Genomic DNA, 56,530 nt, shown 5'->3' on the forward strand with positions numbered 1-56,530 from the left:
GTCGGTCTCGTCATCAACGTGACGACACTTTGCCCATGCTCGAAAGAAATCAGCGAGTACAGCGCCCACAACCAACGTGGTTACATTACAATCGAAGCCGGTCTCGACGAAGCATCACTTGACGGCTTTGACTGGCGTCTCGCACTTCTTGAGGCAGCCGAGTCGAACGCATCGGCTCCGCTTCATCCTGTCCTCAAACGTCCGGATGAAAAACGTGCGACGGAAATCGCGTATGAAAACCCACGTTTCGTGGAAGATATGGTCCGCTTGATCGCAGCTGATTTGTACGAAATGAAACAAGTCGTCAATTTCTTCGTCGAATGCCGCAACGAAGAGTCGATTCACCAACACGATGCGATCGCTTCAATCACTTTCGATAAGCGCGACAACTAAAAAACGAGTGAAGCCTTTGCGGGCCTCACTCGTTTTTCTATAGACTTTGGACGAGCCGAATCGTCAACAACATGACGATGACGATGAGCCAGACGGCCCAGACGAGCCGCCATTTATCGCTATCGACTCGTTTGACGAACGTATAGACGGTCAAATAGAGCGCGATCAACAGCGGAATGACGACCCATGGATTGTCGAGCATCACGCCTCGATGTCGCCGTCCCATGCGAGCATGCCACCTTCGACGTTGACGACCTTATAGCCTTCCGACTCCAAATAATCACCCGCCGTCTGACTGCGGACTCCTCCACGACAGATCACGTAATAGACGTTGTCTTTTGCGAGCTTGTCCGCCACCTCTGGGAATTCAGACAGCGGATAGAGCGGCACGTGCGGGATGTGGCCCGCATCGTACTCGTCTTGTTCGCGCACGTCGATAATATGGAGCGATTCGCCGTTCTCGAGCTTTTCGCGTAATTCAGTTGCATGGATGCTTTGCATGCTGGTTCCCCCTTAAATGTGTTGTCCCCTACTAGTTTACCTCAGTTTTCGTTCAGAGAAACTCCAATTGATTGTCGTGCTTTATCACAATCCCAGCTTTCTCTCTCTCATTCCTCAAATCCTTTACAATGTGACCACAAAAAAAGCATCCTCCGCTCAGGAAGGATGCTCGCGACTTACGCTTCGTTGCGCTCGTCGATGGCTTGTGCCGCTGTGATGAGCGTCAATTTGTAGACGTCCTCTTCGTTACAGCCGCGCGACAAGTCGTTGACCGGTTTATTGAGACCTTGAAGGATCGGTCCGATCGCTTCGAATCCACCGAAACGTTGAACCATCTTGTAGCCGATGTTTCCGGCTTCTAGGCTTGGGAAGACGAACACGTTCGCATTTCCGGCTACTTCAGAGCCTGGTGCTTTCTTCGCCGCTACGCTCGGAACGAACGCCGCATCGAATTGAAGTTCGCCGTCGATCGGAAGGTTCGGTGCCTTCTCTTTGGCGAGACGTGTCGCTTCGATGACTTTTTCTGTCTCTGGCGACTTCGCTGAGCCTTTTGTCGAGAAGCTGAGAAGCGCGACTTGCGGCTCGATGCCGAACGTCTTCGCTGTCAACGCTGACAAGTAGGCGTTCTCGGCGAGGTCAGCCGCATCCGGTGCGATGTTGATCGCGCAGTCCGAGAAGACGTACTGCTCGTCGTCGCGTACCATGATGAAGACGCCTGACGTCTTTTTGATGCCTGTTTGCATCTTGATGATTTGAAGGGCCGGACGAACCGTGTCGGCCGTCGCATGCATCGCGCCTGAGACGAGACCTTCTGCTTTTCCTGTGTGGACGAGCATCGTTCCGAAGTAGTTCACATCTGACGTCAACAACTCACGTGCTTGTTCCGGTGTCGCTTTGCCTTTGCGGCGCTCGACGAACGACTCGACGAGTGTGTCGATGTCTTCGTATGTCGCTGGGTCATACTGCGTCAAGTTTGAGATATCAAAGCCGTGTTTTGCTGCGACCGCATCGATTTCAGCTTTTGGTCCGACAACGATTGGTTCGACCATACCGTCCTGTTTCAAACGAACGGCTGCGCCGAGGACGCGCTCATCGATCCCTTCCGCTAAGACGATGGTCGGGCGAATCGGGCTGACTTTTTGTTTCAACGTGTCAAATAGTTTCATAGTGAATGAACTCCTTTTCGATTAGAAGAAATCGGATTTTTTCTCTCTCGGACGCTCTCGTCCATATGCGAGTTTTATTATACACAGTACGTTTTTTAAAATAAACTATTCTGCCCACTTCGTCATAAATCGCTTGAAATCAATCATTATATGAATAGAACAGTTTACCATTTCCGACTGATACAGCCCATCGTGAAGCCGTTTTCACTAAGCACACACGTTATGTTTATACCCGGTGTTGACATGTGACTATCCTCACGACGGCGTCAAATTTGCCAGGCGGTCAATCGTGTATGGTAAAATAGTCAGCGAAGCCTAGTCTCGAAAGGAGTTTTTTTATGTCAGAACGTCCAGCACCAACACCGACAACCGAAACGCAACACGCAGCCGCCACGTTAGACGGTTGGTATACGCTCCATGATTTCCGATCAATCGATTGGACTCGCTTGAAGGCGGTCGATCCAACTACCCGTCAAGAGATGATTGACGAATTCGTCGCTTTCCTCGGCTCACTCGAAGATGTCGAGACGCGCGGCGAAGGAAGTCATGCTTTCTATTCCATCCTTGGCCAGAAAGCGGACGTCGTCTTGATGGTCCTTCGTCCGACGTTCAAAGAGCTCGAGCAAGTCGAGCTCGCTCTTCGGAAGACGAGATTGTACGATTATATGATTCCAAGTTATTCGTATGTGTCGGTGATCGAACTCGGCATGTACCGTGGTTCGGGCGACGGTGACCCGTACGAGAACCCACACATCCGGGCCCGCCTCTATCCGACACTCCCGAAAGCGGCCCACATTTGCTTCTATCCGATGAGCAAGGCTCGTCGCGATGGGGACAACTGGTATACGCTATCGATGGATGAGCGCAAAGACCTCATGTATCGCCACAGCATGATCGGCCGCAGCTATGCCGGCAAGATTCAACAATTCATCGGCGGCTCGACCGGTTTCGACGGTTGGGAATGGGGCGTCACGCTCTTCGCGGAGGACTCGCTCCAATTCAAAAAGATCGTCTATGAGATGCGCTTCGATGAAGTCAGCGCCAAATACGGCGAGTTCGGCGACTTTTATGTCGGGAACATTCTTCCAAAAGAAGAACTTGGCACATTCCTCGGTTAATCGAGGTTTATGCGCATCTCGCCTCGGGAATGATTGTGTTAGAAGCAACAATACAATGATCAATGAGGTGAACAACGATGCGCGTGTTCAAGGAATCAGATCGAGACACGGCGAAACGTTTAGATTCGTTCATCGAACGAATGGCACCGACGGCAGAACTAGTCCAACTTCGATTTGAACAGCAATTACAACATACACAGCGAAAGGGTCAGGCAAAATCCTGACCCTTTCTTCTGTCTTTATTTCGTCGTGACCGCCAAGGCGTCCCCAAGGAACGTCGCGAGCTCGAGCATACCGTACTGCCCTGCTTTCACTTCGGCGTCTGAGTTATAGTTCGTGTTCGTGTTGACGTCATACACGTATACGTTCCCGTCCGCATCTTCGATGATTTCAATCCCGGCGACCGCAATCTCATTGTTTCGAAGGAACGTTTCCAACTGTTTGATAATCGGGTCATGGAAACCTTCGACGATTTCAAACTTCGCCGGTGGCGTCTCGCCGACCGGGCAAAACTGGTCTTCAATCGAGCAGGCATCGGCCGGGCAGAGCTCGAAGCCGTCTGACGTGTCGACACGCACCGCGTAAACGAATGTACCGCCGATGAACTCACAGCGTGTGATGTACGGTTTCGGCGCCTCGATATATTGTTGGATGAGCGTAATCCCGTCAATCGATTCCTCGAACGTCGGACCCTCGACGTAAGCCTTCAACGCATCAATCGAATGGAACAGTTGGACACCGAGTCCTTTGCCGGCGCGGTTATGTTTGGTGATGAACGGTGTCATACCGAGCTTCTCGGCCGCCTCGATGATTTGCGTCTTCCCGACGGCTGCCACCGTCTTCGGTACATGAATCCCTTCTCGTTGAAGCGCCGTATACTGATTGACTTTGCTCACTTCGAGCCGAATCGCCCGTGTCCCGTTGAAGACCGTTCGTCCGTTCGCTTCGAGCCAAGCAAGCACCCCTTCCGTCAATTCCGGCGCGTAGCGGTGACCGCGTGTATGCGACGACGCACTCATCCGGTTATAAAACACACCTTCCGGCGGCTCTGCCATGAGATCAATCGTCCCTTGATCAAGATGCCACAACTCATACGGCAGTGATAATTCCTCGAGTCGCTTCACGAGGTGATCGGTCCATTCGTTGTTTTCATGAAGCACGTGAATTTTAGCCATGTGAATCCCCCTTTTTGATGCCCCTACTGTACCACATTCATATCCGATTATTCCAATGTGCATAATTTATGATGCTTTATTCCTTAATTCATAACGGTTTCATGGTATAATGAACTTAATAATACAGCGAAAAGTAATTAATTTCTAAAAGGAAGTGATGTGTTTGAATGGTTCGATTTTAAGTACAGATGTCTTAATTTTGTTGTTCGGGTTACTCCTCGTCGCCGGTGTGTTGGCCACACGCGTATCGACGCGGTTCGGTTTGCCTGCCTTGATTTTGTTCATGGGTATCGGCATGCTCATGGGCAGCGATGTGACTGGTCTCATCTTCTTTGATAACTCCAATCTTGCTCAAATGATTGGGGTCGCGGCCCTCGTCGTCATCTTGTTCGAAGGTGGCTTACAGACGAAATGGTCGTCCATCCGGAGCGTACTCGCCCCGTCTGCTTCACTCGCCACAATCGGCGTCTTATTGACGACCGCTCTCGTCGCCGTGGCCGTTCGTTTCGTATTCGGCTTCGATTGGGTAGAATCTTTCCTATTTGGTGCCATTATTGGCTCCACTGATGCGGCCGCTGTCTTCGCGGCCTTCAAAGGAAAGAACATCTCACCGAAAGTTGGCTCGACACTCGAAGCCGAGTCCGGCACGAATGACCCGATGGCGATGTTCTTAACGATTCTCGCCCTTGACTTTATGTTAAAACCCGACACGACGATTTGGGACGGTGTTTGGATGTTCATCCTACAAATCATCGTCGGTGCGTTCGTCGGTTATTTCCTCGGAAACTTGTCCCGACTCATGTTGAACCACTTGCGACTCGAGTCGAGCGGTCTGCATGCCGTCCTCATGATCTCAATGGCCTTTATGACATACGGTGTCGCCGCCTATTTTGCCGGCAGCGGACTACTTGCCGTCTATCTCGCCGCGATAATTGTCGGGAATGCGCACACAGCCCACGAAGTAACCATCGTTCAATTCTCAGAGGCACTCGCTTGGATTATGCAAATCATCATGTTCGTCATCCTTGGACTGCTCGTCTTCCCAAGACAGTTGCTCGACCCGGAGCTCATCTGGAAAGGATTGTTGATTTCATTCATCCTCATGTTCATCGCCCGTCCGATCGCCGTCTATTTATCAACGATCAACATGCAGTTCACCAATAAAGAGAAACTGTTCATCTCGTGGGCCGGACTGAAAGGTGCCGTACCGATCGTCCTCGCTACGTTCCCACTCATCGCAGGCATCGACAACGCCCAATTGATTTTCAACGCCGTCTTCTTCGTCGTCGTGACGAGTGCCTTGATTCAAGGAACGACATTGACACCGCTCGCGGCGAAACTCGATTTGCTCGGACCGGATAAAATCCGCTCACCATACACAATCGCACTCGTCTCGAGCAAGCAATCGCAACATCAGCTCGTCCCTTACGTGGCGACCGAAGAATCATCAATGATTGGCAAAACGCTCGCCGATATCACCTTGCCACCGAACACGGTCGTGAATGCAATCGTCCGTCAAGACTATCTCATCCCGCCGACGGGCCAGACGAAAATCGAGCCAGGCGACTTGTTATACGTCCTCGCCTCGACGTATCGCCACGACCAACTCGACCGCAAGTTCGGGGAAGACGGGTTAGAACGCGTCGAATTGTGACCCTCTTTTCTTCATCGAACTGTCACGTCAATTACGTTTATCCTTAGCTAAAAACGGAGAGAGTAAAAGTGACAACACTTCTACTCTGTCCGTTTTTTGAAGGGGGAATTTGTATGTTCGATTTGACGCCATTCCGGAAGAACGAGCTCGATCGATTGCGCAAAGATTTGTTCGGCGACGTCTTTGATCGGATGAATCAACTGTTCGATCCGAAAGACGGCGCGACGTCGTTCCTCGACTCGTTCAAACTCGACGTCCGGGACCAGGACGGCCAATACGTCATCGAGGCCGAGATGCCAGGCATCAAAAAAGATAACATTCACATCCGCTACGACAAAGACTATCTTATCCTCTCGGTCGACCAACGTGAAGAGAAAGCAGAAGACAAAGACTACGTCTATCGGGAACGCCGCGTCACATCGATGCAACGTTCACTCTATCTACCGAACGTGAAAGAAGATGCCATCAAAGCGAAACTGTCAGACGGCGTGCTCCACTTGACCGTACCGAAAGCCGATGACGGCTCGAGCACCCGCACCATCGAAATCGAAGAATAAATAAGGGTCGTGCCTCGGCACGACCCTTATTTTTTTGCGTTGACCGTCCGCGCCGATGCAATCAACGTGGCCACGTCCTGTTCACGTCCCGCATGGAGCGCCTCGACGATGAAACTACCGACGACGACCCCGTCACAGGCTGACCCGAGCGTCCGGACCTGATCAGTGCGATGGACACCAAAACCGGCGAGCACCGGTACGGGCGAACGTGCCGTCAACGAACGCAAGTGCTCGAGTAACTCATCAGGGAATACGTCTGTCTTCCCGGTCGTCCCTTTGAGCGTCACCGCATAGACGAATCCTTCCGCCTGATCCAGAATCGTGTCGATGCGGGTCTGACTGCTCGTCAACGTGACGAGCGGTACGACCGCGACTCCGTGACGATCGATGCCAGCGAACAAATCGAGGCTCTCTTCAAACGGCAAATCGGGAATGATGACGCCGCTGACCCCAGACGCTGCCGCCCGCTCGAAGAAACGCTCGACCCCGAATCGGAACACCGGATTCAAGTACGTCATCAAGACGATTGGCACCGAAAAACGACCCGTTCCTTCTATTAAACGGTTCAACACGTCCGTCAACGTCACACCTTGTTCGAGGGCGCGCATTCCAGCAGCCTCGATGATGGGACCGTCTGCCACCGGATCCGAGAATGGAATCCCGAGTTCGATGGCCGTCGCTCCCATCGCTTCTAGCCGTTCAATCGTCGGAATCAAGTGATCGAGTCCGCCGTCCCCGGCCATGATGTACGGGACGAACGCCGTCCCTTCACTCCGCTGTCGAATCGCTTCATCTAATCTCATCATTGAGTCACCCTTTCTCGAATCGTATGAACATCCTTATCCCCGCGACCAGATAGACAGATGACGAGCACGTCGTCCTCGTCCATCGTTTGGGCGAGCGTTTCCGCATATGCGAGCGCATGCGATGACTCAAGTGCCGGAATAATCCCTTCTTGGCGGCTGAGCGACATGCAGGCTGCGAGTGCGTCCTCGTCCGTGACCGCCGCGTAGCGGACCCGTTCGATATCTTTCAAGAAGCTGTGTTCTGGTCCGACACCCGGATAATCGAGTCCGGCCGAAATCGAGTGGGCTTCCTGGATTTGCCCGGCTGCGTTCTGGAGCACATACATGAGCGACCCGTGAAGCACCCCGACCTCGCCCTTAGTGAGCGTTGCCGCATGCTTGTCCGTGTCGACACCGCTCCCTGCTGCCTCGACACCGTATAAGGCGACTGTTTCGTCATTCAAGAACGGATAGAACATGCCCATCGCATTGCTACCGCCGCCGACGCAGGCGACAACCGCGTCAGGGAGACGCCCTGTCTTCTCAAGCACTTGACGACGTGTCTCTGTCCCGATGACGCTTTGGAAATCGCGGACCATCGTCGGGAACGGGTGCGGTCCGAGCACCGACCCCATCACGTAATGTGTGTCATCGACATGTTTGACCCAGTAACGGAGCGCCTCGTTGACGGCATCTTTTAACGTTCGACTCCCCGACTTAACGGGAACGACTTTCGCACCGAGTAACTCCATTCGAAATACGTTCAACTCTTGACGTTCGACGTCGACCTCACCCATGAAAATCGTACATTCGAGATTGAGCAGCGCACATACCGTCGCCGTAGCGACTCCGTGCTGTCCGGCGCCTGTTTCGGCGACGACCTTTTGTTTGCCCATTCGTTTGGCGAGGAGCGCCTGGCCGATTGTGTTGTTGATTTTATGGGCACCGGTATGGTTCAAATCTTCTCGTTTTAAATAGACATTCGTCCCGAGGCGGCGGCTCATGTTCTCCGCATAATAGAGTGGCGTTTCTCGACCGACGTATTCGCTGAGGAGATCATTGAAGCGTTCCTGGAATTCAGGGTCTTGTTTCGCTTCCTCGTAAGCCACTTCGAGCTCTTCGACTGCTTGCATGAGCGTCTCAGGGATATATTTTCCGCCATATGGTCCAAACTTTCCGTTCACTGGTTGTGTATACATGATGCTTCCTCCTTGGCGCGTCGGATGAACGCGCGAATCTTATCGTGATCTTTCTGTCCGTTCGTCTCCACACCGCTCGAGACATCGACACCGTCCGGTCGCATGGCGCGAATCGCCGCACCGACATTGTCGACGTTCAATCCACCGGCGAGCCAAAACGTCTGTTCCGGCCGTTCGAGCGTCGCCCAATCAAGCGTCTGCCCACTGCCCGGTATCGGTGCGTCGAGAAGAATGACGTCGGCCTCCGACTCGTGATCCGCTTCGATAATCGGGAGACCGAACTGACGGAACGTTTCAAGCGGCCGTGTCCGGCGGTGCAATTGGATATCGGTCAACCCGCAAGCGACGGCAGCTTCGACCTCTTTGGCTGTTGGATCGAGAAACACGCCGACCACTCGGACATCTTCCGGTATGAACCCCCGAAGCCGCTGAGCCGTCGCGATGTCGATTTGGCGCGGGCTATCCGCAAAGACGAACCCGATGGCGTCCGCTCCGGCCTCGACAGCGACAGTCACGCTAGCCTCAGTTTTCAGTCCACATATTTTAACGAACATATCTTCAACTCCTCGATTAAGGCTGTCGGGTCGTCTTGCCGCATGAGCGCTTCTCCGACGAGAATCGCTCGGGCCCCGGCTGTCTGTAAACGTCGGGCCGCCTCGCCTGTGCTGACACCACTCTCGCTGACGAAAGCGACATCGGGATACTTCGTCATCAAGTCGACCGACGTATCGAGCGAGACCTCGAACGTCTTCAAGTTTCGATTGTTGATGCCAATCAACACATCGCCCAGTTCGAGCGCCGTCCGGAGCTCGGCCTCATCATGAACTTCGACAAGCACGTCGAGGCCGATGGAACGCGCATACTGTTTTAACGTATGAAGCCGGCTCGGATGGAGCGCCGCAACAATCAATAGTGCCGCACTCGCCCCGGCCGCTTTGGCCCGGTCAAGCTGTCGTTCGTCGATGATGAAGTCTTTACAGAGGACCGGGATCTCGACAGCGGCCGCGACATCACGCAAGTCGTTGAACGAACCGTTGAAGTAGGTCGTATCCGTCAAAACGGAAATCATTGTCGCCCCTGCCTGTTCATACGTGCGGGCCCGGCTCACGACGTCCACTTCTTCGCGAATCACCCCTTTTGATGGGGAGGACCGCTTAATCTCGGCGATGACATGAAAGCCGTCCTTCATTAAAAGCGGTAATGAGATGGCTGTCGTCCGCGTCACCTCGATGTCTTCCATTTGATTGACCTCTTCGATTTTCGTTCCGATGATTTTCGTCAAGTAGCTCATGCGCCGACCTCCGTTCGTTGTAGTTGTTTGAGCACGCGTATGGCGTGTCCTTCATCAATGCTTGCCGTTGCCACCGCGACGCCTTCGCGAAGCGTCTGGACCGTCCCATATGTGCAGAGGGCGAGCCCGGCATTCAATAGGACGACGTCTCGCGCCGGTCCCTGCTCTCCGCTCAAGACGGCCAGGAGCGTCGCCGCATTCTCAGCTGGTGTCCCGCCTTGCAAGGCCGACAGCGGAGCGCGCATCAATCCGACGTCGCGCGGGTCGACGGTGTAGCGGGCCACTTTGTCGCCGTTAAAGAACAAGACGTCATTTCTCCCAGCAAGACTCGCTTCATCCAGCCCGCCTGCCCCATGGACGACCATGCCGCGCTCGACGCCGAGGTGGCGCATCGCCGTCGCCATCTTCTCGATGAGCGATGGATGGTACACGCCGATCAATTGCCGCTTCGGCTTGAGCGGGTTCGTCAACGGGCCGATTTGATTAAAGATAGTCGCCGTTGCAAGTCGTTTCCGGACCGGCATGACATGTTTCATGACCGGATGGATGTGTTGGGCGAACAAGAAACTTAAGTTCGTCCGCTCGAGGTCGGCGAGCATCGCCTCATGACTTTGGACGATGGGGATATTTAATGACTCGAGGACGTCGGCACTGCCTGACCGGCTCGACACGCTGCGATTCCCATGTTTGGCGACTGGGATGTTTAGCCCCGCTAAGACGAACGCGACCGTCGAGCTGATGTTGAACGTGTTCGCCCCGTCCCCGCCCGTGCCACAGACGTCGAGCACAGGAAGCGCCGTCTCGGGGAACGTTGCCGCCTCACGAATATAGTCAGCGAGTCCGGCCATCTCCTCAGCCGTCTCACCGCGCGCTTTCATGGCGAGTAACACCTCGGCGATTTGCGCTTCATCGGCTTGGAACAGCTCGGCCGCCGCCAGTTTCATTTCGTTCGTCGTCAATGGGTTCGTCAATAGTCGTGTTAACATGTCCGTTCCTCCTCAAGCATTTTGTGTATAAAAAAACTCCATACGACGTCTGTCGTATGGAGGACGGTTTGGACCGCGGTGCCACCTCTCGTTGGATCGATTGATCCCACTTTCCGATGCTATCACATCGTATCCCGATAACGGAGGAAACCGTCATGACCTACTTGGTTCAGCCATGCTCTCATGAGCCCATTCACGTGACGGCCTCGGCCGGGATCCCACCACCCCCGGCTCTCTGAACGAGACTTGTTCACGCTACTCTTCTCAATCACTGATTTATGATGTGTTGAAACGAAAAAGGGTTACCCGCCCGACTCATAGCTTGCGCTATGAGAAGGACGAGTAACCCCGTGGTGCCACCTTCGTTGGTTCCGTAGAACCCACTTCACGGACAAACATCCGCTTTCCCATGGTAACGGTGGGTGACCCGCTAAAGCCTACTAGAAGTTTCGGTTTAGAGCTCGGAAGTCCATTCGCGACGTCCCGCATACTGATTCGCACCAACCATCAGCTCTCTGTCATGCGGGGACCGTCGTTACTTCTCTTCGTCGACGCCTTTATTCGTTTCAATTAAGTTAACTCGTACTATACAGGGCGGATTACCTCCTGTCAAACAAAAGCGTGTAAAAAAACTTTGCTTCTATAGGTGCGGCCGAATCGATGCCGTCTTTTACGATTTCGCGAGTTGACACTTGTTTTTTTTGTCTGCTATAGTCGTCCCCAACAACACTTCACTCAACTAAAGGAGAATTAACTTTGGAAACTAGCAAATTAAAACGTGAACTGTCCACGCGGCAGTTGACGATGATTTCGCTCGGTAGCGCCATCGGGACGGGGCTCTTCCTCGGAAGCGGTCTCGCCATCCAAACGGCAGGACCGAGCGTGCTCGTCAGTTACGCCATCGGGGCGTTCATCGTACTGTTACTGATGGGTTGTCTCGCTGAGATGACCGTCGCCCATCCGACCTCTGGCTCATTCGGCACAATCGCCGAGCGCTATGTCCATCCGCTCGCCGGCTTTTTGGTCCGCTACTCGTACTGGGTCGCCAACGTCCTCGCCATCGGCGTCGAAGTGAGCGCGATCGCCATCTATATGCGGTACTGGTTCCCTGATGTGAACGGATTTGTCTGGGTCGCCGTGTTCGGCGGATTGCTCATCTACGTCAACGCCCGGCACGTCCATACTTTTGGGACAACTGAATACTGGTTGTCGTTCATCAAAGTGACGGCCATCATTCTGTTTATCGTCCTCGGTGCCGCCACGCTGTTCGGTCAACCCGGTTCACCAATCGAATCGATCACGACCGGCGATGAAGGTTTCTTCGCCTTCGGGTTTTACGGGATGTGGGTGACGATTTTCATCTCACTCTTCAGTTTCCTCGGGACCGAGCTCGTCGCCGTCACGGCCGGCGAAGCGAAAGACCCGGACCGCGCCGTACCGAAAGCGTTGCGCGCGACTGTGTTCCGTCTGACGTTCTTTTATCTCATCACGATTGGCATCATGCTCATGCTCATCCCGTGGCAACAGGCCGGCATCGATCAAAGTCCGTTCGTTCTCGTCATGCAACAATTCGACGTGCCTGGCGCAGCCGGCATTTTGAACTTTGTCATCTTGATCGCCGCCTTGTCGGCGATGAATGCACAGCTCTACGCTTCAACGCGAATGATGTATTCCCTCGCCGAGGCCTGTGATGCTCCGCGCATCTTTAAAAAAGTCAGCGCTAGCGGGATTCCAATGCCCGCCTTGCTCGTCTCAACAGGCGGGATCATTCTCGCAGCACTACTTCAAGTGTTCATGGAAACATCGTATCCATTCTTGATGGGCATCTCGATGTTCGGAGCCATCTTCACATGGTTCATGGTATTCGTCTCCCACTTGTTTTTCCGTAAGAAATGGACAGGGCGCAAATTACCGGTCCGCATGATCGGTTACCCGTTCTTGCCGTTACTCGGTGCCGGATTGTTGCTCAGCCTAATGATCACAACATGGTTCACCGACTTCAATATCCTGCTCAAGTTCGGGATTCCATGGTTGGTCGGATTGACCGTCATCTATCTCGTCCGTGAGCGTTTCCGCAAAGCAAAGGATCAATCAGACGACATCGAGCAAGCCAACTGAAACAAGCGCCTGTCCGCAAAGGATAGGCGCTTGTTTTTGGTTTTGCTGGGACACAAAACGAGGACCTATCACGATTGACGGGTCCTCGTTGAACATCAGAAGAACTGACGTGGGTTGACTGTGCTTCCCGCGCTCGTTCCTGAATATGAATAGCTGCCTTGGTGAATCTCGAAGTGAAGGTGCGGGCCTGAAGAGTTACCCGTGTTACCGAGTCCACCGATGTTCGAACCTTGTGTCACACGTTGACCGGCACTCACTGAGACCGAGTTCAAGTGCGCATAGACCGTCGTCCAGACTTGACCGTTGATGACGTGGGCGATCATGACGTGATTCCCGTATGCGCCACCCCAGCCTGCACGGATGACCGTTCCCGTTGCCGAGGCACGGATTGGTGTCCCGACAGGTCCAGCGATATCGACGCCGTTATGGAACGTGTAGCCGAATTGACCGCTTGCCGGTCCCCAGCCTTGTGAGAAACGTCCTGTTGTCGGTTGAATGAACATTGCGCCTGAAGGTGCCGGTGCCGAAGTTGTCGGTGCCGTCGGTGCTGGTTTAGGCGCCGGTGCTGGTGCTGGTTTTGGTGCTGGCGCAGCCGGTTTTGGTGCTGGTGTGCTATTTTGTGCCGTCTGGTTTGAAGTTGAAGACGACTGGGTATTATTGTTATTGTTCTGCTGTTTTTGAGCTGCTGCTCGTTCTGCCTCGGCTTTAGCCGCTGCCGCTCTTGCTTCTTCTGCTTGACGGGCCGCTGCAGCTGCTTGCGCCGCTTCTGCTTGACGAGCTTCTTCAGCTTTACGGGCCGCTTCTTGACGAGCTGCCTCTTCAGCACGACGACGCGCTTCTTCTTCCTCACGACGTTGCGCTTCAATCTCAGCCGCAATCGCTTCTTCTTGCGCGATTAGCGTTGCTTCGATTTCTTGTAGGTCGAAGATTTGCGATTCGAATTCGATATTTTTGTCCTTGAGCTCTTTGATGCGAGCTTCACGCTGTTTCATCGTCTTCTCGAGTTGAGCTTGACCCACTTCTAGCGCTTTTTGTTGCTTCAAGAGCGACGTACGCTCTTCTTTAAGTGACGCTTGCGCTTCTTTTAACGATTGACGCGTCGCTTCGTAATCTTCAAACAATTCTTGGTCGCTTCGTTGAATCGTTCCGGCCGTGATCATCCGTGTGATCAAGTCCGAGAAGTTTTTCGAACCGAAGATGAACTCCGCCCAGTTGATTGAGCCGCCGCCATTCGTTTGCATCGTGGCCATGCGCTCTTTCATCATCGCTTCTTGAGCCTTCATTTTCTTCTCATAGCTTTTAATATCTTTCTCGAGATCTTCAATTTTCAACTCGGTGCGCTTGATTTCTTGGCGTTTCGCTGCGACATCGTTGATGATGTCTTGAAGTTGAGCATCCATCTTGTTGACTTCAGCTTGAACTTTCGAGATTTCGTTTTTATTTTGATTAATTTTCGAAGATGTATTCGATTGGTTCTGTTTGACGTTATTCCGTTGCTCTTGCACTTTCTTCTGCTGTTCTTGTTTCTCCTTGATTGACGTCGAGGCATCAGCCACCGAGTGCGTCCCAAGAAGAAGCGCGCTAAGCGTGAGTGTCGAGACGGTGCGTTTCCAATTGATCAATGGGGACATCCTTTCTATTGACGGGGTCGGGGTTCACATACTATTTAAAGGTCAGTCGTTTTTCTATGTAACAAAAACGATTAATTTTTTAGTTTCAACACGACTAATTATATCGAAGTGTCGAATGTTTTCCTGTTAAAGTTATATTTCACTTTTATTACGAAGAAGGGGTGGGAAACCTTATACGGCTCCCCACCCCTTTATGTTTCAACATTTTTTCACTTTTCTTTTTTCGAAACATAGTTGTAATAATAGATGAAAATAGGAAGTCATTGACCTTATATTGAAAAAGTATAATCCAGCTATTTTTCTAAGTCTAACCATTTCCAAAAAACGTAAAAAGGGCCTATTTAGTCTACCGCTCTAGGCGAGAAGGCTAAACAGGCCAATTGTTCGTTGGTGTGGAGACAAGGGGTCTCACACTCCAAATGATACATGAGGACTATTAATCAGGCGTTAACGTTTGATTACAGTTTGAGCGCCCCGAGGATGACGAACACCCAGGCTGCGATAAATAAAACGCCACCAATCGGTGTAACCGCTCCGAGCTTCGTGATTCCGGTCAGCGCCATTACGTAAAGGCTACCTGAGAAGAAGATGATTCCGGCGAACATGAGCCAACCTGCCGTGCTAAACTGGCTGATGCTCACTTTCATCAAGATGCTGGCCAAAGCGATAATCCCGATGGCATGAATCATATGGTAGAGCACGCCTGTCTGCCAGTTCGCGAGCATGTTCGGTGTCAGACGTTCTTTCAAGGCGTGGGCCCCGAACGCACCGAACGCGACGCCGAGTGCCATCAAAGCAGCGCCGATGATGAGCAATACTTTCATACTAATTTCCCCCTTATCGCACTTTGCGTGCAGGTAAATTCCACTTTCGATAGTAGGATATCACTCGAAGCGTCGCCACGACAATTAATAACGCATACACCGCAAGCCCACCTTCAAGCCTGAAATAATACGTGACGACCGCGATGATGATGGCCCAAATTGCATATACTTCCGATTGTAAGACGATCGGCTTACGGCCGGCCAATAAATCACGGACGACACCCCCACCGACACCTGTCAAGACGGCAGCCGCAATCGCTGCCGATAATGGTAAATCGAGCTTGATGGCGACTTGTGCGCCTTGAAATGCGAAGGCGACGAGCCCGATGGCATCGACGATAACGCCCCAGCGTTCCCAATGGGGCAAGACGACGCTCGGTAGCAGGAAGATGAGCAACGCGACAAGAAAACAAAGGATGAAGAGATCATTTTGTTGCCAAATCAAGCTGACGGGGTTGCCGAGCAAGACGTTTCGAATTGCTCCGCCGCCGAAGGCTGTCGTAAAGGCGAGCAACCACACCCCAAAAATATCATATTTTTCGTCCATCGCGATGATGGCGCCGCTCGCCGCGAACGCGATCGTCCCGACGACGTTGAGTAATTCCCACTCCATAAACATCCCTTGCCCTTTCTTGAAAGCATTCTGTGGTAAAGTTAAGATACAAAAAATCAGACCAGTCGAGCGACTGCTTGTAAAGGATGTCGGTACTTTATGAAACGAATCGCCTTGTTCCGCATATGGATTATCGTCACAATGTTCGCCCGATTCATCATTAAAATTTACGCCTTCTCACGCAAACAGCAGCAAGGTCTCGCGTCGACCGAAGAATACGAGACACTCATGTTGAATCTCGCCCGCGAGTATAAGCGAAATGCGCTCCGACTCGAGGGGCTGCTAATAAAGCTTGGCCAATTCTTATCAATTCGAGCCGACTTGTTGCCCCCGTCCGTTTTAAACGAATTGTCGGAGCTCGTCGATCGCGTTCCGACTTCAGGCTGGGACAAATCCCGCGCCATCTTGGAAGCAGAATGGGGCGTCCCTTACACACAAGTCGTAAAAGACGTCGGCATCGATGCCGTCGCCTCCGCTTCGATTGGGGAAGTATACGGCGCGACCCTGCTTGAGACCGGGAAGCGTGTCGCTCTGAAAATCCAGCGTCCGGACATCGAAAAAATCATTCGGACCGACTTTAAAGCGATGCGAATCGTCACGACGATGCTCAAGCGGACCTCGCTGGCAAAATCGACCGACTTAGATAGCTTATATCGCCAAATGATTTTTGTCATCGGGGATGAATTAAATTTCCAAACTGAATTAAAAAATGCCCTATATTTCAAAGCGAAGTACGCCGAAAATCCGGACGTCTACATACCGGACTATTATGATCATCTCTGTTCAAACCGAGTGTTGACGATGGATTGGGTCGATGCGCGTCGCATCACCGATCTCGCGTTCTTGAAAGAAAATAACATCGATCGCTCCGCCCTGGCCGAACGCTTATTCACGATGGCGGCCGAGCAGCTGTTGTTCGGCGGGAAATTTCACGCCGATCCACACCCGGGTAACGTGCAAATCCGGGCCGATGGCACAATCATCCTGCTCGATTTCGGAATGGTCGGCTCGACGACACCACAAGATATGGCGACCATCCGTAAAATCCTGCAGGCGTTCATCTCGCTCGATTATGACGGGGTCGTCGACGGTCTCGAAGACTTGCGCTTCTTGTTGCCGACGGCGAACAAGCACAACATCCGCCAGGCGCTCGAGAAAGCGGTCACGTTCTATTTAGAGACCGATATCGATACGGTCGACACGAAATTGATTGAAAAAGTGTTGCAGGACATCCAGTTGCTCGTCAAGAACGAGCCGATTCAATTGCCAGCCGAGTTCGCGTTCTTCGGTCGAGCCGCCTCGACCTTGCTCGGGATTTTACAAATCCTTGATTCGAAAATCGATTTGTTTACGCTCGGTAAACCGATTGTCATTCAATGGCTCGAGGCAGACGGCACGACAATTCAAAACCGTTACGTCATGACGGCACTCAATTACGGTAAAAAGTTGCTGAACGTCCCGCCGCTCCTCGATAACTATTTAAAAGAACCGACCCGGAAGCGCCTGTCTGAACAAGCGATGTTCCAACGTGAGCTTGAGTCGAAAGAACTGCTCCATCGTCAAACATTCAACGCCGGCTTGATTATCCTCGGCCTTGTCGTCGGGCTTTTCGGCTATCTCCGACCGGATGAGTGGCTGTTCTGGTCAGGTGGCGTCGTCTCGGTCATCGCTTATTTCAACTCAAGACGCCTCGGTCGAAAGATTCGTCATTTGGCCCGCCAAGATTTCCGCGTCTGAACCCGTCACTCTCTGGAGTGGCGGTTTTTTTCTGGAGCCACGTCCCGATATAAGCGGCGACTTGCTGCAAATCCCGTTCAGTCGTCCATCCCATCGTCGCGACTTGGAGACAGTTCGCGCGCCGCAAATAAACGCTCTCGTACTGGACTTGATAGCCATGAAACGCCAATTGATGCCCTAGCTCAATCGAAGATAGTGTGTCTGGCAGCGTGAGCGAAAAAATGCCCGGCGCTTGGTCGTCTCCGAGTTCAACCGGTATACCGCGGCGCACCAGTTCATGCACGAATACATCGAGTTTCGATTGATGTGTCGCAATCTCTGCATCTGTCAACTCGCTCAAAGCGATGTCCATCGCTTGAATGAGCGGAACCGATTGCGTGAAGGCGATTGGGTCATAGCTAGCCAAGTCTAAATACCGTGGAATCATTGGGTTCGGGACGGCTCGATCTCGCATGGCGATAAACGCCAACCCTGGTGCATTCCGTAACGCTTTCCCCGAGACAAACGTCACCAGATGCGCGAACGAATAGTCGGTCACTTTCGTCCCGACCGCACTGATGGCATCAATCGCAATCTTCGTGGGATACATTTGTGCGTACTGACGCAACTGGTCTAAATTAACCAGCTTGCCTGTAGACGTCTCACAATGGACCGTCCAAATCCAATTTGGTGCATGCTGTCCGATTCGCTTTAAATCGAGACGACACCCAGCCGAAAGCGGGATGACATCAAATTCAAGACCAGCCCGGTTGGCATGGTCAATCAACCGCCGTCCGAACTCCCCTGTGTCGATGATTACGCCACGTCCGCTTAACTGTGCGGCGACGGCATCGTTCGCAATCGTCCCGCTGCCGAGTAATGTGTAGACATGAGGCAACTTGACGAGATGGCTCAGCCTCGACTGGACCGAATGGAGCAAACGGCTGGCCTCGGCCGACCGATGTGATACCGGCTGAGCGGCAAGCGCGGCGCGCACTTGATTCGACAGTTCGACGGGCCCGGCGAGGAGTAGCTTTGGTCGCAACGTTGGAGCGGTCTCTGACTGCATGAACCCAGAGCGCGTCAACTGCATCGGCACGTATAACGCCTCCGCCGTCCCGACCGGTTCTGCGAACGGGATAAACCCGAACCGTCGATATAGCTTCTGTTCGCGTACCGTCCCGCTGATGACGATTCCTTCTACGCCCCGGTCTGTCGCTTCCATAAGCATCGCTCGCATAAGTCCGGCAAACGTCCTCGTGTTCCGGTAGGCGGGCGTCACAGCCAATAGTCGGACTTCAATCCATTCTCCCGGCGGCAGCGTCACGCCTTTTTGTTCGAGCGAGAACGGATGCTTGTCCCGGATGGCACACATGGCGACGAGCTGTCCGTCCGCCAACCCAATCCAATATGTATTTGTGTCATGAAAACGGTCGACGAGAAGTCGTTCCGCGTTTGGATGGTGCTGCGGGATTTCTTCGACGAACGTCTCATAGTTCAGTCGGTGAATCGCCGCGGCATCCTCCGGCGTCGCTCTTCGGAATTCAAGCACGTTGTTTCCCCCTTATGTGGTGATACACGATGAGTAGCATCGTCAAACTGGCCAATCCGACATCTGTTGCGTCCCCCCACGCCGCGAGCGGCAGGAGCACGAGCATGACGAGCCCCGTCTCGCGCGAGTTACGCGTCAGTTTGATCAAAAGTAGCAACAGCAGCAGTCCCCCGATAAACCATAGCGGGCTGTACGCTAATATAATTCCAGAAAACACGGCATACCCCTTCCCCCCGGAGCGAATATGCCAAATCGGATAAATGTGGCCAAGCGTCAAGACGAGCCCAGTCTCAAAAAAGTATGGACCGCTGATTGACAACACGAGTACCGTCTTCAAGACGTCGAATCCGTAAACGAACAAGAAGGCTTGCTTCCCGCCCGTGCGTAACGCATTGCGGGCACCGGTGTTCCCCGAACCGGTCGTAGCGAGATGCTGTCCACTCCACATGCCATACAAGCGCCCGCCCAGGATACTGCCGACAACATAACCTACGATGATGATCCACATGGCGACCCCTCCTCTTTGTAAAATTGTGTATGATTTTTGAAAACGGGTACTTTTACAATGTGACCTAGACGAAAGGGGAAATCAAGATGCGAGTGGAGAACAATTTCATCAATGGAGAATGGATTGATACATCGGACACGATTGAGGTGCGGAACCCCGCCACCGGAAACATCATGGCCACGGTGACAAAGAGTGACACGGCCGAAGCGAAACAGGCTGTCGATGCCGCGCACGACGCCTTGAAGGACTGGCAAGAGAAAACGGCCGAAGAACGTGGCGCCCTCCTGCTTGAATGGAACCGCCTGATTGAAGAACATACGGAAGCCATCGCTCGAACGATGGTCGAAGAGCAAGGCAAGCCTTTGCAAGAAGCCATCGGCGAAGTCCGCTATGCGAACGGCTTCATCGAATGGTACGCCGCCGAAGGACGACGGGTGTACGGCGAGACGATCCCCGCCTCGTCGAACAAGAAGCGCATCTTCGCCATCAAGCAACCGGTCGGCGTCGTCGCCGCCATCACGCCTTGGAATTTCCCGGCGGCGATGATCACCCGAAAGCTCGCACCGGCTCTGGCCGCAGGCTGCACCGTCGTCCTGAAACCGGCATCGGCGACGCCGCTGACGGCCATTGAACTCGTCAAGCTGGCCGAGAAAGCCGGTTTCCCACCCGGTGTCATCAACCTCGTCACCGGGAAAGCGTCTGACATCGTGAATGCGTGGCAACACGATTCCCGTGTCCGCAAGCTGACGTTCACCGGTTCGACCGAGGTCGGCAAGACGCTCATGCGCGGCGCCGCCGATACAATGAAGAAAATCTCGCTCGAGCTCGGTGGTCACGCCCCGCTCATCGTAACGGCGCAGGCAGACCTCGACAAGGCCGTCCCGCAAGCCGTCGCCACGAAATTCCGTAATGGCGGACAGACGTGCGTCTGCGCCAATCGGATTTATGTCGAGCAGTCCATTGTCGATGTGTTCTCTGAAAAGTTCATTGAGGCCGTCGCGGCGCTCGAAGTCGGGAACGGACTCGATGAAGGGACAGACATCGGCCCGCTCATCGACGAGGCTGCGGTCGATAAAGTCATGAAGCACTTGGAAGACGCCCAAATCCGGGGCGGGGAAATCACGGGTGGCGAACAGCTCGACGGATTGTTCGTCCGACCGGCCGTCGTCCGCTATGCGAATGAGGATATGCTATGTATGAACGAGGAGACGTTTGGCCCCGTCGCCCCAATCGCGTCGTTCGATACGCTCGAGGAAGTGATTGAGCGGGCGAACGCGACCCCGTTCGGTCTCGCCGCCTACGTGTTCACACAAGACATCAACGAGTCCCTCTATTTGGCCGAAGCGCTCGAATACGGCATCGTCGGAGTCAATGACGGTCTCCCGTCGACACCGCAAGCACCGTTCGGTGGGTGGAAGCAGAGCGGTCTCGGACGTGAAGGTGGTCACCATGGCATCGAAGAATTTTTGGAAATCAAATATATCTCGCTTGGCCTTTAAAGAAATTCCGGTTGAACGCGATGTTCAACCGGAATTTTTTATGATTCGATATACGTAATCAAGTCGTTCGGCGTCGCAATCACATGATCTGCGAGAGCCCATTCATCCTCGTTTCCAAACCCAAAGCCAGTCAAGACGACCGGGAAGTCATGGGCCCGAGCCGCTTCGACATCCGATTTCCGGTCCCCGACCATCACATAGTCGTTCTCGCCGTGACGGAGGCGATGCGCCGTCAAAATGTCGGCTTTTTTCTCACCACTTACGGATTCGAGGCATTCTGGCGCCGTCATGAACTGGCGAATGTTTTGCGAGTCAAGAATCAGGTTCAAATAATGGACGCCGCAGTTGCTCGCGGTCGTCAACGTATGCCCTTTTTTATGAAGCGCCTCGAGCATCTCATAGATGCCGTCGAACAAGACGAGCTGTCCTTCCATCGCCCGCTCGAGCGTCTCATGCCGCAACTTGCGGATTTGGCGAATCTCTTCAATCGTCGCTTCCGGGATGACATGTTCCCAAAATGCGTTGCCGGCCAACCCGTAACCGGAACGGACCGCATCCTCACTCGGTTTCGGTAAATGCGGAAGTTGCTCCAACGCCTCGTGAATCGCTTGCGTCATCGGTCCGGTCGTGTCGACGAGCGTCCCATCGATATCAAATAAAATGACTGCCATTGTCTGGTCCCCTCTCTCTTTCCTATGTTCCTACCGTAGCAGATTCCCCTGAAAATCGAAAGCGGAAACGTCACTAGGCATAAAGTCTGGTGCTTACAAGTGGTCCCATCTTTTTTTACAGATTCTAAAAAAAAGGGAAATGGAACAATTACATTTGTTTTTTATAGTGAGGACTGTAGTGATTACATATGCAGGAGGCAGACAAATGAGCAAACAAAAATGGATGATCGCGACGCTCGCTTTCGGCTTAACGGCCGGCGCGGTCGTTGGCGGAAGCGGGATTCAACCAGAAGCTGGCGCGAACGCCAAACATAACCAGAAGCAAGTGAAAAATGTGATTTTTATGATTCCGGACGGATACTCCGCATCTTACGCCACCAACTATCGATGGTATGCGGACGAGGAAGAGACTACACTCGATCAACATTTGACCGGGATGATGCGGACGTATTCCGCGAACTCGAAAGTGACCGATTCGGCAGCCGCCGGGACAGCGATGGCGACCGGCGTGAAGACGAACAACGGCACAATCAGCATGGACCCGAACGGCAAGGAACTGACGTCAGTGCTCGAAAAAGCGAATCAGATCGGAAAAGCGACCGGACTCGTAGCCACGTCGACCATCACCCATGCGACGCCGGCCGTTTTCGCCTCACACGTCGCGTCGCGCGCGAGCGAGGCCGAGATCGCCAAACAATATATGGATGAGCTCGAGGTGGACGTCTTGCTCGGTGGCGGTCAAAACTATTTCACTACTGAACAAGAAGGCGGCTTGCAAAAAGAAGATTTGATTGCTCGAGCGGAGGCAGCTGGGTATACGTATGCAACGAATGCAGACGAGCTTGAAACTGCGAACGCTTCGAAGTTGCTCGGTCTGTTCGCACCAGAGGCGATGGCACCAGAACTCGACCGTGAGATGACCGAGGAGCCGAGCCTTGCCGAGATGACCACGGCCGCTTTGACATCCCTTAACCAAGACAAAGATGGCTTCTTTCTAATGGTTGAGGGCAGTCAAATCGATTGGGCCGGTCACGCCCACGATGCCGCTTGGGCGATGAAAGATTCTGAAGCATTCCATGACGCTTTCCAGAAAGCCATCCAATTCGCCATGAAGGACAAACAGACACTTGTCGTCGTCGCAGGCGATCACGATACGGGAGGCATGTCGGTCGGGGGTTATAATGAGTACGTGGCCAAACCAGAAGTGCTTCGTTCGGTCACGGCTACGGGCGATTTTATGGTCGATTCGTTTGATGAGTCGCTGACGAATGTTCGGGACGTCGTCGAACGATATACGTCACTCACGCTGACGGAAGCAGAAGTGAAGGCAATCCAAGCGGCCGAATCGCCAAAACGCACGCTCGTACTGAATGAAATCATTAGCAAACGCGCTTACGTTGGTTGGACGACGTCACAACACACGGGTGTGGACGTCCCACTGTATGCCTATGGTCCTCAGCACGACCGCTTCACTGGCGTTCTGGATAACACTGACGTGCCGAAGCAAATTATGCAGGCCCTCAAACTGAAATGATGTGGATGCGTACCAAAAAAACAGCTCTAGTTGAACATATTGTTCGGCTAGAGCTGTTCTCATTATCCACGCCAGAAATTCATACCACCTTTGACCGAATAGACGTCCGTATAACCTGCGCTCTTCAACATGGCGGCGGCTCGTTGGCTTCGCATCCCGCTCTGACAGATGACATAGACCGGACGGGCTTGATCTTTTGGATACTGGGCACTCGCATTGCCGAAGCCAGAGAGTGGCACGTTCTTCGCTTGCTTGATATGCCCACCTCGGTATTCGTGCGGTTCTCGGACGTCGAGCAATTGAATGTTCCGCTCTTCCGCGATTTTCCGTTTCAACTCATCGGTCGACACCGTGTTGACGCTCTTTCGCTTCTTCCACCAAAAATAAATCAATCCGATCACTACTGCAACAAACAAGAAATCAAGCATAGTCACGCCTCCGTTGGGTGTATTTTAGTTAATCTCATTATACCCCCTATGGTATACAAGTCAACGCGAACGCCTCACAAAAAAAGCTGTGCCTCAGGGCACAGCTTAAAAGTCGAGCAATGAATCGGTTTTCGGTTTGTTCTCTTCTTCAAGCGGAATTCCAAGGAACGCCGCCATCTGACGATCGAGCGGCGGCTTAGACTCGACCGGTTGGGCCACGGGAACCGCAGCTTGTTGCGTCGGAGCCGAATCAGCGAGCAGTAGCTCGCAATACCCCATCAGCTTGGCCAAATGGCGCTTCTGCGTCTCTCCGCTCGACTGTTCGATTTGTGTCATCACTTGCTTCATCTGCAGGATGACCTGTTGTTCCGTAATCATCTATCGCACACATCCTTTACCGTTCCATTCTGAAGCAAACGAGGGGCTGGCCGCAAGTCCGATGCTCGTTCAGACGTGAGTCTCCGCGCGCGTCGTGAGCCATGTCTGGAATGCTTCAAAATCAAACCGGACTTGATTGGCGTAAAATTGAGACCACCTTGTGATTTGACGGATGAATAGCGGGCGTGACACGCCGATGGCCGCCGCGATGCGTTCACTCGCCTCATAATCAAGCACGTTCGCATCCGCGTCGGCCCGGGCATGGATCTTGGCGGTGATTTCCGCCTGCACTTTCAACGTCTCGATGAGCGATTCCTCATTCTTGATGTGCTTCGCTTTCACTTTTCGCTTATACGGTGACCGCTGACGGACGTAGTATTCATTCCCATCAATCGTCAAATAGCCGAGATACGGGTCACGACTGTGCACCATGGCACGCTGGGCCGCGATGACGCGGGCTCCTTGATGCGATAGTCCGTCCTCAAACAATGGATGCGTCGGTAAGAAGAGAGATGGGACGGCCGATTGGGCTTGTTTCATTTCCAGGATGATATCCTCGTCATGTTCCTCGTCCGCGCCTTCAATCAAAATATAATAGCGTTCGAGCCCAATCGAAGCGGTGCCACTCTCACGTTTAATGGCAATATCTTTAATCTCGTAATGGTCGGCGTGATGGCGATGTTTCTCCGATAACGACGACAAATAGTCCGGCCATGCCTGCTTGATTTGCTTCTCCGTCTTCGGACTGACCGGAACGAGGTCGTCACTCGTCGCAAAGTAGCGCTCCTCGTCCCGCACTTCCGTCCGCTCGGCCATGAACGCGTCTTTCTTCTTCTCGGCCTTTTTAATCACTTTCTTGATTGCTTTGCACGTGTTCGCTTTCGTGAACTGGACTTCCTCGTCTTTCCCGTTCGCGTAGCGCTCGATTGCGCGTGCATACGTGTCAGCATATGTCTCGATGGCACGAGTCGCGTCAAAACCTGACTCGGCGGCAAACAAGTCAACTGAGATGGCCATGCGCAGGACGTCAAACAAATAAGAGCCGAGATACGCCTCATCAAAATCGTTCACATCGTAAATGATTGTCCCGGCGCCATCTTCGAACACACCGAAATTCTCAAAATGGAGATCTCCTTGAATGAACGTCGGATGGGACGCATCCGTATCGAACGCGAGCGGCACTTTCGCAAAGTCGTAATAGAACAAGTGCGAACTCCCACGGAAAAACGAGAACGGCGTCGCGCTCATCTTGTTATACTTCTCATCTCTGGCGGTTTCCGATAGATTCCGAATCGATTTGTCGTAATAGTCCAATACGGTCGCGAGCGTCTCACGACGGATCTGTTGTTTGACGGATGTGAACATGGCCTTCTCTCCTTCACGCATCGAATAAGTGCTTGTACTCTCCATAACCTGCAGACTCAAGTTCTTCTTTTGGAATGAAACGGAGCGCTGCCGAGTTGATGCAGTAGCGCAAGCCACCCAGCTCTTTCGGACCGTCATCGAACAAGTGGCCGAGGTGGCTGTCGGCTCCCTTCGAACGAACCTCCGTCCGGACCATATGGTGCGTCGTGTCCATGTTCATGTCGATGCGCTTCTCTTCGATTGGACGCGCGAAGCTCGGCCAACCGCAATTCGATTGGAATTTATCGCGCGACGTGAAGAGCGGTGTCCCATCGATGACATCGACATACAGCCCTTCACGCTCCTCATCCCAATATTCGTTTTGGAACGGAGGCTCGGTGCCGTTCTCTTGCGTGACTTTATATTGCATCGGCGTCAGACGATCTTTCAATTCTTTCTGAATCTTCTTGTCACTCCACGCTTCTTTCACGAACTTGGCCCGGCCAGAACCGACCCGGTACATCTCATAACGGAATGGGTTTTTCTTGTAATAGTCCTGATGGTAGTCTTCTGCTTCCCAGAACGTCTTCGCTGGGCGAATCTCCACTTCGATTGGTCGATCGAAGCGGCCTGAGTCTTCGATTTCTTGTTTTGATCGTTCAGCCGCCGCACGCTGTTCTTCTGAATGATAGAAAATCGCCGGTCGATACGATTCACCCCGATCGTTGAACTGTCCGCCACCATCGGTCGGGTCGATTTGACGCCAATAGATGCGCAACAGTTCCTCGTACGAGATGACTTCCGGATCGAACGTGACCTCGATTGCCTCTAGGTGACCTGTCGTCTCTGAACAGACTTGTTGGTAGGTCGGGTTGTCGACATGTCCGCCCGTATAGCCGGAAATGACGCGCTCGACCCCCTCATATTTATGAAACGGTTTGACCATACACCAAAAACAGCCTCCCGCAAATGTAGCTTTTGCCATAATAAATCCCTCCTTACTATGTAGTGTACCCAAAAAATCTCATCGACAACAAAAAACGAGAACCGCAAACGTGTTCTCGTTAATCTTCTTCGACCCGATTCATATGACGCATCACTAAAAATAAGATGACGCCGACAATAGCCGCCCCGAGAACAGTCAATGCCAGGTTGCCTCGAGCCGATAATGTATAAAAAATGGCTAATCCGATCAAGATGAGCGCGATCGGAATGAAGGCTCGTTTGAAATGATCCCAATACCGCACGGACAGTCCCCCTTTTCTCTCTATCATACCAAACTTATTTGTTAAGATAGAGTGGAAGATGATGTTCCATTTTAAAGGAGACACCTAATATGGAAGTTGAACGATTATGGGCCGAGCGCCCGACACTAATCTGAGAAAACCGGATGAACGAGGGAGATGACGTGTATACCATCGAGATCGTCTTTGCAGTCGATGCCGTGCTCCGACGGTACGTGACCGCCTTGACACATGCAGACGGGACGGAAGTAAACGTGTTAACGGCCGTCCGCGACGTCGTATTGCGTTTAAACGAAATTGATGAAGGACACGACCATTTCATCGAGACGGTAGAGCGTGAGGAATTGTACGACTTCATACAAGCCGGTGCCGTTCTAGCTGGTTATGAGACAACAGAAGACGTGACGGAAGAATGGCGGGAATGGTGAACACATTCTCTTCATTCAAAGAGCGTCAACTTGATTTGAATATGCTAAACTGAAACTAATTATTTCCATTTCACGTTAGGGGATGCGTTCATGCTCACAATCATCAACTCATTTTTTCTGAATCTGTGTATCCTGTTCACGTTATTCACGATTTCGTTTCTCCCTTTCCGCAACCGTCCACGACTCACACCGAAATCGCCGTTGAAAGGCAGAATCCTGCTCGGCGTTCAAACCGGGGTCGTCGCCTTGATTTTACTGGCGAACGCACTGCCGCTTGAAGGTATCCTGATTGATTTGCGCTCCATACCAATCTCACTTGCCGTCCTGTTCGGTGGATGGGTCAGCGGAACGGTCGCAGCCGTCATCTTTTTGACCGCCCGATTTTTGATGGTCACCGATGGCGCATATATCGGTTTTTATTTGGCCGTCTTGACGATGATCGGGCTCGTCCTTCCTATTAGTCTATTGCGACTCAAACTCGATAATACTCGCAATACGCTACTCATTTTCACGACAATCAGTGTCGCTGTTTTCGGTGCCGCCATCTATTACGCGTTACCGCTTCAATTGTTCTATCCCGTTATCTTTGCCTACGTCGTGATGGCATACGGCGGTGCCTATGCAGCTTACCGGTTACTTCAAGAACTGCGCCGTCACTTTGAGAACGTCCAGCATCAGCAACAACTTGCCCGGACGGACGCACTGACCGGCATCGCCAACCGGCGTCTATTAAATGAAGCCATGGCCAACTTGAACGTCGAGGCGAAAGAGTACGCACTCATTCTCGTCGATATCGATCACTTCAAGCGCGTGAATGACACGTATGGCCATGACGTCGGCGACGACGTCCTACGTGAGCTCGGTATGTTGCTCGTCGCCGAGAGCGAAGAGCGTCATCTCGTCGGCCGCTTCGGTGGAGAAGAATTTTTAATCATCATGCCGAACGCCAAAAAAGCCGAAGTGAGCTGTCTGGCCGAATCTATACGAGAAAAAGTCTCGACGTTCCCGTTCGAGACGAGCGCCGGGACGTTACATATCACGGTCTCGCTCGGCGCCTGCCATTTGAACGACATCGAAGTCGACAGCGTGTTGAAGCATGCCGACGAAGCGTTATATCACGCTAAGGAATCCGGTCGAAATCGCTTCATCTTGGCATCGTAATCGGCGCAACGTTCGCAACAGATTGCGGTTTTACGCAGTTTTCCCGCTTTACTTTCAACTAGTGAATCGGTACACTAGGCTAGACTTTGATTCGATGATTCTTACAGTTGATCATAGATTTGGACAGAAAAAGGGGAAACACATTTCATGACAGTATTGTTATCACTATTTGGTTTGATGTTTGTGGGATCGTTCATCCTCGACTATCAACGTGGCAAGACGTTCCGCCAGTCACTCTTCGGGGGAGTCGACACGATGAAACGAAACTTGTTGATCTTTTTACGTACGTCACTCTCGATGATGATTTTCATCGGCCCGCTCTTGTTCATCTCGATGTTTGCGTTCTCGAAGCTCGTCTCTTTCGAAACGGTCGCTGCGTTCATGATTTCCGTGCTCAGCATCGGGTTTGCGGAACGTATCATCGGGATGATTGTCGCACCGCTCGTGCGGACGTTCTGGCATCAGCACGGCAAGTTGATGCCGCTCTATCTCGACGCCGGCCTCTACATCTTCTTGCTGTCGATTCTCATCCTCGAGTTCTTGATGAACATTCCAGGTGTTGAACTCGGCGCATCAGCCATCGCTGTATTTTATGCGTTCGCGCTCTTCTATATCCGCTATTTGTTCAGCTTGATTCGCTTCACGTTCCGCAAGGGCGTGCCATCAAGCTGACGATTGACCGCAACCCGGACCGGTTGCGGTTTTTTTATCTCATTTTCTAATTGACAATGAGAATCGTTATCATCTATACTCAAGATGTAGCTCCCAAAAGCTTGACGTAACCGTTCCCCAAACCATTACGTCACGTGGATTCCCCTCCACGACACTCTTTTTGAAAGCAATGCGACAACCCCCATTTGTTGCACCCAAATTTGCCATCCAAAAAACGAGCGGCTCTCCGACGGAGCCGCTCGTTTTTTCATGCGAAAATATCTTGCTCGATTTGTTTCAATCCATAGAATACACCGCGGGACTGCATCAGTTCATCATACGTTCCTGTCTCTACGATGCGACCACCTTCCATGACGATGATGTGATCGAAGCGCTCGAGCCCGGTCAGACGATGGCTGACCATGACGAGTGTCGATGACTCGGCACGGCGGAAGACTTCGGCGAACACGTCCGCCTCGGTCCGCGCATCGAGGGCCGACGTCGCTTCATCGAGAATCCAGAGCACCCCGTTCTTCAAGAGCGCCCGGGCAATGGCGAGCCGTTGCCGTTCCCCGCCCGACAAGTTCGCCCCTTTCTCAAGGACAGGCTCATCAAGCGAGAAACCGAGCCGGACGCTCGCGAGCGCCGCTTCCATCTCAGCGTCGGTGAACTCTCCGGCTAGCGCCAAGTTCTCCCGTACCGTCCCGAAAAAGAAGTGGTTCTCTTGAAGGACGACGCTGGCTTCACGCCAGACCGATGCTTGGGTCACATCGTCCAACCGTTGCCCATTCAATCGGATCTCACCGGAATCGGGTCTGACGAAAGCGAGCAACAGTTGCAGGAGCGTCGATTTCCCTGAGCCGCTCGGCCCGACGATGACCGTCTTCGTCCCGCTTCGTAACGTCACATCCACGTCGCTCAGGACGTCTCGGTACGTATCCGGATAGCGATAGGTCACGCGCTCAAACGATACGTCCGGAGCGGATTCGAGTACCATGTCCGTCCGGGCGACTTCGGCCGCGACGATTGCTTCACTCGGCTCGACGACTTCGAGCAGTCGATCGGCCGCTTGCTTGCTGTCGGCAAAGTGGCCTGGGAAGACCGCCATCGGTGTCGCGTTCTCAAACGCGGTGAGCGACATCATAATGAGCATGGCCAAAAATAGGCCGTTTAACTCGCCGTCGACAACGAGATACGCCCCGATAGCAAGAACACCCCACGAGACGAGTAGGGATGCCGCCACGACGAGTGACGAGTTGAAGAACTGATTCGTCACATCCCGTTTCTGTGCTTCGGCGTAACGGTCACTCTGTTCGAGCAGCTCGCCGCGTGTCCGTCCAAGTTGATGATGAAGCAACAAATCGCGATATCCGTACATCATCTCTGTCATCCCACTCGACAGGTCACCCCGTAAAGCGCGAAGCTCGCGGTCGTGCTTGGCACGGATTCGGGCGAAGAACGCCGGAATCAAAAAACCGGTCACGAACACACCGAACAAAATCCAGAGGCTGACCCACATCGAGAAGTACGTGACGAAGAAAATCGTGCTCAAGAAGACGAGCACCAAGATAATCGGCGGATAGAATACCCGTAAAAAGTAGTTTTGCAAGCTCTCGACGTCACCGACGACGCGAGCAAGCAAATCTCCACTCCGATACTTGGCAAAGATGCTCGGCACAAGCGGTTCAAGCTGGCGGTAAAACCGGACCCGCAACTCGCTCAAAATCGTGAACGTCGCCCGGTGCGAGGCAAGGCGCTCTTGATAACGCGCACTCGCCCGAATCACACCGAACAATTTAATCAAGACGACAGGTACCATGAGCGCATAGAGCGGCGGTATGAGGCCGGCCCGTGAGACAAGATAACCGCTCGCCGCGAACAAGGCGACGGCCGCGATGCCGGCCACGTACCCAAAGAAGATCGAGAGGACGATATCTTTCTTCTCTCGCATCATCCATTTCGTGATCGTCCAAAGTGAATTCATCCTCTCACCCCTTTCTGTAGCGTGAACAAGTCAGCGTATTGCGGAACGCTGAGCAGTTCGTCATGCGTGCCTTGGGCGAGTAGCTTTCCATCGTCCATGAACCAAATCGCATCTGCCTGCTTAATTGTATGCAACCGATGCGCGACCGTGACGAGCGTCGCCTCACGCGACAACTCCTCAATCGAACGCCGAACGATTTGCTCCGTCACTAAATCGAGCCCTGTCGTCGGTTCATCAAACAAGATGATGCCGGGACGTTTCAAGAAGGCACGGGCCAAGGCGAGTCGTTGTCGTTCGCCTCCGGACAATCCATAACCGCCTTCACCGAGCTCGGTATGAATGCCGTTCGGCAATTGCGCGATGACATCGTTCAGTCCGGCTGCATTCGCGGCTTCAAGGATTTTTATCTCGTCGGCTGTTTCCCCGAGGGCGATATTATCAGCGACGGTACCGGCGAACAAATACGGATTTTGTGAGATGTACCCGATTGTGTCATACCATGACGAATCGGTGTATGTCTCGAGTGGTTCTCCGTCGACGAGGACACGTCCACTGTCCGGTTTGACGAGTCCGGACAACACGTTCAAAACGGTCGTCTTGCCAGATCCACTCGCCCCGACGAGCGCCACATGAGCGCCAGTAGGAATCATACCGCTCAATGGGTCCAGCGTGAAGCGTCCACCTTCATAGGCGAACGAGACGGCGTCGAGCTCGAGGTCGGGCGTCCGGCTCGTCAACATACGGTCGCCCCAGGTCAAACGTTCATCCGGTGCGTCGAGCGCCTCGAAAATACGATCGGCCGCCCCCATGCTACCGCGTCCGGTGTGGAACGCACCTCCGAGGTCTTTAATCGCCAAATAGTATTCCGGGGCCAATACGAGAATCAAAAAGCCAGAGAAGAACGTCAAGTTCTCCCAGACGACCATTTGGAGCGCCACTTCGAGTGCCACGACGCCCGTGCTGAGCATCGAAATGAACTCGAGCATGAGACCCGACAGGAACGCCGTCTTCAAGACGACCATCGTTGCGTCGCGGAAATCGAGACTACTCTTTTCAATCGCTTGCGCCTCGCGCTCGGTCCGACCGTATAGTTTCAACGTCGTCAATCCTTGCAAGACGTCCAAAAACTTGCCAGAGAACTGATTCATTTTCTCCATCTGCTGTTCCGACTTCTTCTGCGTCGCAATCCCGATGATGATAAAAAAGATTGGAATGAACGGTGCCGTCACCATCATGATGACGCCCGAGATCCAATGTTGACTGAAGACGACGACGAGAATGAGTAGCGGAATAATCGACGTTTGAATGACTTGCGGCCAATATTGACTGAAGTAGGCATCGACCTCGTCGACCGCGTCCATGAACACGCTCACCTTTTTACCGGATTGACCGGATAGTGACGTCTCAATCGGATTCGACGTATAACGGTCGAGCAGTTGCAAGCGGAGTGTTCGTTTCGCTTTCTCCGATAGACTCGCCCCAATCCTCCCCGACATATAGCCGAAACCAGCTCGTGTGACGAGTGCGAGGATGAGCCAGCCGAGCGTCGGAACGATGCTTTCAAACGATGCATTTTTTAAAAAGACTTGATCGACAATGTCGACAATTAAATAAGCTTGAGCCAAAATCGATAATCCAATCATCACTGCCGCGATGACGAGTCCGACGATATGACGTTTTTCTGCTAAAGCGAGAGCTTGCAGTCGTTTCACTGCGTTCATCCTTTCTATCAGTAAGGAAACTTTTCTTTGTGAGGATTCTCACTAATTATACCTGATGCACCCTTTCAAGGCGAACGCTTCGCTTAGCTAGACATGCAAAAAACGCCACGTTCCATACGCGGCGCCATCAAAGCGATTGTTCGAAATATTCAGGATGCCCGATGATCAATTGACGCGCATCGAATTGGAGCACGTCTTCTTTTCGCAAGCGCGATAAGATGTGCGACACGGTCTCTCGTGACGTGCCCGACAACCGCGAAATCTCCACCGTCGTGAAGGGGCAACGGACACGGACGCCCATCGCTTCCGGCTCCCCTAGGTCTTCAATCAAGTAATGAATCGTATTGAGCACCCGGTCGGTCGCACTTGGCGTGATGATGTCTTGGACACGGCGCTCGTGCAAGTCGAGAATCCGATTCATCTGTCCGACGATATGGAGCAACATCGAGGCGTTCCGCGAGACGAGCTGTTCGAAACGATCGGTCGGCATGTAGATGACCTCGATATCGGTCAACGCCTCGGCTGAATGTTGATAATACGGTTCCGTCATCAAACCGCGATACGGGAACAGTTGCTTCGGCTTCAAATAGTCCGCATATTGGTGGGTCGCCGTCTCGTTGCAACGCTCGAGCTTCACATACCCACTAATCAAGAAATAGACCCGTTCCCGGGGATCGCCTTCCATGAACAAGAGCTGACCTTTCCGATACACGCGGCAATACACATGCGGCAACAGCGCCTCGAGCTCTCGTGTGGCAGATTTAGCGAACACATCAAGCTGTCTCAACTCGTCTACCGTCCATTTTGGTTTCATGTCGCATCCTCCAATCCGTCTTGCCTCTCTTTTTTAGTATAAAACACCCCTTTTGTGAAAGCGCTTACAAAATCCGACGATTTTCTGACAAAAAAAAGAAGGGCATGATTGCCCTTTTCCGTCACAACAAATTATTCAGTCGAGCATCAATTCCATGATTGCGTCTTGCAGGTCGCGATCGAGTTCGAGCGCGTGTAAATCGAACAGCCATGCCTCAAGCCGTGTCTTCGCGGCGGCTGAGCGGTACAACCGATCTTTCAAATCGTATGAGATCTCGGCACGGTCCAAGAAACGATACAGCCGATCAAGACGATGGTCGTTCGCCGTCACGTCGACCGGGAGCTCGACGGTCAGCTCGTCCGTGATTGGACCGAGCTCAAGGCGTAGCGTCTGTGTCTCCCGTTTATATTCGCCGGATCCCGTCACTCCTCGAAGGAGCAGTGTGACGTTCCGTTCATCCGGCAACACCGACCGATCCCCCGTCACCTGGATATGAAGGCTTCGTTCCTCCCAATCGAGCGTGAACGTCGTCTCGGCGTAGGCTCCTGTCTCATAGTCGCGGTCCGTCCCATTGTCTTCGTAGAGCGTGAACGTGTTCGAGGCGCCCGGGAAGATGAGCACTTCCAAATCGGCCGGATTGTCGGTGTCGTTTCGACCCGAATGATGCGGTGCCATCGGGATGATGGCACCCGCTTTAGCGAACACCGCCTGCTCCTCGAGCCCGCGGAACACGCGAACCGATTTGTCCCCGCTGTAGCGATGACCCGTGAAAAAGTCGAACCAGTCGCCTTTCGGTAGCCAGACGTTCGTCGCCGCCACGTGTAGCTGTCGGTTCATTGGTTCGACAATCGGGGACACGATGAGTTCACTTCCGAAGTAATACTCATTCGGCACCTCATATGCCGCGTCTTCATCCGGATGCTCATAATACATCGGTAAAACGAGCGGCAAAGCACCGGCATGGTTGCGCCAGTTCATCGTATAGATATATGGAATCAATTGATGACGCAGACGCAGGAACGTCTTCATCGACCGCTCCGCCTCGAGACCGAAGCGCCACGGTTCCTTACCATTGAACGTGCTGAACGTTGAATGCAGCCGCATAATCGGGCTAAACACTCCGAACGCGACCCAGCGCGCGGCAAGCTCGTCGTCTTTCGACCCGCGGTAATGGCCGCCGATGTCATGGCTCCACCAGCCATAACCGATATTAGTCGCCGTCGCTGTAAAGTACGGTTGGAACGCCAGTGACGCCCACGAAATCAATGTGTCCCCCGAGAATCCGATTGGATAGCGATGACTGCCCGGCCCCGCATAACGGGAGAAGATGAGCGGACGATTGCCATCCCGGGCGATGTCGGCCGCGTGATAGTGATTCAACATCCAGAGCGGATCGAGCCCCTCCATTTTAGAGGTCGAGCCTTGTTGCCAGTCAATCCACCAAAAATCGACGCCATCGACTTCATGCGGATGATGCATCTGCTCGAAATAAGCTTGAATGAAACGTTTATCGGAGAAGTCGAACGGGATGCGGTCGCCGTGAGATGGATCGAGTCCCATCGCTTCCGCCATCGCCGCGTATTGATCTTCGAACGCCCGTACGCCGTCGGCTGGATGCAAGTTTAACGTGACGAGCAACGCTTCGTCCTTCAGCCACGTCAAGAAGCCTTTCGGGTCCGGAAAGAGGTTCTTATTCCACGAATAGCCCGTCCATCCGCTCCCATATTCCTCAGGGATATCGGTGACATGCCAATCCATGTCGATGACACTGACCGAGAACGGGATGTCTTCTGTCTTGAAACGGCGCATGAGCTCTTTATATTCCGTCTCATCATAACGCCAATAGCGGCTCCACCAGTTGCCGAGTGCTTTTCGCGGCAACAGCGGCGTTGGCCCCGTCAGTTGATAGAAATCACGCAGCGCCCGCTTATATTCATGTCCATAGCCGAAGTAATACAAGTCATGAATGCCTTGGCGTCGCGGTTCGACGAAACGGTCTTCCGTCATGACAAATGAGTTCGAATCATCGATGACGGCGTAGCCTTGCTTCGAGGCGATGCCTTCCTCGAGCTCGGTAGCCCCGTCGACATGGTCGAGCGTCCGGGCCGTTCCTTTCAACGTCCGTTCTGGTCCGTTGAACGTGTAACGGCTATAGTATGTGCTGAAGTTCCCTTTCACATCGATGTAGAGCGTGTTCGGTGCGAACGGTCCTTTCGTGTAATAGAGGTGGACGTGTTCCGTAATGATTTGCAGTTCCGCCTCATCTTCAATCACGCGAAACTCCGGGACTGCGAACGCCCGGTTAAAGACGACTTGGGTCGGCCGGTCCTCGAACACCCCATCTTCCGCGTATTCCATCCGAATCAGTTGGCTCGTCAGTACCGTGAAGCGATAGCAGCTCCCTTGGACGATTGCTCGATCATCTGCCTGCGGTTTCATTTGTTGCGTATAGACGTTCTCCTCTTCAAATAGACGCATAAGCTCGAGCGTTTCCGCTCTTCGTCACTCCCTTTCTAAATTGTGCAAACGTTTACACTCAAAATGATAGCAATGTCTAAATCGACATACAACATCCCTTCCCCATGTCGACGGATAAAAAACGATGTGTTGCCAATTCAGAAAAAAGCCACAGACGTTGATGTCTGTGGCGTTAAGCTTATTGTTGGAGCGTCGCGGCGAGTCGGACGCGCGTCCCGATTTCGCCTCGGACCGCCGCAAGGGCTTGTTCGAGCGACGTGATGACGGCGACCCGGTCGTGGCCTGACTCGGCGAACTGAAGGGCCGCCCGAACTTTCGGCAACATACTGCCCGGTGCGAACTGGCCCTCGGCGATATACGTCTCGAGCTGTTCTTTCGTCGTCTCTTCGAGCGCCCGAGCCAACGGGGTCCCGAAATCGACGAATACGTGCTCGACGGCCGTCAAAATGAGGAGCATGTCGGCGTCGACGAGATTGGCGAGTTTCGCAGCGGCAAAATCTTTATCGATGACCGCCTCGACACCGACATAACCATCTGGTGTATCGATGACGGGAATTCCGCCACCGCCAGAGGCGACGACGATGTGCTCATGGGCGACAAGGTCACGGATGACCGCGTGCTCGAGAATCGCCACTGGAAACGGACTCGGGACGACGCGGCGATAACCGCGACCGGCGTCTTCTTTGAACACATAACCGGTCGTCCGTTCCATCTGCTGCGCTTCCGCCTCATCGTAGAAGGGACCAATCGGCTTCGTCGGGTGACTGAAGGCACTATCGTTCGGGTCGACGACCGACCGCGTGACGATTGGCGCGACCGAACGTTCCAAACCGCGCGATCTCAGAGCTTTCGTGAGGGCATTCTCGAACCAATAGCCAATCATCCCTTGTGTCATCGCCCCACAAACATCGAGTGGCAAGGCCGGTGTCGCCGGACTGTCTGATGCGGCCTGTTGCAACATCAAATTTCCGACTTGCGGCCCGTTGCCATGGGTGATGATGACCTCAATCCCTTCGGCGACAAGCGCGGCCAGTGATTCCGCCGTCGCCTCGACGGCTCGAATTTGAGCCTCGGCCGTCGCATCTTTTCCTTGTTGAATCGCATTTCCACCTAGTGCGATGACTACTCGTTTATTCCGCATATTGGTTTCCCCCGATCAAAAGACTGAGATATTTCCCGAGACGATACGCACGACGGCCAAGATGGCGAGCGCGGTCAAGACACCGGCCACAATCCATTCCGTCTTCGTCAACGTCTTGATGCCGTTCTCACGCTGTGCCTTGATATAGAGCAACGTACCTGGTGCGTACAGTAAGGTCGTCAAGAGCAGATAGTCGATTCCAGCCGCATAGATGAGCCAAATCCCGTAAATCGAGGCGACGGCTCCGATGATGAGATCGCGGGTCCGGCGTTCACCGGCGTTGTAGCCGATGCCGTTCTTCGCGACTTTGACTTGATAGAAGGCCGAGAAGACGTACGGAATCAAAATGGCGCTCGAAGCGAGCGAGAAGGCGAAATTATACGCCGCATCCGAGAACAGGAACGTGAAGAGGAACAATTGAATCAATCCGTTCGTGAGCCAGAGCGCGTTGGCCGGCGCGCTGTTTTTATTCTCTTTCGTGAACCATTTCGGGAACACGCCGTCTTTCCCGGCCACGAATGGAATCTCGGCGGCAAGTAACGTCCAACCGAGCCACGCCCCGAGGACAGAGATGACGAGACCGCCGTTGATGAGCATCGCGCCCCACGGTCCGACCGCCGACTCGAGCAAGTACGCCATCGCCGGTTGTGAAGCGTTCGCCACGTTCTCTGGATTCATGAGACCGAGCGACATGACCGAGATGAGCAGATAGATGACGAGTGTCCCGAGCAACCCGATGACTGTCGCTTTTCCGACGTCCGAGCGCTTGCGGGCCCGTCCGGATAAGACGACCGCCCCTTCGACACCGATGAACACCCATAGTGTGACGAGCATCGTCGAGACGACCTGGTCTCTCACACTACCCCATGAGAAACCACCCTGGCCCCAGAAATCGAACGTGAAATTATCGAGATTGAAGAAGAATAAGGTGATGGTGATAAAAGCAAAAATCGGTACGAGTTTCGCAATCGTCGTGATGATGTTGATCATGGATGCTTCATGAATGCCTCGTAAAATGAGCGAATGAACGAGCCACAGCATAATCGAGGCGCCGATGATGGAGGCGATGTTTTGACCGCCTTCGAAGATTGGGAAGAAATAACCGACCGAGCTGAACAGGAGCGTCGCATAGGCGACGTTACCAAGCCATGCGGAGAGCCAGTAGCCCCACGCCGAGTTGAACCCCATGAACTGACCGAAGCCGGCCCGGGCGTAACTGTACACCCCGCCGTCGAGGTCTGGACGACGCATCGTCAAATTTTGAAAACTGAGACCGAGTGCGATAATCCCGATTCCGGTGATGACCCACCCAATCAAAATCGCCCCCGCGTTCGCACCTTGGGCCAAATCGGCCGCCAAGTTGAAGGCTCCCCCGCCAATCATCGAACCGACGACGAGTGCCGTCAACGCCCCGAGCCCTAATCGTCGATCCTTTTTCTCCGGTTGTACGCCTGCCGTTCCACTTGAGTCATGCGCTATTTTCGTAGACATTGAACTCATCCCTTTCGTTTAGTACGAACCGGAGGGGAAACCCCTCCCGTCCGTCAGCGTTCAAGCCATTCGTTCGTGTCGGTGAGCGTCGCCGCCATCACAGCTTTAATCGTGTGCATCCGATTCTCCGCCTGATCAAAGACGAAGGAATGACGACTCCGGAACACCTCGTCCGTGACTTCCATCTCGGTCAGACCGTATTCGGCATGGATGGCTCGGCCAACCTCTGTCTCCAAGTCGTGGAAGGCTGGCAGACAGTGAAGGAACATGACGTCTGAATTATTCGTCTTCGTGAGCATGTCCATGTTCACTTGGTAAGGATGGAGCAACTTGATCCGCTCGGCGAATTCCGCCTCTTCGCCCATCGACACCCACACATCGGTGTAAATCACGTCGGCGTCGGCGACCGCTTCATCAATACTCTCGGTCAACATAATTTTCGCTCCCGTCTCGGCAGCGACCGAGCGGGCAAAATCGACGACTTCATCTGACGGCCAGAGCGATTTCGGCGCGCAGATGCGCATGTCCATCCCGACTTTGGCCCCACCAATCAAGAGCGTGTTGCCCATATTGTTGCGTCCATCGCCGACATAGACGAAGCGAATGCCAGACAACTCGCCTTTCTGTTCTTTGACGGTCAAGAAATCGGCCAAGATTTGAGTCGGATGATATAAGTCCGTCAATCCGTTCCATACTGGGACCCTGGCATCTTTGGCCAAACCTTCGACCGTCTCATGGGCGAACCCACGGAACTGGATGCCGTCGAACATCCGTCCGAGCACGATGGCCGTGTCGCGCACCGATTCTTTTTTGCCGAACTGGATATCCGATTTCCCGAGGTATTCCGGATGCATGCCGAGATCGATGGCCGCCACGGTGAACGCACAGCGCGTCCGTGTCGATGGTTTTTCAAACAACAGCGCGACGTTCTTCCCTTCACAGATGCGATGCGGGACGCCTTGTTGCTTTTGACGCTTGAAGGCGGCCGATAAATCGATCAAATAGTTCAACTCGTCTCCTGAAAAATCGTTCAATGATAGAAAATGACGGCCTTTCAAATCAAAGTTGTACGTTGTGGACATGCTCGTTTCCTCCTCGTTAAATGTCTTCGCGGATAATCGGACAGCTCATACAGCGTGGACCCCCACGACCACGCGACAGTTCACTCGACATGATTTCGATGACTTCGACGCCCTCGGAACGGAGCAACTCGTTCGAGACGTAGTTGCGGTCGTAGGTGACGACGACGCCTGGGGCGATGGCGAGCGTGTTCGACCCATCGTTCCATTGCTCGCGGGCAGCGGCAATCGGGTCCCCGCCCCCACATGGGATTAAGACGATCTCATCGAGACCGAGTGCGGCTTTCAACACGTTCAACAGATCCGTTTGCTGCGTGATGTGAAGTTCGCCTTCGGCGTTCAACGTCAGTTCAAAGATATTCATCTTGCCTCCTGGACCTTGGATGAACGGATGAATCGTGAACTTGTCATGGTCGACCATCGTGAAGACCGTGTCGAGATGCATGAACGCGCGCGATTTCGGAATCTCGATGGCGATGACTTTCTTGAATGTACCGCCGTTTTTCAACAAGTTGAGGGCGACCCGTTCAATCCCTTGGGCCGTCGTCCGTTCGGAAATCCCGATGGCGACGACTTCCTTCGACAACACGAGTTCGTCCCCACCCTCCATCGCGAAGCGGTAGTCACGATCCGACCAAATCGGGATGTCGTGTTTCGCGAATCGCGGGTGATAACGCATAATATATTGCGTGAACAACGATTCACGACGACGAGCCGGCTCTTTCATCCGGTTGATGGATAGCCCGTTGCCGATTGCTGCCGCCGGGTCACGGGTGAAGTATAAGTTCGGCATCGGATCGAGATAGAACGGATACGTATCCTCAATCATCTCGTGTAAGTGGCGCCGTTTTTCGGGCTTAATCTCGGATTTCCGAATCCCGGCCATGACGGTTTCAATCAACTTTTCATTGTCGTAGGCGAGCAAATATTCTTTCAGCGTCTCGTACGAACCGTTGATATTTGATTTGGACTCTGACAAGATATCGGCGATGAAACGTTCACGGACACCCGGCAACGACAACGTCTCAGCCATTAAATTTTCGAGGTAGAGCACTTCGACGCCTCGGTTTTGGAGCACGCTCGCAAAGTAATCGTGTTCTTTTTGAATGACTGGAAGATGGGGAATGTCGTCAAACAGGAGTCGTTCCAAATATTCCGGGGTCAAATTTTCGAGTTCGCGTCCTGGACGTTTTAACAGGACGGTCCTGAGTTCACCAATTTCTGAATACACGTGGATCGGATGTTTCAGCGTCGTGTCCCGTGCGGTTTGTTGATCCGTCATCGATATCATCTCGCTTCCTCCTTGTGATTCGGGTGTGTTGCTACCCTTACATTATCAACTTACCCATTTCCACGATGGGCAAGTCCGACGTTCGGACTGTGGTGGATTCCACAGAATAGTGCATAGAGCATGACATGATTTGAATGAACAATCACTCGAGAAACGGTGTGGTTCCTCGAATCGAAGGAAAGTGACGTATACACGCTGTATAGATTGTGAAAAAAATTCATAGCGTTTTTTTGATTTTGTTTGAGCCTTTCGCCAGTCGTGCCATAATATAGACAAATGATGTGAAAAGGAAGTGAGTCGATGGCAATCGAACGTACAGAACGCGCCCGTCATGAAGCCCAAGTGACAGCGCTTATTCAAAAAGGGGACCCGGTCGATTTCCGCGACGTGTTCCTCACCCTCCACCCCGGTGAACAGGCCGACCTGTTCATCGAACTTGAACGTCCGGGCCGTGAGTTCGTCTATGAGGCGCTGTCCCCGGAAGAGTTTACTGACCTGTTTGAAAAACTCGAACTGGATGAGCAGGAACAGTTCATCCAAGAGATGCCCCGTCCGTTCGCCGTGCGTGTGTTGAACGACATGTTCTCGGATAACGCCGCCGACTTGATGACCGAGCTCCCTGACGACTTCATGAACGAACTGTTCGAGTTGATGGACGAGACCGAGGCGACCGAGGTCAAAGACTTGATGCGCTATCCGGACGATACGGCCGGTGCCATCATGACGACCGAGTTTATCGTGTTGAAGGCGGACAAGACCGTCGGTGCGACGCTCGAAGACTTGCGCGAACTTGGACCGGAAGCCGAGACAATCTATTACCTGTATGTCATCGACACCGATCGCCGGCTCGTCGGCGTCGTCTCGCTACGCGACTTGATCGTCTCCCCGCTCGACGTGCAAATCGCGGACATCATGGGCCGGCGCGTCGTGTCGGCCCACGTCCTCGCCGACCAGGAAGACTTGGCCCGGACCGTTCAGAAGTATGACTTATTGGCCCTGCCTGTCATCGACAGCGAGGACCATCTGCTCGGGATCATCACGGTCGACGATGTCATGGACGTCATCGAACGCGAGACGACCGAGGATTTCGAAGAGCTGTCAGCGACGAAAGGTTCGTCCGACATCAACATGGGACCGGTCGAGGCGGCGATGAAGCGGGCGCCATGGATTATCAGCCTCATGTTTCTCGGGATGATTACTGCGTCGACGATCGGCGGTTTCGAGGACACGCTCGAAACGATCGTCTTGCTCGCCGTCTTCATGCCGCTCGTCATGGGTTCGGCCGGTAATGCCGCCACCCAATCGCTCGTCGTCGCCGTCCGCTCAATCGCGCTCGGGACGATTAATCGAAAGAACGTGTTGAAAATGATTCGTCGTGAGTTCGGGACGGGGCTATTGCTCGGGTTCGCCTGTATGGTCGTCATCTTCGGCGTCATCACCGTCCTCTATGACAGTGCCTTAATCGGCATAATCGTCGGTCTGTCGATTTTTGCGTCGCTCAGCGTGGCGACCATCGTCGGGACGCTCGTGCCGCTCTTGATCAATCGATTGAAACTCGATCCGGCCGTCGCGTCGGGTCCGTTCATCACGACGGTCGTCGACAATCTTGGCTTAATCATTTATTTCACGGTCGCGACTTCGTTGCTTCGCTTTTTTTGACACCTGACCTCTCAGGTGTCTTTTTTTGTTGTGAGGTTTGTTACAGTTCTTTTACAAAAGAGAAAACGGGAAATAATCCTACTTCGTGAAGGGTAGTTATGAAAAAGTACTTATAAATAAGAAGAAGTTGAGGGAGGGAATGTCGTTGACCATTCAACAAGTTGTTTACATATTAATCACAGGGGCCTTATTCATGGGACTCGTCGCTTACGTGTCTTATCGCATGACGAAAGGGAAAGTCGAGAGTGCCGACGACTATTTCTTGGCCGGACGGGGGCTCACCGGCATCTTTATCGCCGGATCACTCTTATTGACGAACCTGTCAGCCGAGCAGTTAATCGGCTTAAACGGGCAATCGTTCGCCGGCAACATGTCGGCCATGGCGTGGGAAGTCACAGCCGGAATCGCCGCCATCATCATGGCGCTCTTTTTACTGCCGCGTTTTCTCGGAATCGGTATTTCGACAATCCCTGAATTTTTGAGCCAACGGTATGACGAGGACGTCCGCCGCTTGACGGTCCTGTTGTTCTTGTTCGGATATATGTGCGTCACGATCCCATCGATGCTCTATTCCGGCGGATTGGCCGTCCTGCAACTGTTTGACGTACCGGAATTACTCGGAATCAGCTTCGAGCAGTCGCTCTGGCTCGTCATTTGGTTCATCGGGATTATCGGAGCCGTTTACGCCATTTTCGGTGGTCTCCGCGCCGTCGCCGTCTCCGACACGTTGAACGGGATCGGATTAATCATCATCGGTTTCCTCGTCCCGACGCTCGGCTTCATCGCGCTCGGTGACGGCAACCTCGTCGATGGGATGAAGACGATTGCAACCGAGAATCCAGAGAAACTGAACGCGATCGGTTCAGAGAACGATTCCGTTCCGTTCTTGTCCATCTTCACGGGGATGATTTTTGCGAACTTGTTTTATTGGGCACTCAATCAATACGTCATCCAACGGGCACTCGGGGCGAAGAACTTGGCCGAGGGTCAAAAAGGGGTGCTTTTCACCGGCTATTTGAAGTTGCTCGTCCCGATTCTCATGCTGCTTCCAGGGATTATCGCGTTCCATTTGTATGGCACGAACGTCGATAAGGCCGACCTCGCTTATCCGAGCTTGATTGCCGACTTGTTGCCGATGTGGCTCATGGGCTTCTTCCTCGCCGTCTTGCTCGGTGCCGTATTCAGCTCGTTCAACTCGTTGCTCAATAGTATCGCCACCTTATTCGTGCTCGATATTTATAAGCCGAAGTTCAAACCGGACGCGTCTGACAAAGATTTGATTCGTGTCAGCAAATGGTTCGGGACGTTCGTCGCGCTCGTCTCGTTCTTCGTCGCTCCGAACTTGATGTACGCACCGGACGGACTGTGGGACTTGATTCGCCGCTTCACCGGTTTCTTCAACATCCCGATTCTCGTCATCGTCTTAATCGGGATGCTCGTGAAGCGCGTACCGCCGATTGCCGCGAAACTCGTCATCGGCTTCCACGTCGTCACGTATTACTTCCTCGTCTGGGGAACGGAGCAGTGGTTCGGCTTCGACCTTGGCATCAACTTCATTCACATTTACGGGATCTTGTTCGTCCTCGAAACGACCATCATGCTCGTGTTCGCAAAAGTTCGACCGATGCAACACATCAATCCGATTCGCATCGATCTTGGCCGCGTCAAGCCATGGCGTCATGCAATTTCGACTTCCATCATCCTTGTCGCGTCGATGATTTTCGTCTACTTCGTCTTCTCGCCGATCGGTCTCGCCTACGCAGACGGGATCGTCTCGAGCTGGTTCTGGCCGGCGACTGTCGCTTTGTTCGCTGTGACGGGCGTCCTCGTTTGGGCGTCGTATCGCTACTGGCTTCCGAAATATGAGGCTTACTTGACGAATCTCGGTACGACAGACACCGAACGTGAAGAAGCGATTGGTGAATAATGTATTTAGACAAACAGACGCGTTCCTTGCTGATATCTTTTAGCAAGGAACGCGTCTGTTTGTCTTACTTCTATTCTTCTGTTTATACATGTTTTGGTCCGCTTGATCATATAATTTCTTGAAATCGTTTAACTGCTCCTCCCAAGCTGCACCGACAGCGGCTGAAATGTAATTCGATTCAAACATGCTCCTAATGGAGACCGTCAAATCTAACAATTCATCTTGTTGTAGTTGATCAGTTAATACAACAAATTCGTCCCCTCCAATCCGATAAACGTTTTCGCTTAACCCTTGCAAGAGGAGTCCCGTTTTCTGAAGTAACTGATCACCAGCCGAATGACCTTGATGGTCATTAATTTTCTTCAAATCATTTAAATCGATGACTATCAATCCTACTTTTTTAAAAGAGAGACGATCAATTGTTTCGTTAAAGGCACGTCGGTTCAAAACCCCAGTGAGTTCATCATGACGGCTCACATATTCTAACTCCTCACGTTTCATTACAGCCGCTTCTACATTCCGAATGATTCCTTGTACAGCTACAATCTCACCATTTTTATAGATTGGGGTCGTGTATTCTTCAAAACGTAAGTAACGACCGTCATTAGTGCGCCAACGTTGCGAGATAGCCTCATCGTAACTCATCTTTCCTGAGACTTTATTCATGAGAAGTTGATAATCATCTGGGTGAATACGACGAAAACAATCATCTGGATTTTCGTAGTTTTCCGCTACAACGCCCTCACCTAGATACAAATCAAGGGAAGGACTTATGTAACGAAAACGAAACGTCGGTTTGACTTCAAATATATAGATGACATCTTTAACGTGGTTACCGAAATGTGCAAAGGCTCCGTCCACCTCTTTACGTGATTGAAGTGTCTTCTGCGCAACAAGTACCAAAATCAATCCAACTAATAAACCTAACCAAAATTGTTCCATGTTTTCCCGCTCCCCGTCTAAACGTACTATTCTATCGTATCACATTAGCGAAATGCCGCCTGTACCTTTTCCATTATTTAGGTTAACGTTTAAACATAAAGTTTATTTGTTGATAAATGTAAACTTAAAAATTAGAAGGTGGGGGTCAACCATGAGTCCTGACTGGTCACGCTATAAAGTCTCATCTACTTTTTCTGGATCGGCGCTCGTCATGCGACAAGACGACATCCTGTTCGACCGTCAACAAGGTTATGCGAATCGTGCGGAACGAATTGAAAATCGAACATCGACCCGATTCGGTATCGCTTCGGGCTGTAAGTTGTTTACGGCCATCGCCGTCTGTCAGCTCATCGAACAAGGCAAGTTGGCATTTACATCGACGCTCGGCGAATGCCTCACCATCGATTTTCCAACGTTCGACCCGGCCGTGACAGTCGAACAGTTGCTCACTCACACGTCCGGCATCCCAGATTATTTCGACGAGTCTGTCATGGTCGATTTTGAGGAATTGTGGCGGCAACGACCGATGTATCACATCCGGCAGCTACGTGACTTTCTCCCGATGTTCCAACACGAGCCGATGCGACAAGAACGAGGCGTGTTCCAATACAATAATGCCGGTTATATCGTGCTCGGCCTCATCGTCGAACAAGCGAGCGGGTTGATATTCTCGGATTATATCGAACGATTCGTGTTCAAGCCGGCCGACATGACCGATTCGGGTTACTTCTCGCTCGATGCCTTGCCGGCGAATACAGCGCTCGGGTATATCGACAACGCGGACGGCTCGTGGCGGACGAACCACTATTCCATTCCCGTCAAAGGCGGAGCGGACGGCGGCGCGTTCGTGACGGCACAAGATATGACCAAACTTTGGAGCACCTTGCTCGCTCATCGCCTACTTGGCGAGGAGATGACATCACGACTGCTGACTCCTCATGTGAAGGTAAACGATAAAGGCGCACATTATGGCTACGGTCTGTGGATTCAACTGAACGCGAAGCGACACGTGTTTAAATATCATGTCATGGGCTATGACCCCGGCGTCAGTTTTCATTCTGCGTACTACCCGGCCACAGACATCGTCTCGGTCGTCTGTTCGAACGAGTCAGATGGTGCGTTCGACCTCATGAAAGCCATTGAAATGAAAGTAGGTGAAGGTTGATGGTCATTCGTCCTTATGAAGAATTTGATTTTGAACAGATTCAAGCATTGAATGAAGCGGAAGGTTGGAGTCAACTCGTGCGACACCATGACTTGACGAAACAGGCGTGGCGGCAATCGAACGTTGCCTATGTCGTCGAGTCAGAAGGACTGGTGATTGCCTACTTGCGTGGGTTGACCGACACAACCGTGAGTCTCTACGTGTGCGAACTGCTCATCGCGGCCTCGCACCGTCGCCTCGGGATTGGCGAGCAGTTGTTGTCACACGTCCATGCGCTCTACCCCGAGACGCGTCTCGAGATGCTCGCGAGTGCTTCATCCCACACGTATTACGAAAAACTGAACTTCCGCCCGTTTTACGGGTATCGAAAGACGATTCACGAATAGGAGGAGCTGTCATGAAACTAGCCATCGTGACCGGTGCGTCGCGCGGTCTCGGCCGTGCCATCGCCGAGGAATTATTGAAGCGGGATTACGAGGTCGTCAATTTTTCACGGACGCAGGCGACCGATGCCTCGTTCCATCACGTCAAGGTCGACTTAGCTGATCCGACAAGCACACTGGCCGCAATTGGACAGATGAAGCCGCTCATCGAGACGGCAACGTCTTTGCTCGTCGTCCAAAATGCGGCGTTGATTGAACCGATTCATCGGGCCGGTCAATTGGACGCTGCGCAGCTCATCGCCCACGTCCAAGCCAACCTGCTCGCCCCGATGCTCTTGACAAACGCGATGCTCGCATACGACCTGCCCGTCTCGCTCATCCATGTGACCTCTGGGGCCGCCAAGCGCCCCATCTCGGGCTGGAGTGCCTATTGTGCGACGAAAGCCGGGCTCGATCATTTCACCGAGACGGTCGCCCTTGAATTGACCGATACGGACGACAAGGTCGCCTTGTTCAATCCAGGCGTCATGGACACCGCGATGCAGGAAAGCATTCGGGCCTCGTCAGAAGACGCGTTCCGTGACGTTGAACAGTTCCGCTCCTATGTGACGGAAGGACGATTGCGCACCCCTGAAACGGTCGCCCGCATCTTGGCGAAACACTTGCTAGACGAGCCGTTCGAGAATGGCAAGACGTATTCGGTGTATAACCTAGACTGATTTTTCACCTGGTATAAAATTCAGCCACCCTTTTTAGGTTCAACCGCCTACACTAGAGACAGATGAAATGAGAAAGGGTGGCTAAGTCATGAAGACGATTGCAGGAGGATTATTATTTTTCGGCTTGTTCAGTCTCGGATTGTCGTTCACGATGATTGGGGACACGGCGATTGTCGGAGCGCTGGTGAGCGGTGTCGCCATCTTATGTAGCGTCGGACTTTGGTTCGGAGCGACAGAAGTAACGCGCATCCGTGTTGCTCTCCTCGACAGCAAAAAAACGTCTTTCCCTGAATGAGGGAAAGACGTTTTTGGATTCATTGATTGTCTTCTTCTTCGTAATCATCATCAGCATATTCCTCGAAATCGTACTCTTCGAAGTCCGCTTCATCGATAAAGATGTCGCGGTCATTGACGACGTGAATCGGACCGTTGGCCACATCGATTCGAATCGTCCATGCCCATGGAATGCGCAATCGGCTATAAACACCTGTCCAGAATTCCATCGATTCTTGCTCGTATCGTTCGAACTCTGCCAGCAACTCTTTAAAGGTTACCCCTGACAACTGAAAGTTTGAGTCTTGGATTCGCTCGAGCGCATTATGTGTCGCCTCGAGTTCCGCCGCACGTACCATCTCTTCGGCCGTTGCCATCTCAAGAATGGTACCATCCGGTGGCAGAATGTCGTATACGTTGAACAATTCGCCTTCTTCTACTTCTTCATCAAACTCATAGTCGTCGTGCCGCATGCTTCATTCCTCCTCACTCTAGTTGAATCTCTTTCATTGTACCATTCCACTCCCTGTTAGAACGAAACATTCGTGTATATATTTTGGCAGGTAGGGAATCATAACAAAGGAATAGAATACGGATCAGCGAAAGGGGCCAATTGACCATGAACGAATCATTTCAAGCACTCGTCCTCGACAAGACGGATGACCATCTTCACGCCAAGGTGACGGACGTCAAACTCGACGCGCTTCCAAAAGAAGAAGACGGTAACGTCCTCGTCGAGGTCCATTATTCCGCACTCAATTATAAGGACGCCCTCGGTCTTACCGAACCCGGAAAAATCATTAATCAATACCCGTTCATCCCTGGATGTGAATTTGTCGGCAAGGTCGTCGAGTCCGATCATCTCGACTTCAAAGCCGGCGATGAAGTCATCGCCACCGGTTTCGGGATCGGCGAACGACATTTCGGCGGATTCAGTCAATTTGCACAAGTTCCCGGAAACTGGCTTGTAAAACTGCCTAAAGGTATGGACATGCGTGATGCCATCACAATCGGGACACCTGGATTGACAGCCATGCTTTCAATCGATGCGCTTGAGTCCGCTGGCGTTCGACCAGGGGAAGAAGTGCTAGTAACAGGTGCAACTGGAGGCGTAGGCAGTTTTTCGATTATCTTACTTCATAAACTTGGCTATCACGTCATCGCATCCACAGGAAAGACAGACTCCCCTTATTTGCAAGCACTTGGCGTTGACACCGTCATCGATCGACACGAGCTTGAGGGAGCGGTTCGTCCGTTAGCTCGACAGCGGTTTGACGCGGCAATCGATTCGATTGGCGGGGCCACTCTTGCGAATATTTTGAGTCAAACGCGTTATGAAGGTGCCGTTGCAGCTTGCGGACTTGTCGGCGGTTCCGACCTTCCAACAACTGTTTATCCGTTTATTTTGCGCGGAGTCAAATTAATCGGCATCGACTCGGTCATGCAACCCATCGTACGTCGTCTGAAGGCGTGGGAACGACTGGATGAGCTGCTTGATTCTAACGTGCTCAACCATATGATTCATGAGATTCCGTTGCATGACATCCCTCGCCACGCTGAGGCGATGATGCGCGGCGAACTGAGCGGTCGGACCGTCGTTCGGATCCATGACTAACAAACAGGGCTGAATCCATCGATTCAGCCCTGTCTCTGTATTCTCCATGGTGGTGGAATTATAACGTGAATCCGGCTGGTGCGTCTTTGACGACGACGATCACCTTGCCTTGGTCTAATTTTTTCTCGAGTTGATCCGCTTCGGTCGATGAGAAGCCGAGCTGTTCGAATTGGGCTCGAAGCTCGTCCCCTTTTTTACGGAACACATTTTTCGCGGCCGTCCCCAGGCCGACGTCTGATGCCGTCACCGTATTCGCGTCGGCATTATCGGCCACACGGTCGGTCCGGTCATCGTCATGGGTGATGACATAAATGTGCTTGTCCTCAATCCCTTTCGCTTTCATCGATTGAATGGCGGTCACGACTTCTTCATCATTTGTGAACTCTTTGTACAAAACTGACATGTGTAGTTCCCTCCTTCGATAGCGTTACAGTAAGAGTAATTACCTTCTTTTCCTAAAATGACACATTAAAAAACGATGACAGCTGTCATCGTTTCGTTAAACGGCCGGTTCTTGGCCTTTTAATTTTTTTAATTCATCGAGCAAAATGTCCGATTCGTTGAACGGAATCGACTCTTGTCCGACTCGTTCGACATGGTCATGACCTTTTCCGACGACGACGATCCGTTTCCCGACGAGCGCTTGTTGCGCTGCATGGCGCAAGGCATCTCGCCGTTCCTCGAACGTCACGTAATGCGTGTTCGAATCAACACCTTCGAGCAATCCATCGATGATGTGCCTCGGGTCTTCCGTCCGCACGTCATGTACTGTCACGATTAAATCGTCTGAATAGCGGCTCGCGATTCGACCCATCTCTGCCCGCTTCGTCGGATCTCGGTCTCCGGCCGCACTCAAGACGACAACGAGTTCACGTTCCCCTTGCTGAAGCGTCGATAGACACTTCTCGAGACCATCAGGCGTATGGGCATAATCGAGATAAATCTCGGCGTCTTCCGTATCGAGTCGTTCGAGCCGACCTTTCGGAAGCGTGAGTCCCGGCACGTTGGCGATGATTGCACGCAACATCAGTTCCGACGTCGAGACGAGACCGATGGCTGCGGCCAAGTTGGCGGCATTGAATGCGCCCATGAAGCGGACCGGCGCCTCAATCGTCAGTGCGTTCATTTTGACGACTACCGTTTGGTCATGCCAAATGACTTGGATATCGGCCGGTACGTCCGCATGCGTGCTATACATGATACGTCGACGGGTCGGGGCAAAGGCGGCCATCGTTTTACTGGCCGGGTCTTCGGCGTTCAAAATAATGGCGTCCCCGTCTGTCGTTTCGACTTGTTCGAATAATCGGGCTTTGGCCCGGGCGTACTCGTCCATTGAGCGATGGTAATCCAAGTGGTCATGCGTCAAGTTCGTGAACGCCGCCGCGTGAAATCGGACGCCTTCGACACGTCCTTCCATCATTGCATGCGAGGAGACTTCGACGACACAGTCGGTCACGCCGGCATCCGCCATCTCGGCCAAAATACGATGTAAGACGACGGCTTCCGGCGTCGTATTTGGTGTTTTTAATGTTTGATCTTTATAACGTGCTCCAATCGTACTGACAATCCCGACCGGTCGTCCGGACAGACGAAATAGATCATATGTCAATGTCGCGGTCGTCGTTTTGCCATTCGTACCGGTGACACCGTAAATACGCATCCGATGTGAGGGGTGGTCATAAAAGGCACTGGCCACCACACCGGCTGTCCGCTTCGTGTCCGCGACGACAAGGTTCGGCACCTCAAGATCAAGCGGGTATTCCGAGATGACAGCAACCGCTCCTTTGGAGACGGCATCCTCAGCGAATTCATGTCCGTCCACCGTATAACCGCGGATACAGATAAATAAATTCCCTGGACTGACCTTTCTGGAATCTGTCTCAATTCCGGTCACCCATGGATCGCGTTCGATGTCATCCATCTCATTTTCTAGAATGGCGGATAAACGTTTCGTCCTCATGCTGTGTACTTCCTTTCTCATGGGTGTCGCTAGGTTCGCAAACCTTATCGTCATGGTACTAGATATTAGGCTGTAATGGAGATGACAAATATATTACTTCCCTTTTTACGTGCAATGCAATCGCCCAACCAAAAAATTCCTAGTCCAGGACGGGACTAGGAATGTATTTCGTTGTCGGTGAACCGAAGTCCTTGCTCATGAAGCGCGGTTTCCAAGATCCGCAGCACACTTGGCCCGACCCCATGTAAGGCCGCAATCTCTTGCTTCGTATACGTGGCCAACTGTTCGAGCGTATCGATATAGGCGGCCTTGAGCGCCCGTTCGGCCGGCGCCGAACATTTCGGAAGTGGTGTCATCCAATTCCCTCCTCTCGTCCTGAATCTCGTTCGATCGTCGGGAGACAGGCGAGGACACGTTCCATACAAAATGTCCGACGGGCCTTCTTGCGTATATCCCACGCGACAAGTCGATCGCCTTGCAGCTTCATCAGTTTGACGCGTCGCTTTGAAATGACCCCGTTCCGATCGATATACACCATTTCTACGACTTGTCCGTTCCGCATCCAACGCATGACTTCTTGCCTCATCTGATCTCCCTCCTTTTGTTACCTTTATTATATCGAACATTTGTTCTCAATTCCAGTCTAGAGGTGTGCGTTTGAGCGATTTGCCGTATGCTAGAAGAAATGAATCTTTTGCGAAAGGAGTACGCCCGTTATGACATATGTCATGTTGGCCGTTTTGGCCATCGTCCTATTCATCTCCATGATTTATGCCGCCAAAGCCTTGCCAAATTTACGAAATGTCTTATTCAACCGCGGCAGCCTGTTCGGCCAAGACACCGAGACCGTCACGTGTCCGAACTGTAAGAAAACGTTCAAACGGTCCGGTGGGAACACCCAGACATGCCCTCACTGTTATACGTCGTTTTAACCCAAAAACACCCGCCTGGCCGCTAGACGCGGACCTCGGGTGTTTTTTGAATGTGCTCGAATCAGCAAGTAACCGTTTACGCTCACCTTATAAGTGAAATAAGAAGGTTCCGTCATTTTCCCGCAACTTAACCCGAGATAGTCTCATTCTTAAAGGAGTTCACCATGTCATTCATATCCGATCACGATTTATACGCACGATTGTTAAACCGCGACACTTCCGCGCTCGAACTGCTGTACGACCGCTATGAGCGCATCTTATATTCGCTCACCCTCCGCTTGACGACGCGAGCCGACTGGGCCGAGGCCGTCCTATTCGAGGTGTTCACCGAGCTTTGGAAGCATCGTCTGCCGCTCGATTTGACGACCCATCGGCTGAGAACGCATTTGTTCGAGCGGGTGGAGACCGCAGCGCTACGTCTAGTCGCCAGCGCTTGAGTTCGTCTATCGCATTGCTCGATGCAACACTTCTAGAATCCCATCCGCATACATGCCCTCGGTGACACGACCATGTTCTCGTTTGGCTTCTTCCGTCCCGTTACCAAGCACATAGCCGTTACTGACATACCCCAACATTCCTAAATCGTTCCCACTGTCCCCGAACGCGTAGGCGTGCTCGGTTTGAAACGTATATCGGTCGCACACGTAGTCGACTGCAGCGACTTTCCCCGCCCCTCGTGGGATGAAATCAATATCGTAGGCGTCTGCCGGATCCCCGGCGAGCGGGTTGCAACGACTAACGTTGACCGCGATTCCGAAGTCACCGGCACTCGAACGAATATGCTCGAGCTCCTGTGCGCTCTTGCCGAAGTAATAATAATTGTGCATCCAGCCGCTTGTGCCAAGATTCGTCTGTGGTTCAATCGTGAGTGTTCGCCCTAGCCTGTCGACGACTTGGGTGACGCGGTCTGAAAAATCATCGGGAAACCGTGACGAATAACCGGGATCAAGCTCCAGTTGTCCGGACGCCGTCACTTGATACAGCTCTGTCCCGAGACTCGCCGCGATTCGATGTGGGAAGTAACGCATCTCGGCCCGCTTCACTTTCTCCATAATCGTCTCGAGCGAACTCCCCGTCACCCACATCGTTGATAAGCGATGTGAATGATGATCGAGAAAATCTTCGAGTTGCCGCAAGCGCTCCAACTGCTTTGCGGAACAAGCATGCGGGAAGTACGTCTCGTCGAAATCAAAACAGATGAGCGTCCGTCCTTCCTTTGTAAATCGTTTCATCGTCATCCTCCTTGTGTCGCCATACCCCTTCTCGTATAGTAAAAGGAGAAAGGACGTGCAACATGAAAAATCGTTTAAGCCGCTACTACTGTCAGTATAGCGGAATCGTGATCGGGTTCGGACTTGTCTTCGCCTTTTTGTTCGGCATACGGACATATTCATTTTGGCAACAATGGCTCTCGAACGGACCCGCACTTCTCGTCACGCTCCTCACGGCGACGTTCATTAGTTTTATGACGTATCGACTGCTCAGCGCCTTGAATTTGAAACTCTTCCGCCGCCTCGGCGACGCGACGTCGACATGCTCCCGTTAAACACGGGACTACATAACGACCGTTCACAAAATAGTCACCTCAAATAGGCATCCATTTCACGGTTTCATCCGTTAGATCAATACAAGGGATTCCCTTATGGATAAAGGAGACAGCCATGACTGATATTGAACTGTACGAGCGCGTCAGGCAAAAAGACAAACAAGCGCTCGAGGCACTTTATGATCGCTACGAACGAATCCTGTATGCCTTTGTCATGCAGTTGACGAAAGACCGCGACCTCGCCGAAGAAGCGATGCAGGAAGTATTCATCAAGCTGTGGCGCGGCGGCGGCGTATATGATGACTCAAAAGGAAAATTCAAATCGTGGCTGTTCACGATGAGCCGTCATGTCACGATCGACTTGATTCGCAAACGAAAACCCGACCTGCAACTAGACGAGTCTTACGCTGAAGCCATCCCGTCCCCGGCCCCGTCCGTCGAGACCGAGGTCGAATGGCAAGAAGAGCGAACGCAAATCGAGACGGCGATGGCCGAACTGCCGACCGAGCAACAACAAGTCGTCCGTCTCATGTATTTCCAAGGGCTCAGCCAACAAAAGATCGCCGATGCGTGCGATATTCCGCTCGGTACCGTAAAAGGAAGGATTCGATTAGCGTTGAAACAGTTACGAAGGCATCTATCCCATGATTTGATCGATAAGGAGGTGGAACGATGAACGCTTGTGACCAATTGATCGATTATTTCAACCAGCATTTGACGGAAGACGAACGCATCCGGTTTGAAGCGCATCTCGCGACATGTCAAACGTGTCAAGAAGAGCTCGAACAACTCGAGGCCCTCGTCGGCGGCGTCGCGTTCCTCTCTGAACCGGCTGAACCGCCGAGCGGGATGAAGGCACGCATCCTCGACAACGTGTTCGCTGAAGACGATACGAATACGGAGGCAGAGTCGAAACCAGACGAACCGACCCCGGTCACCCCATTCACGGCATCGAAGAAAAAACAGAAGACGCCATGGGGAGCGCTCGCTCTCGCAGCCGCACTCGTGCTCTCTTTGATCGGGAACGGCTATCTGCTATTGAACCAAGATGACCCGAGCGGCATCGCCTTGACCGAGACGGTACCACTCGAAGGCGACTCAGAAGGCGTGGCTTATCTGGCCGAACAGGACGGTGAGCGTCAGCTCATCGTCCAAACGAACGGACTCGATGCGCTCGAAGCGAACGAGGTATATCAAGTTTGGCTCATAAAAGACGACTCCCCGATTCCGACCGGGGCGTTCGTGACGGATGCTAAAGGCAACGGGACCGTCATCTATACACTCGATTCGACCGAGTCGGAGACGGACTGGGACACCGTCGCTGTCACGAAAGAACCTGAGCGAGGCAACACGGCACCCGAAGGCGAAGTCGTCCTTATTGCCAGCCTATAAGCAAAAACCGAGTGACCGGACGCTTCGAGCGTGCGTGTCATTTGGTTCTTTTTTCGTTATGATGATAGAAAAGGAGTGGTACATATGCGTCAGCCTAAAATTGGTGTCGTCGGTCTCGGCGGCATCGCTCAGAAAGCGTACTTACCGATTTTGACGAACAGCACGTCGTTCGAACTCGTCGGTGCCTTTTCCCCGACCGTCGCCAAACGTGAGGCAATCTGTCAGGCCCACCGGATGGAATCATTCACGGGACTTCCCGAGCTCGCGGCGTCCGTCGACGCGGCGTTCGTCCACAGTTCGACCGAGACACATTTCGACGTCGTCTCTTATCTGCTCGCACACGGTGTCGATGTGTATGTCGATAAACCACTCGCCGCGACGATCGAACAAGCGGAACATCTCGTTGAGCTGGCCGAGCAGACGAACCGTAAGCTCATGGTCGGCTTCAATCGCCGGTTCGCCCCGATGTATCAGCACGTGAAAGCAGCAGCCCCATTCCACACGATCGACTTCGTCAAGCATCGTGGCGACGGATTGCGTGGCCACGACTATCAGTTCACACTGCTCGATGACTATTTGCATGTCGTCGACACGCTCCGGTACTTCGCCGGAAGCGAGTTACGCTTAGTGACGGGCCAAATCGCGACGACCGAGGCGAACGGTCTCCATTTCGCACGTCACGTCTGGCAAGACGAGCACGGACTGCACACGACGTCGATGCACCGTAAAGCCGGGACGAATCATGAAGGACTCAGCGCCATCCGCGACGGACTTCGCGTGACGGTCGATGAGATGGTGACGCTTCAACGGTTCGAGCACGGCGCCCATTCGACGAAGACGTTCGGGTCATGGGACACGCTCCTGACCCAACGCGGGTTCCAAGGGGCGATCGA

Annotated in this window: 59 protein-coding genes and 2 other annotated features (2 of these 61 running past the window's edge); of the genes, 24 read left to right on the forward strand and 35 right to left on the reverse strand. The window is 52.8% G+C overall.

The window, feature by feature from the left end:
* Positions 1-393, forward strand: the end of a protein-coding gene (gene folE2 / locus KNP80_RS05160; protein ID WP_214754495.1) for a GTP cyclohydrolase FolE2. The gene continues 516 nt to the left of window position 1, outside the view; only the last 393 of its 909 coding nucleotides appear in the window; its start codon lies off the left edge, out of view; its stop codon occupies positions 391-393.
* 37 nt (positions 394-430) lie between these two features.
* Here folE2 and KNP80_RS05165 read toward each other — a convergent pair whose 3' ends face one another.
* The 3 genes from KNP80_RS05165 to pta form a co-directional block, all read right to left on the reverse strand.
* Positions 431-619, reverse strand: coding sequence for a hypothetical protein (locus tag KNP80_RS05165; protein ID WP_214719395.1), 189 nt, complete (start codon positions 617-619; stop codon positions 431-433).
* A complete protein-coding gene (locus KNP80_RS05170; RefSeq protein ID WP_214754491.1) occupies positions 595-894 on the reverse strand; it encodes a rhodanese-like domain-containing protein in 300 nt (99 codons plus the stop codon). Before KNP80_RS05170 ends, KNP80_RS05165 begins: the two co-directional genes overlap by 25 nt.
* Positions 895-1,070: 176 nt before the next feature.
* Positions 1,071-2,060: a phosphate acetyltransferase gene (gene pta / locus KNP80_RS05175; RefSeq protein ID WP_214719160.1), complete on the reverse strand. Its 990-nt coding sequence runs from the start codon at positions 2,058-2,060 to the stop codon at positions 1,071-1,073.
* Positions 2,061-2,398: 338 nt separating this feature from the next.
* On the opposite strand from pta, the gene hemQ reads away from it, so the two are divergent.
* Entirely contained in the window at positions 2,399-3,178 is a 780-nt protein-coding gene (hemQ, locus tag KNP80_RS05180) for a hydrogen peroxide-dependent heme synthase (protein WP_214833495.1), read from the forward strand.
* Positions 3,179-3,417: 239 nt separating this feature from the next.
* On the opposite strand, the gene KNP80_RS05185 is transcribed toward hemQ, so the two are convergent.
* The gene (locus KNP80_RS05185; RefSeq protein WP_214833996.1) at positions 3,418-4,353 is read right to left on the reverse strand and encodes an ATP-grasp domain-containing protein; all 936 of its coding nucleotides are present in this window, start codon (positions 4,351-4,353) and stop codon (positions 3,418-3,420) included.
* A 157-nt stretch (positions 4,354-4,510) separates the two neighbouring features.
* Here KNP80_RS05185 and KNP80_RS05190 point away from each other — a divergent pair, with 157 nt between their 5' ends.
* On the forward strand, positions 4,511-6,007 hold the full coding sequence (locus KNP80_RS05190) for a potassium/proton antiporter (protein WP_214719154.1): 1,497 nt from the start codon (positions 4,511-4,513) through the stop codon (positions 6,005-6,007).
* Positions 6,008-6,120: 113 nt separating this feature from the next.
* Entirely contained in the window at positions 6,121-6,564 is a 444-nt protein-coding gene (locus KNP80_RS05195; protein ID WP_214719152.1) for an Hsp20/alpha crystallin family protein, read from the forward strand.
* Positions 6,565-6,590: 26 nt separating this feature from the next.
* Here KNP80_RS05195 and trpA read toward each other — a convergent pair whose 3' ends face one another.
* The 5 genes from trpA to trpD are packed head-to-tail and all read right to left on the reverse strand — an operon-like array spanning position 6,591 to position 10,825.
* Entirely contained in the window at positions 6,591-7,367 is a 777-nt protein-coding gene (gene trpA, locus KNP80_RS05200; RefSeq protein WP_214719150.1) for a tryptophan synthase subunit alpha, read from the reverse strand.
* Complete coding sequence (gene trpB, locus KNP80_RS05205) at positions 7,367-8,548, reverse strand: tryptophan synthase subunit beta (protein WP_214719149.1); 1,182 nt, start codon at positions 8,546-8,548, stop codon at positions 7,367-7,369. The genes trpA and trpB overlap by 1 nt, the downstream gene beginning before the upstream one ends.
* A complete protein-coding gene (locus tag KNP80_RS05210) occupies positions 8,530-9,102 on the reverse strand; it encodes a phosphoribosylanthranilate isomerase (protein ID WP_214833999.1) in 573 nt (190 codons plus the stop codon). The genes trpB and KNP80_RS05210 overlap by 19 nt, the downstream gene beginning before the upstream one ends.
* A complete protein-coding gene (gene trpC / locus KNP80_RS05215) occupies positions 9,078-9,839 on the reverse strand; it encodes an indole-3-glycerol phosphate synthase TrpC (protein WP_214834002.1) in 762 nt (253 codons plus the stop codon). Before trpC ends, KNP80_RS05210 begins: the two co-directional genes overlap by 25 nt.
* Positions 9,836-10,825 carry an anthranilate phosphoribosyltransferase gene (gene trpD, locus KNP80_RS05220; RefSeq protein WP_214834005.1) on the reverse strand — a complete coding sequence of 330 codons (990 nt, stop codon included), beginning with the start codon at positions 10,823-10,825 and terminating at the stop codon, positions 9,836-9,838. The genes trpC and trpD overlap by 4 nt, the downstream gene beginning before the upstream one ends.
* 56 nt (positions 10,826-10,881) lie before the next feature.
* Positions 10,882-11,106, reverse strand: a binding site (T-box leader).
* A 50-nt stretch (positions 11,107-11,156) separates the two neighbouring features.
* Positions 11,157-11,386: a binding site (T-box leader), on the reverse strand.
* A gap of 195 nt (positions 11,387-11,581) precedes the next feature.
* Between trpD and KNP80_RS05225 the strand changes: the two genes are divergently transcribed.
* Positions 11,582-12,943, forward strand: coding sequence for an amino acid permease (locus KNP80_RS05225; RefSeq protein WP_214834008.1), 1,362 nt, complete (start codon positions 11,582-11,584; stop codon positions 12,941-12,943).
* A 95-nt stretch (positions 12,944-13,038) separates the two neighbouring features.
* Here KNP80_RS05225 and KNP80_RS05230 read toward each other — a convergent pair whose 3' ends face one another.
* The 3 genes from KNP80_RS05230 to KNP80_RS05240 all read right to left on the reverse strand — a co-directional run bounded on the left by KNP80_RS05230 (position 13,039) and on the right by KNP80_RS05240 (position 16,017).
* A complete protein-coding gene (locus tag KNP80_RS05230; protein ID WP_214834011.1) occupies positions 13,039-14,574 on the reverse strand; it encodes a murein hydrolase activator EnvC family protein in 1,536 nt (511 codons plus the stop codon).
* Positions 14,575-15,032: 458 nt separating this feature from the next.
* Complete coding sequence (locus KNP80_RS05235) at positions 15,033-15,398, reverse strand: DUF423 domain-containing protein (protein WP_214719138.1); 366 nt, start codon at positions 15,396-15,398, stop codon at positions 15,033-15,035.
* 13 nt (positions 15,399-15,411) lie between these two features.
* The gene (locus tag KNP80_RS05240; protein WP_214719136.1) at positions 15,412-16,017 is read right to left on the reverse strand and encodes a trimeric intracellular cation channel family protein; all 606 of its coding nucleotides are present in this window, start codon (positions 16,015-16,017) and stop codon (positions 15,412-15,414) included.
* Positions 16,018-16,110: 93 nt separating this feature from the next.
* On the opposite strand from KNP80_RS05240, the gene KNP80_RS05245 reads away from it, so the two are divergent.
* The gene (locus KNP80_RS05245) at positions 16,111-17,748 is read left to right on the forward strand and encodes an ABC1 kinase family protein (protein WP_021065993.1); all 1,638 of its coding nucleotides are present in this window, start codon (positions 16,111-16,113) and stop codon (positions 17,746-17,748) included.
* Here KNP80_RS05245 and KNP80_RS05250 read toward each other — a convergent pair.
* The gene (locus KNP80_RS05250; RefSeq protein ID WP_214833471.1) at positions 17,687-19,279 is read right to left on the reverse strand and encodes a GNAT family N-acetyltransferase; all 1,593 of its coding nucleotides are present in this window, start codon (positions 19,277-19,279) and stop codon (positions 17,687-17,689) included. The two genes, KNP80_RS05245 and KNP80_RS05250, sit on opposite strands and share 62 nt — an antisense overlap.
* Positions 19,272-19,787 carry a glycerol-3-phosphate acyltransferase gene (locus KNP80_RS05255; protein WP_214834014.1) on the reverse strand — a complete coding sequence of 172 codons (516 nt, stop codon included), beginning with the start codon at positions 19,785-19,787 and terminating at the stop codon, positions 19,272-19,274. The genes KNP80_RS05250 and KNP80_RS05255 overlap by 8 nt, the downstream gene beginning before the upstream one ends.
* Positions 19,788-19,873: 86 nt before the next feature.
* Between KNP80_RS05255 and KNP80_RS05260 the strand changes: the two genes are divergently transcribed.
* The gene (locus KNP80_RS05260) at positions 19,874-21,286 is read left to right on the forward strand and encodes an NAD-dependent succinate-semialdehyde dehydrogenase (protein ID WP_214834018.1); all 1,413 of its coding nucleotides are present in this window, start codon (positions 19,874-19,876) and stop codon (positions 21,284-21,286) included.
* Between the two features lie 38 nt (positions 21,287-21,324).
* Here KNP80_RS05260 and KNP80_RS05265 read toward each other — a convergent pair whose 3' ends face one another.
* Complete coding sequence (locus tag KNP80_RS05265) at positions 21,325-21,957, reverse strand: HAD family hydrolase (protein WP_021065989.1); 633 nt, start codon at positions 21,955-21,957, stop codon at positions 21,325-21,327.
* Positions 21,958-22,162: 205 nt separating this feature from the next.
* Here KNP80_RS05265 and KNP80_RS05270 point away from each other — a divergent pair, with 205 nt between their 5' ends.
* Positions 22,163-23,491, forward strand: a complete 1,329-nt coding sequence (locus tag KNP80_RS05270) for an alkaline phosphatase (protein ID WP_214834021.1) — start codon at positions 22,163-22,165, stop codon at positions 23,489-23,491.
* A 62-nt stretch (positions 23,492-23,553) separates the two neighbouring features.
* Here the strand turns inward: KNP80_RS05270 and KNP80_RS05275 are convergent, their stop codons facing one another.
* From KNP80_RS05275 to KNP80_RS05295, 5 genes are all read right to left on the reverse strand, one after another.
* Complete coding sequence (locus tag KNP80_RS05275; protein WP_214834024.1) at positions 23,554-23,919, reverse strand: rhodanese-like domain-containing protein; 366 nt, start codon at positions 23,917-23,919, stop codon at positions 23,554-23,556.
* A 105-nt stretch (positions 23,920-24,024) separates the two neighbouring features.
* Positions 24,025-24,297: a DUF5327 family protein gene (locus tag KNP80_RS05280; RefSeq protein WP_214719126.1), complete on the reverse strand. Its 273-nt coding sequence runs from the start codon at positions 24,295-24,297 to the stop codon at positions 24,025-24,027.
* A 69-nt stretch (positions 24,298-24,366) separates the two neighbouring features.
* Complete coding sequence (locus KNP80_RS05285; RefSeq protein WP_214834027.1) at positions 24,367-25,662, reverse strand: DUF2252 domain-containing protein; 1,296 nt, start codon at positions 25,660-25,662, stop codon at positions 24,367-24,369.
* Positions 25,663-25,675: 13 nt separating this feature from the next.
* A complete protein-coding gene (msrA, locus tag KNP80_RS05290) occupies positions 25,676-26,626 on the reverse strand; it encodes a peptide-methionine (S)-S-oxide reductase MsrA (protein WP_214719120.1) in 951 nt (316 codons plus the stop codon).
* Positions 26,627-26,705: 79 nt separating this feature from the next.
* On the reverse strand, positions 26,706-26,888 hold the full coding sequence (locus tag KNP80_RS05295; RefSeq protein WP_021065984.1) for a hypothetical protein: 183 nt from the start codon (positions 26,886-26,888) through the stop codon (positions 26,706-26,708).
* 161 nt (positions 26,889-27,049) lie between these two features.
* Here KNP80_RS05295 and KNP80_RS05300 point away from each other — a divergent pair, with 161 nt between their 5' ends.
* The 3 genes from KNP80_RS05300 to KNP80_RS05310 all read left to right on the forward strand — a co-directional run bounded on the left by KNP80_RS05300 (position 27,050) and on the right by KNP80_RS05310 (position 29,146).
* Complete coding sequence (locus KNP80_RS05300; protein WP_214834211.1) at positions 27,050-27,313, forward strand: hypothetical protein; 264 nt, start codon at positions 27,050-27,052, stop codon at positions 27,311-27,313.
* Between the two features lie 90 nt (positions 27,314-27,403).
* The gene (locus tag KNP80_RS05305) at positions 27,404-28,474 is read left to right on the forward strand and encodes a GGDEF domain-containing protein (protein ID WP_214834030.1); all 1,071 of its coding nucleotides are present in this window, start codon (positions 27,404-27,406) and stop codon (positions 28,472-28,474) included.
* A 147-nt stretch (positions 28,475-28,621) separates the two neighbouring features.
* Positions 28,622-29,146, forward strand: a complete 525-nt coding sequence (locus KNP80_RS05310; RefSeq protein ID WP_214834033.1) for a hypothetical protein — start codon at positions 28,622-28,624, stop codon at positions 29,144-29,146.
* 247 nt (positions 29,147-29,393) lie between these two features.
* On the opposite strand, the gene cydC is transcribed toward KNP80_RS05310, so the two are convergent.
* The 8 genes from cydC to arcA form a co-directional block, all read right to left on the reverse strand.
* Positions 29,394-31,109, reverse strand: a complete 1,716-nt coding sequence (gene cydC / locus KNP80_RS05315; RefSeq protein ID WP_214834036.1) for a thiol reductant ABC exporter subunit CydC — start codon at positions 31,107-31,109, stop codon at positions 29,394-29,396.
* Positions 31,106-32,830 (reverse strand): thiol reductant ABC exporter subunit CydD, encoded by a 1,725-nt coding sequence (cydD, locus tag KNP80_RS05320; RefSeq protein WP_214833449.1) that lies wholly within the window; start codon positions 32,828-32,830, stop codon positions 31,106-31,108. The genes cydC and cydD overlap by 4 nt, the downstream gene beginning before the upstream one ends.
* A gap of 127 nt (positions 32,831-32,957) precedes the next feature.
* On the reverse strand, positions 32,958-33,644 hold the full coding sequence (locus KNP80_RS05325; protein ID WP_214833446.1) for a Crp/Fnr family transcriptional regulator: 687 nt from the start codon (positions 33,642-33,644) through the stop codon (positions 32,958-32,960).
* Between the two features lie 135 nt (positions 33,645-33,779).
* Complete coding sequence (locus KNP80_RS05330) at positions 33,780-36,122, reverse strand: glycoside hydrolase family 31 protein (protein ID WP_214719101.1); 2,343 nt, start codon at positions 36,120-36,122, stop codon at positions 33,780-33,782.
* A gap of 178 nt (positions 36,123-36,300) precedes the next feature.
* Entirely contained in the window at positions 36,301-37,263 is a 963-nt protein-coding gene (gene arcC, locus KNP80_RS05335) for a carbamate kinase (RefSeq protein ID WP_214834040.1), read from the reverse strand.
* 15 nt (positions 37,264-37,278) lie between these two features.
* A complete protein-coding gene (gene arcD, locus KNP80_RS05340) occupies positions 37,279-38,754 on the reverse strand; it encodes an arginine-ornithine antiporter (RefSeq protein WP_214715650.1) in 1,476 nt (491 codons plus the stop codon).
* Positions 38,755-38,807: 53 nt separating this feature from the next.
* Positions 38,808-39,836 (reverse strand): ornithine carbamoyltransferase, encoded by a 1,029-nt coding sequence (argF, locus tag KNP80_RS05345; protein WP_214719097.1) that lies wholly within the window; start codon positions 39,834-39,836, stop codon positions 38,808-38,810.
* Positions 39,837-39,852: 16 nt separating this feature from the next.
* Positions 39,853-41,082 (reverse strand): arginine deiminase, encoded by a 1,230-nt coding sequence (gene arcA / locus KNP80_RS05350; protein WP_214833503.1) that lies wholly within the window; start codon positions 41,080-41,082, stop codon positions 39,853-39,855.
* Positions 41,083-41,424: 342 nt separating this feature from the next.
* Between arcA and mgtE the strand changes: the two genes are divergently transcribed.
* Both mgtE and KNP80_RS05360 read left to right on the forward strand, forming a co-directional pair.
* Entirely contained in the window at positions 41,425-42,783 is a 1,359-nt protein-coding gene (gene mgtE / locus KNP80_RS05355) for a magnesium transporter (RefSeq protein WP_214833441.1), read from the forward strand.
* 145 nt (positions 42,784-42,928) lie between these two features.
* On the forward strand, positions 42,929-44,710 hold the full coding sequence (locus tag KNP80_RS05360; RefSeq protein ID WP_214834044.1) for a solute:sodium symporter family transporter: 1,782 nt from the start codon (positions 42,929-42,931) through the stop codon (positions 44,708-44,710).
* Positions 44,711-44,749: 39 nt separating this feature from the next.
* Here the strand turns inward: KNP80_RS05360 and KNP80_RS05365 are convergent, their stop codons facing one another.
* Positions 44,750-45,652 carry a sensor domain-containing diguanylate cyclase gene (locus KNP80_RS05365; protein ID WP_214719089.1) on the reverse strand — a complete coding sequence of 301 codons (903 nt, stop codon included), beginning with the start codon at positions 45,650-45,652 and terminating at the stop codon, positions 44,750-44,752.
* Between the two features lie 151 nt (positions 45,653-45,803).
* On the opposite strand from KNP80_RS05365, the gene KNP80_RS05370 reads away from it, so the two are divergent.
* From KNP80_RS05370 to KNP80_RS05385, 4 genes are all read left to right on the forward strand, one after another.
* Positions 45,804-46,817: a serine hydrolase domain-containing protein gene (locus tag KNP80_RS05370; protein WP_214834046.1), complete on the forward strand. Its 1,014-nt coding sequence runs from the start codon at positions 45,804-45,806 to the stop codon at positions 46,815-46,817.
* On the forward strand, positions 46,817-47,203 hold the full coding sequence (locus KNP80_RS05375) for a GNAT family N-acetyltransferase (protein ID WP_214834049.1): 387 nt from the start codon (positions 46,817-46,819) through the stop codon (positions 47,201-47,203). Before KNP80_RS05370 ends, KNP80_RS05375 begins: the two co-directional genes overlap by 1 nt.
* Before the next feature lie 11 nt (positions 47,204-47,214).
* Positions 47,215-47,919 carry an SDR family NAD(P)-dependent oxidoreductase gene (locus KNP80_RS05380; protein ID WP_214834052.1) on the forward strand — a complete coding sequence of 235 codons (705 nt, stop codon included), beginning with the start codon at positions 47,215-47,217 and terminating at the stop codon, positions 47,917-47,919.
* A gap of 88 nt (positions 47,920-48,007) precedes the next feature.
* Positions 48,008-48,214, forward strand: coding sequence for a hypothetical protein (locus KNP80_RS05385; RefSeq protein WP_214834054.1), 207 nt, complete (start codon positions 48,008-48,010; stop codon positions 48,212-48,214).
* A 19-nt stretch (positions 48,215-48,233) separates the two neighbouring features.
* Here KNP80_RS05385 and KNP80_RS05390 read toward each other — a convergent pair whose 3' ends face one another.
* Complete coding sequence (locus KNP80_RS05390; RefSeq protein ID WP_034779522.1) at positions 48,234-48,665, reverse strand: hypothetical protein; 432 nt, start codon at positions 48,663-48,665, stop codon at positions 48,234-48,236.
* A 146-nt stretch (positions 48,666-48,811) separates the two neighbouring features.
* Here KNP80_RS05390 and KNP80_RS05395 point away from each other — a divergent pair, with 146 nt between their 5' ends.
* Entirely contained in the window at positions 48,812-49,807 is a 996-nt protein-coding gene (locus tag KNP80_RS05395) for an MDR family oxidoreductase (RefSeq protein ID WP_214719087.1), read from the forward strand.
* 58 nt (positions 49,808-49,865) lie between these two features.
* Here the strand turns inward: KNP80_RS05395 and KNP80_RS05400 are convergent, their stop codons facing one another.
* The 4 genes from KNP80_RS05400 to KNP80_RS05415 all read right to left on the reverse strand — a co-directional run bounded on the left by KNP80_RS05400 (position 49,866) and on the right by KNP80_RS05415 (position 52,353).
* Positions 49,866-50,210 (reverse strand): YflT domain-containing protein, encoded by a 345-nt coding sequence (locus KNP80_RS05400; RefSeq protein WP_034779525.1) that lies wholly within the window; start codon positions 50,208-50,210, stop codon positions 49,866-49,868.
* Between the two features lie 96 nt (positions 50,211-50,306).
* Positions 50,307-51,767 (reverse strand): UDP-N-acetylmuramoyl-L-alanyl-D-glutamate--2,6-diaminopimelate ligase, encoded by a 1,461-nt coding sequence (locus KNP80_RS05405; protein ID WP_214719085.1) that lies wholly within the window; start codon positions 51,765-51,767, stop codon positions 50,307-50,309.
* Between the two features lie 155 nt (positions 51,768-51,922).
* On the reverse strand, positions 51,923-52,123 hold the full coding sequence (locus tag KNP80_RS05410; RefSeq protein WP_214719083.1) for a helix-hairpin-helix domain-containing protein: 201 nt from the start codon (positions 52,121-52,123) through the stop codon (positions 51,923-51,925).
* Positions 52,120-52,353, reverse strand: coding sequence for a hypothetical protein (locus tag KNP80_RS05415; RefSeq protein ID WP_029594535.1), 234 nt, complete (start codon positions 52,351-52,353; stop codon positions 52,120-52,122). Before KNP80_RS05415 ends, KNP80_RS05410 begins: the two co-directional genes overlap by 4 nt.
* 130 nt (positions 52,354-52,483) lie before the next feature.
* Between KNP80_RS05415 and KNP80_RS05420 the strand changes: the two genes are divergently transcribed.
* Together KNP80_RS05420 and KNP80_RS05425 are read left to right on the forward strand one after the other, a co-directional pair.
* Entirely contained in the window at positions 52,484-52,699 is a 216-nt protein-coding gene (locus KNP80_RS05420) for a hypothetical protein (protein ID WP_235420224.1), read from the forward strand.
* Between the two features lie 164 nt (positions 52,700-52,863).
* Positions 52,864-53,136: a hypothetical protein gene (locus tag KNP80_RS05425; protein WP_214711247.1), complete on the forward strand. Its 273-nt coding sequence runs from the start codon at positions 52,864-52,866 to the stop codon at positions 53,134-53,136.
* A 6-nt stretch (positions 53,137-53,142) separates the two neighbouring features.
* Here the strand turns inward: KNP80_RS05425 and KNP80_RS05430 are convergent, their stop codons facing one another.
* Entirely contained in the window at positions 53,143-53,931 is a 789-nt protein-coding gene (locus KNP80_RS05430; protein ID WP_214834057.1) for an HAD family hydrolase, read from the reverse strand.
* A 62-nt stretch (positions 53,932-53,993) separates the two neighbouring features.
* On the opposite strand from KNP80_RS05430, the gene KNP80_RS05435 reads away from it, so the two are divergent.
* The 4 genes from KNP80_RS05435 to KNP80_RS05450 all read left to right on the forward strand — a co-directional run.
* Positions 53,994-54,245, forward strand: a complete 252-nt coding sequence (locus KNP80_RS05435) for a hypothetical protein (protein WP_214711245.1) — start codon at positions 53,994-53,996, stop codon at positions 54,243-54,245.
* 115 nt (positions 54,246-54,360) lie between these two features.
* The gene (locus KNP80_RS05440) at positions 54,361-54,921 is read left to right on the forward strand and encodes an RNA polymerase sigma factor (RefSeq protein ID WP_214764445.1); all 561 of its coding nucleotides are present in this window, start codon (positions 54,361-54,363) and stop codon (positions 54,919-54,921) included.
* Positions 54,918-55,637 (forward strand): anti-sigma factor, encoded by a 720-nt coding sequence (locus tag KNP80_RS05445; RefSeq protein WP_214711243.1) that lies wholly within the window; start codon positions 54,918-54,920, stop codon positions 55,635-55,637. The genes KNP80_RS05440 and KNP80_RS05445 overlap by 4 nt, the downstream gene beginning before the upstream one ends.
* An 84-nt stretch (positions 55,638-55,721) precedes the next feature.
* Positions 55,722-56,530, forward strand: the 5' portion of a protein-coding gene (locus KNP80_RS05450; protein WP_214711242.1) for a Gfo/Idh/MocA family protein. The gene runs 103 nt beyond the window's last position; the window shows 809 of its 912 coding nt (coding positions 1-809); the start codon lies at positions 55,722-55,724; the stop codon falls past the right edge of the window.

Source organism: Exiguobacterium sp. E4787 (assembly GCF_018618375.1).
GTDB classification, from domain to species: Bacteria; Bacillota; Bacilli; order Exiguobacteriales; family Exiguobacteriaceae; genus Exiguobacterium; species Exiguobacterium chiriqhucha.

Excerpts from the sequence above, each read along its gene's own strand:
- KNP80_RS05165 (WP_214719395.1), bottom strand. The coding sequence starts at position 619 with ATGGGACGGCGACATCGAGGCGTGATGCTCGACAATCCATGGGTCGTC.
- KNP80_RS05170 (WP_214754491.1), bottom strand. The coding sequence starts at position 894 with ATGCAAAGCATCCATGCAACTGAATTACGCGAAAAGCTCGAGAACGGC.
- pta (WP_214719160.1), bottom strand. The coding sequence starts at position 2,060 with ATGAAACTATTTGACACGTTGAAACAAAAAGTCAGCCCGATTCGCCCG.
- hemQ (WP_214833495.1), top strand. The coding sequence starts at position 2,399 with ATGTCAGAACGTCCAGCACCAACACCGACAACCGAAACGCAACACGCA.
- KNP80_RS05185 (WP_214833996.1), bottom strand. The coding sequence starts at position 4,353 with ATGGCTAAAATTCACGTGCTTCATGAAAACAACGAATGGACCGATCAC.
- KNP80_RS05190 (WP_214719154.1), top strand. The coding sequence starts at position 4,511 with ATGTGTTTGAATGGTTCGATTTTAAGTACAGATGTCTTAATTTTGTTG.
- KNP80_RS05195 (WP_214719152.1), top strand. The coding sequence starts at position 6,121 with ATGTTCGATTTGACGCCATTCCGGAAGAACGAGCTCGATCGATTGCGC.
- trpA (WP_214719150.1), bottom strand. The coding sequence starts at position 7,367 with ATGAGATTAGATGAAGCGATTCGACAGCGGAGTGAAGGGACGGCGTTC.
- trpB (WP_214719149.1), bottom strand. The coding sequence starts at position 8,548 with ATGTATACACAACCAGTGAACGGAAAGTTTGGACCATATGGCGGAAAA.
- KNP80_RS05210 (WP_214833999.1), bottom strand. The coding sequence starts at position 9,102 with ATGTTCGTTAAAATATGTGGACTGAAAACTGAGGCTAGCGTGACTGTC.
- trpC (WP_214834002.1), bottom strand. The coding sequence starts at position 9,839 with ATGAGCTACTTGACGAAAATCATCGGAACGAAAATCGAAGAGGTCAAT.
- trpD (WP_214834005.1), bottom strand. The coding sequence starts at position 10,825 with ATGTTAACACGACTATTGACGAACCCATTGACGACGAACGAAATGAAA.
- KNP80_RS05230 (WP_214834011.1), bottom strand. The coding sequence starts at position 14,574 with ATGTCCCCATTGATCAATTGGAAACGCACCGTCTCGACACTCACGCTT.
- KNP80_RS05235 (WP_214719138.1), bottom strand. The coding sequence starts at position 15,398 with ATGAAAGTATTGCTCATCATCGGCGCTGCTTTGATGGCACTCGGCGTC.
- KNP80_RS05240 (WP_214719136.1), bottom strand. The coding sequence starts at position 16,017 with ATGTTTATGGAGTGGGAATTACTCAACGTCGTCGGGACGATCGCGTTC.
- KNP80_RS05245 (WP_021065993.1), top strand. The coding sequence starts at position 16,111 with ATGAAACGAATCGCCTTGTTCCGCATATGGATTATCGTCACAATGTTC.
- KNP80_RS05255 (WP_214834014.1), bottom strand. The coding sequence starts at position 19,787 with ATGTGGATCATCATCGTAGGTTATGTTGTCGGCAGTATCCTGGGCGGG.
- KNP80_RS05260 (WP_214834018.1), top strand. The coding sequence starts at position 19,874 with ATGCGAGTGGAGAACAATTTCATCAATGGAGAATGGATTGATACATCG.
- KNP80_RS05265 (WP_021065989.1), bottom strand. The coding sequence starts at position 21,957 with ATGGCAGTCATTTTATTTGATATCGATGGGACGCTCGTCGACACGACC.
- KNP80_RS05270 (WP_214834021.1), top strand. The coding sequence starts at position 22,163 with ATGAGCAAACAAAAATGGATGATCGCGACGCTCGCTTTCGGCTTAACG.
- KNP80_RS05275 (WP_214834024.1), bottom strand. The coding sequence starts at position 23,919 with ATGCTTGATTTCTTGTTTGTTGCAGTAGTGATCGGATTGATTTATTTT.
- KNP80_RS05280 (WP_214719126.1), bottom strand. The coding sequence starts at position 24,297 with ATGATTACGGAACAACAGGTCATCCTGCAGATGAAGCAAGTGATGACA.
- KNP80_RS05285 (WP_214834027.1), bottom strand. The coding sequence starts at position 25,662 with ATGTTCACATCCGTCAAACAACAGATCCGTCGTGAGACGCTCGCGACC.
- msrA (WP_214719120.1), bottom strand. The coding sequence starts at position 26,626 with ATGGCAAAAGCTACATTTGCGGGAGGCTGTTTTTGGTGTATGGTCAAA.
- KNP80_RS05305 (WP_214834030.1), top strand. The coding sequence starts at position 27,404 with ATGCTCACAATCATCAACTCATTTTTTCTGAATCTGTGTATCCTGTTC.
- KNP80_RS05310 (WP_214834033.1), top strand. The coding sequence starts at position 28,622 with ATGACAGTATTGTTATCACTATTTGGTTTGATGTTTGTGGGATCGTTC.
- cydC (WP_214834036.1), bottom strand. The coding sequence starts at position 31,109 with ATGAATTCACTTTGGACGATCACGAAATGGATGATGCGAGAGAAGAAA.
- cydD (WP_214833449.1), bottom strand. The coding sequence starts at position 32,830 with ATGAACGCAGTGAAACGACTGCAAGCTCTCGCTTTAGCAGAAAAACGT.
- KNP80_RS05325 (WP_214833446.1), bottom strand. The coding sequence starts at position 33,644 with ATGAAACCAAAATGGACGGTAGACGAGTTGAGACAGCTTGATGTGTTC.
- KNP80_RS05330 (WP_214719101.1), bottom strand. The coding sequence starts at position 36,122 with ATGCGTCTATTTGAAGAGGAGAACGTCTATACGCAACAAATGAAACCG.
- arcC (WP_214834040.1), bottom strand. The coding sequence starts at position 37,263 with ATGCGGAATAAACGAGTAGTCATCGCACTAGGTGGAAATGCGATTCAA.
- arcD (WP_214715650.1), bottom strand. The coding sequence starts at position 38,754 with ATGTCTACGAAAATAGCGCATGACTCAAGTGGAACGGCAGGCGTACAA.
- argF (WP_214719097.1), bottom strand. The coding sequence starts at position 39,836 with ATGTCCACAACGTACAACTTTGATTTGAAAGGCCGTCATTTTCTATCA.
- mgtE (WP_214833441.1), top strand. The coding sequence starts at position 41,425 with ATGGCAATCGAACGTACAGAACGCGCCCGTCATGAAGCCCAAGTGACA.
- KNP80_RS05365 (WP_214719089.1), bottom strand. The coding sequence starts at position 45,652 with ATGGAACAATTTTGGTTAGGTTTATTAGTTGGATTGATTTTGGTACTT.
- KNP80_RS05370 (WP_214834046.1), top strand. The coding sequence starts at position 45,804 with ATGAGTCCTGACTGGTCACGCTATAAAGTCTCATCTACTTTTTCTGGA.
- KNP80_RS05375 (WP_214834049.1), top strand. The coding sequence starts at position 46,817 with ATGGTCATTCGTCCTTATGAAGAATTTGATTTTGAACAGATTCAAGCA.
- KNP80_RS05380 (WP_214834052.1), top strand. The coding sequence starts at position 47,215 with ATGAAACTAGCCATCGTGACCGGTGCGTCGCGCGGTCTCGGCCGTGCC.
- KNP80_RS05385 (WP_214834054.1), top strand. The coding sequence starts at position 48,008 with ATGAAGACGATTGCAGGAGGATTATTATTTTTCGGCTTGTTCAGTCTC.
- KNP80_RS05390 (WP_034779522.1), bottom strand. The coding sequence starts at position 48,665 with ATGCGGCACGACGACTATGAGTTTGATGAAGAAGTAGAAGAAGGCGAA.
- KNP80_RS05395 (WP_214719087.1), top strand. The coding sequence starts at position 48,812 with ATGAACGAATCATTTCAAGCACTCGTCCTCGACAAGACGGATGACCAT.
- KNP80_RS05400 (WP_034779525.1), bottom strand. The coding sequence starts at position 50,210 with ATGTCAGTTTTGTACAAAGAGTTCACAAATGATGAAGAAGTCGTGACC.
- KNP80_RS05405 (WP_214719085.1), bottom strand. The coding sequence starts at position 51,767 with ATGAGGACGAAACGTTTATCCGCCATTCTAGAAAATGAGATGGATGAC.
- KNP80_RS05410 (WP_214719083.1), bottom strand. The coding sequence starts at position 52,123 with ATGACACCACTTCCGAAATGTTCGGCGCCGGCCGAACGGGCGCTCAAG.
- KNP80_RS05415 (WP_029594535.1), bottom strand. The coding sequence starts at position 52,353 with ATGAGGCAAGAAGTCATGCGTTGGATGCGGAACGGACAAGTCGTAGAA.
- KNP80_RS05420 (WP_235420224.1), top strand. The coding sequence starts at position 52,484 with ATGACATATGTCATGTTGGCCGTTTTGGCCATCGTCCTATTCATCTCC.
- KNP80_RS05425 (WP_214711247.1), top strand. The coding sequence starts at position 52,864 with ATGTCATTCATATCCGATCACGATTTATACGCACGATTGTTAAACCGC.
- KNP80_RS05430 (WP_214834057.1), bottom strand. The coding sequence starts at position 53,931 with ATGAAACGATTTACAAAGGAAGGACGGACGCTCATCTGTTTTGATTTC.
- KNP80_RS05435 (WP_214711245.1), top strand. The coding sequence starts at position 53,994 with ATGAAAAATCGTTTAAGCCGCTACTACTGTCAGTATAGCGGAATCGTG.
- KNP80_RS05440 (WP_214764445.1), top strand. The coding sequence starts at position 54,361 with ATGACTGATATTGAACTGTACGAGCGCGTCAGGCAAAAAGACAAACAA.
- KNP80_RS05445 (WP_214711243.1), top strand. The coding sequence starts at position 54,918 with ATGAACGCTTGTGACCAATTGATCGATTATTTCAACCAGCATTTGACG.